The organism is Paenibacillus harenae (genome assembly GCF_030812415.1).
Lineage (GTDB): Bacteria > Bacillota > Bacilli > Paenibacillales > Paenibacillaceae > Pristimantibacillus > Pristimantibacillus harenae_A.
Genome location: NZ_JAUSST010000001.1, coordinates 346,028 through 401,716 on the forward strand (window position 1 = coordinate 346,028; position 55,689 = coordinate 401,716).

Annotated in this window: 68 protein-coding genes (1 of these 68 running past the window's edge); 4 read left to right on the plus strand and 64 right to left on the minus strand. The window is 51.5% G+C overall.

Translation table 11 applies throughout. The annotated features are described in order from the left end of the window. The first annotated feature begins 104 nt into the window (after window positions 1-104). Window positions 105-968: a YitT family protein gene (locus J2T14_RS01530; protein ID WP_307467120.1), complete on the plus strand. Its 864-nt coding sequence runs from the start codon at window positions 105-107 to the stop codon at window positions 966-968. Between the two features lie 5 nt (window positions 969-973). Here the strand turns inward: J2T14_RS01530 and J2T14_RS01535 are convergent, their stop codons facing one another. The 59 genes from J2T14_RS01535 to J2T14_RS01825 form a co-directional block, all read right to left on the minus strand. Next, the gene (locus J2T14_RS01535) at window positions 974-1,843 is read right to left on the minus strand and encodes a sporulation protein YpjB (RefSeq protein ID WP_307467123.1); all 870 of its coding nucleotides are present in this window, start codon (window positions 1,841-1,843) and stop codon (window positions 974-976) included. Between the two features lie 43 nt (window positions 1,844-1,886). Next, entirely contained in the window at window positions 1,887-2,519 is a 633-nt protein-coding gene (locus J2T14_RS01540) for a DUF1405 domain-containing protein (protein WP_307467126.1), read from the minus strand. A gap of 102 nt (window positions 2,520-2,621) precedes the next feature. Further along, window positions 2,622-3,494, minus strand: coding sequence for a menaquinol-cytochrome c reductase cytochrome b/c subunit (locus J2T14_RS01545; protein ID WP_307201558.1), 873 nt, complete (start codon window positions 3,492-3,494; stop codon window positions 2,622-2,624). A 19-nt stretch (window positions 3,495-3,513) separates the two neighbouring features. Further along, window positions 3,514-4,185 carry a menaquinol-cytochrome c reductase cytochrome b subunit gene (gene qcrB / locus J2T14_RS01550; RefSeq protein ID WP_307201559.1) on the minus strand — a complete coding sequence of 224 codons (672 nt, stop codon included), beginning with the start codon at window positions 4,183-4,185 and terminating at the stop codon, window positions 3,514-3,516. Window positions 4,186-4,201: 16 nt separating this feature from the next. After that, entirely contained in the window at window positions 4,202-4,735 is a 534-nt protein-coding gene (locus J2T14_RS01555; RefSeq protein ID WP_307201560.1) for a ubiquinol-cytochrome c reductase iron-sulfur subunit, read from the minus strand. A 251-nt stretch (window positions 4,736-4,986) separates the two neighbouring features. Then, complete coding sequence (locus tag J2T14_RS01560; protein ID WP_307467128.1) at window positions 4,987-5,400, minus strand: DUF2487 family protein; 414 nt, start codon at window positions 5,398-5,400, stop codon at window positions 4,987-4,989. A gap of 211 nt (window positions 5,401-5,611) precedes the next feature. Continuing rightward, a complete protein-coding gene (locus J2T14_RS01565; protein WP_307467129.1) occupies window positions 5,612-5,794 on the minus strand; it encodes an IDEAL domain-containing protein in 183 nt (60 codons plus the stop codon). Between the two features lie 22 nt (window positions 5,795-5,816). Next, complete coding sequence (locus J2T14_RS01570) at window positions 5,817-6,323, minus strand: gamma carbonic anhydrase family protein (RefSeq protein WP_307467131.1); 507 nt, start codon at window positions 6,321-6,323, stop codon at window positions 5,817-5,819. 78 nt (window positions 6,324-6,401) lie between these two features. Further along, entirely contained in the window at window positions 6,402-7,568 is a 1,167-nt protein-coding gene (locus J2T14_RS01575) for a hypothetical protein (RefSeq protein WP_307467133.1), read from the minus strand. 191 nt (window positions 7,569-7,759) lie between these two features. Next, the gene (locus J2T14_RS01580) at window positions 7,760-8,347 is read right to left on the minus strand and encodes a histidine phosphatase family protein (RefSeq protein ID WP_307467135.1); all 588 of its coding nucleotides are present in this window, start codon (window positions 8,345-8,347) and stop codon (window positions 7,760-7,762) included. A 62-nt stretch (window positions 8,348-8,409) separates the two neighbouring features. Beyond that, complete coding sequence (locus J2T14_RS01585; protein ID WP_307201567.1) at window positions 8,410-9,015, minus strand: hypothetical protein; 606 nt, start codon at window positions 9,013-9,015, stop codon at window positions 8,410-8,412. Next, the gene (locus J2T14_RS01590) at window positions 9,012-9,608 is read right to left on the minus strand and encodes an RNA polymerase sigma factor (RefSeq protein WP_307467137.1); all 597 of its coding nucleotides are present in this window, start codon (window positions 9,606-9,608) and stop codon (window positions 9,012-9,014) included. The genes J2T14_RS01585 and J2T14_RS01590 overlap by 4 nt, the downstream gene beginning before the upstream one ends. Before the next feature lie 384 nt (window positions 9,609-9,992). Further along, window positions 9,993-11,084, minus strand: coding sequence for a prephenate dehydrogenase (locus tag J2T14_RS01595; protein WP_307467139.1), 1,092 nt, complete (start codon window positions 11,082-11,084; stop codon window positions 9,993-9,995). Between the two features lie 4 nt (window positions 11,085-11,088). Further along, window positions 11,089-12,186: a histidinol-phosphate transaminase gene (gene hisC, locus J2T14_RS01600; RefSeq protein ID WP_307467143.1), complete on the minus strand. Its 1,098-nt coding sequence runs from the start codon at window positions 12,184-12,186 to the stop codon at window positions 11,089-11,091. 169 nt (window positions 12,187-12,355) lie between these two features. Beyond that, window positions 12,356-13,162: a tryptophan synthase subunit alpha gene (gene trpA / locus J2T14_RS01605; RefSeq protein WP_307467146.1), complete on the minus strand. Its 807-nt coding sequence runs from the start codon at window positions 13,160-13,162 to the stop codon at window positions 12,356-12,358. Then, entirely contained in the window at window positions 13,149-14,354 is a 1,206-nt protein-coding gene (gene trpB / locus J2T14_RS01610) for a tryptophan synthase subunit beta (RefSeq protein ID WP_307467149.1), read from the minus strand. The genes trpA and trpB overlap by 14 nt, the downstream gene beginning before the upstream one ends. Next, window positions 14,351-15,040, minus strand: coding sequence for a phosphoribosylanthranilate isomerase (locus J2T14_RS01615; protein ID WP_307467152.1), 690 nt, complete (start codon window positions 15,038-15,040; stop codon window positions 14,351-14,353). Before J2T14_RS01615 ends, trpB begins: the two co-directional genes overlap by 4 nt. Further along, on the minus strand, window positions 15,037-15,837 hold the full coding sequence (trpC, locus tag J2T14_RS01620) for an indole-3-glycerol phosphate synthase TrpC (RefSeq protein WP_307467155.1): 801 nt from the start codon (window positions 15,835-15,837) through the stop codon (window positions 15,037-15,039). Before trpC ends, J2T14_RS01615 begins: the two co-directional genes overlap by 4 nt. Beyond that, complete coding sequence (trpD, locus tag J2T14_RS01625) at window positions 15,827-16,879, minus strand: anthranilate phosphoribosyltransferase (RefSeq protein WP_307467157.1); 1,053 nt, start codon at window positions 16,877-16,879, stop codon at window positions 15,827-15,829. Before trpD ends, trpC begins: the two co-directional genes overlap by 11 nt. Then, on the minus strand, window positions 16,879-18,450 hold the full coding sequence (gene trpE / locus J2T14_RS01630) for an anthranilate synthase component I (RefSeq protein WP_307467160.1): 1,572 nt from the start codon (window positions 18,448-18,450) through the stop codon (window positions 16,879-16,881). Before trpE ends, trpD begins: the two co-directional genes overlap by 1 nt. 390 nt (window positions 18,451-18,840) lie before the next feature. Further along, window positions 18,841-19,209: a chorismate mutase gene (gene aroH, locus J2T14_RS01635; protein ID WP_307201583.1), complete on the minus strand. Its 369-nt coding sequence runs from the start codon at window positions 19,207-19,209 to the stop codon at window positions 18,841-18,843. After that, entirely contained in the window at window positions 19,206-20,309 is a 1,104-nt protein-coding gene (gene aroB / locus J2T14_RS01640; RefSeq protein ID WP_307467162.1) for a 3-dehydroquinate synthase, read from the minus strand. Before aroB ends, aroH begins: the two co-directional genes overlap by 4 nt. 1 nt (window position 20,310) lies before the next feature. After that, entirely contained in the window at window positions 20,311-21,480 is a 1,170-nt protein-coding gene (aroC, locus tag J2T14_RS01645) for a chorismate synthase (RefSeq protein ID WP_307467163.1), read from the minus strand. 280 nt (window positions 21,481-21,760) lie between these two features. Next, the gene (locus J2T14_RS01650) at window positions 21,761-21,931 is read right to left on the minus strand and encodes a hypothetical protein (protein ID WP_307201589.1); all 171 of its coding nucleotides are present in this window, start codon (window positions 21,929-21,931) and stop codon (window positions 21,761-21,763) included. A 79-nt stretch (window positions 21,932-22,010) separates the two neighbouring features. Beyond that, complete coding sequence (locus tag J2T14_RS01655; RefSeq protein WP_307467165.1) at window positions 22,011-22,790, minus strand: CheR family methyltransferase; 780 nt, start codon at window positions 22,788-22,790, stop codon at window positions 22,011-22,013. Between the two features lie 38 nt (window positions 22,791-22,828). Then, entirely contained in the window at window positions 22,829-23,272 is a 444-nt protein-coding gene (gene ndk, locus J2T14_RS01660) for a nucleoside-diphosphate kinase (RefSeq protein WP_307201594.1), read from the minus strand. Window positions 23,273-23,303: 31 nt separating this feature from the next. Next, complete coding sequence (locus tag J2T14_RS01665) at window positions 23,304-24,278, minus strand: polyprenyl synthetase family protein (RefSeq protein WP_307467168.1); 975 nt, start codon at window positions 24,276-24,278, stop codon at window positions 23,304-23,306. Continuing rightward, window positions 24,275-25,138 carry a menaquinone biosynthesis protein gene (locus J2T14_RS01670; protein ID WP_307201598.1) on the minus strand — a complete coding sequence of 288 codons (864 nt, stop codon included), beginning with the start codon at window positions 25,136-25,138 and terminating at the stop codon, window positions 24,275-24,277. The genes J2T14_RS01665 and J2T14_RS01670 overlap by 4 nt, the downstream gene beginning before the upstream one ends. Next, window positions 25,128-25,775 carry a UbiX family flavin prenyltransferase gene (locus tag J2T14_RS01675; RefSeq protein ID WP_307467171.1) on the minus strand — a complete coding sequence of 216 codons (648 nt, stop codon included), beginning with the start codon at window positions 25,773-25,775 and terminating at the stop codon, window positions 25,128-25,130. Before J2T14_RS01675 ends, J2T14_RS01670 begins: the two co-directional genes overlap by 11 nt. Continuing rightward, the gene (locus tag J2T14_RS01680; RefSeq protein ID WP_307201602.1) at window positions 25,769-26,644 is read right to left on the minus strand and encodes a UbiA-like polyprenyltransferase; all 876 of its coding nucleotides are present in this window, start codon (window positions 26,642-26,644) and stop codon (window positions 25,769-25,771) included. Before J2T14_RS01680 ends, J2T14_RS01675 begins: the two co-directional genes overlap by 7 nt. Beyond that, window positions 26,641-27,357: a demethylmenaquinone methyltransferase gene (locus J2T14_RS01685; RefSeq protein ID WP_307201603.1), complete on the minus strand. Its 717-nt coding sequence runs from the start codon at window positions 27,355-27,357 to the stop codon at window positions 26,641-26,643. Before J2T14_RS01685 ends, J2T14_RS01680 begins: the two co-directional genes overlap by 4 nt. A gap of 8 nt (window positions 27,358-27,365) precedes the next feature. Further along, window positions 27,366-28,241, minus strand: a complete 876-nt coding sequence (locus J2T14_RS01690; protein WP_307467174.1) for a heptaprenyl diphosphate synthase component 1 — start codon at window positions 28,239-28,241, stop codon at window positions 27,366-27,368. 212 nt (window positions 28,242-28,453) lie between these two features. Further along, window positions 28,454-29,029: a hypothetical protein gene (locus J2T14_RS01695; RefSeq protein WP_307467176.1), complete on the minus strand. Its 576-nt coding sequence runs from the start codon at window positions 29,027-29,029 to the stop codon at window positions 28,454-28,456. Between the two features lie 130 nt (window positions 29,030-29,159). After that, complete coding sequence (gene mtrB, locus J2T14_RS01700; RefSeq protein ID WP_307201609.1) at window positions 29,160-29,381, minus strand: trp RNA-binding attenuation protein MtrB; 222 nt, start codon at window positions 29,379-29,381, stop codon at window positions 29,160-29,162. Window positions 29,382-29,604: 223 nt separating this feature from the next. After that, the gene (locus J2T14_RS01705; RefSeq protein ID WP_307201611.1) at window positions 29,605-29,880 is read right to left on the minus strand and encodes an HU family DNA-binding protein; all 276 of its coding nucleotides are present in this window, start codon (window positions 29,878-29,880) and stop codon (window positions 29,605-29,607) included. A 340-nt stretch (window positions 29,881-30,220) separates the two neighbouring features. After that, a complete protein-coding gene (gene spoIVA, locus J2T14_RS01710; RefSeq protein WP_307201613.1) occupies window positions 30,221-31,699 on the minus strand; it encodes a stage IV sporulation protein A in 1,479 nt (492 codons plus the stop codon). A 287-nt stretch (window positions 31,700-31,986) separates the two neighbouring features. Next, entirely contained in the window at window positions 31,987-32,622 is a 636-nt protein-coding gene (locus J2T14_RS01715) for a hypothetical protein (protein ID WP_307467178.1), read from the minus strand. A gap of 187 nt (window positions 32,623-32,809) precedes the next feature. After that, window positions 32,810-33,157 (minus strand): 2Fe-2S iron-sulfur cluster-binding protein, encoded by a 348-nt coding sequence (locus J2T14_RS01720; protein WP_307201617.1) that lies wholly within the window; start codon window positions 33,155-33,157, stop codon window positions 32,810-32,812. Further along, window positions 33,154-33,753 (minus strand): hypothetical protein, encoded by a 600-nt coding sequence (locus tag J2T14_RS01725; RefSeq protein WP_307467180.1) that lies wholly within the window; start codon window positions 33,751-33,753, stop codon window positions 33,154-33,156. The genes J2T14_RS01720 and J2T14_RS01725 overlap by 4 nt, the downstream gene beginning before the upstream one ends. Before the next feature lie 21 nt (window positions 33,754-33,774). Further along, window positions 33,775-34,071: a 2Fe-2S iron-sulfur cluster-binding protein gene (locus J2T14_RS01730; protein WP_307467183.1), complete on the minus strand. Its 297-nt coding sequence runs from the start codon at window positions 34,069-34,071 to the stop codon at window positions 33,775-33,777. 56 nt (window positions 34,072-34,127) lie between these two features. Continuing rightward, window positions 34,128-34,307, minus strand: coding sequence for a DUF2768 family protein (locus J2T14_RS01735; RefSeq protein ID WP_307201622.1), 180 nt, complete (start codon window positions 34,305-34,307; stop codon window positions 34,128-34,130). Window positions 34,308-34,472: 165 nt separating this feature from the next. Further along, on the minus strand, window positions 34,473-34,748 hold the full coding sequence (locus J2T14_RS01740; protein WP_307202332.1) for a stage VI sporulation protein F: 276 nt from the start codon (window positions 34,746-34,748) through the stop codon (window positions 34,473-34,475). A gap of 134 nt (window positions 34,749-34,882) precedes the next feature. Beyond that, window positions 34,883-35,917 (minus strand): NAD(P)H-dependent glycerol-3-phosphate dehydrogenase, encoded by a 1,035-nt coding sequence (locus J2T14_RS01745; protein ID WP_307467188.1) that lies wholly within the window; start codon window positions 35,915-35,917, stop codon window positions 34,883-34,885. Window positions 35,918-35,925: 8 nt separating this feature from the next. Then, window positions 35,926-36,528, minus strand: a complete 603-nt coding sequence (gene plsY, locus J2T14_RS01750) for a glycerol-3-phosphate 1-O-acyltransferase PlsY (RefSeq protein WP_307201626.1) — start codon at window positions 36,526-36,528, stop codon at window positions 35,926-35,928. 12 nt (window positions 36,529-36,540) lie between these two features. Beyond that, window positions 36,541-37,863: a ribosome biogenesis GTPase Der gene (gene der, locus J2T14_RS01755; RefSeq protein ID WP_307201628.1), complete on the minus strand. Its 1,323-nt coding sequence runs from the start codon at window positions 37,861-37,863 to the stop codon at window positions 36,541-36,543. 78 nt (window positions 37,864-37,941) lie between these two features. Next, entirely contained in the window at window positions 37,942-38,121 is a 180-nt protein-coding gene (locus J2T14_RS01760; RefSeq protein WP_307201630.1) for a capping complex subunit for YIEGIA, read from the minus strand. After that, window positions 38,114-39,031: a YIEGIA family protein gene (locus J2T14_RS01765; protein WP_307201632.1), complete on the minus strand. Its 918-nt coding sequence runs from the start codon at window positions 39,029-39,031 to the stop codon at window positions 38,114-38,116. The genes J2T14_RS01760 and J2T14_RS01765 overlap by 8 nt, the downstream gene beginning before the upstream one ends. Continuing rightward, on the minus strand, window positions 39,031-39,549 hold the full coding sequence (locus tag J2T14_RS01770) for a YphA family membrane protein (protein WP_444939710.1): 519 nt from the start codon (window positions 39,547-39,549) through the stop codon (window positions 39,031-39,033). Before J2T14_RS01770 ends, J2T14_RS01765 begins: the two co-directional genes overlap by 1 nt. Window positions 39,550-39,829: 280 nt before the next feature. Then, window positions 39,830-41,065 carry a 30S ribosomal protein S1 gene (gene rpsA, locus J2T14_RS01775; protein ID WP_307201636.1) on the minus strand — a complete coding sequence of 412 codons (1,236 nt, stop codon included), beginning with the start codon at window positions 41,063-41,065 and terminating at the stop codon, window positions 39,830-39,832. A gap of 104 nt (window positions 41,066-41,169) precedes the next feature. Continuing rightward, on the minus strand, window positions 41,170-41,748 hold the full coding sequence (locus tag J2T14_RS01780; protein ID WP_307467191.1) for a lysophospholipid acyltransferase family protein: 579 nt from the start codon (window positions 41,746-41,748) through the stop codon (window positions 41,170-41,172). A gap of 3 nt (window positions 41,749-41,751) precedes the next feature. Next, window positions 41,752-42,420, minus strand: coding sequence for a (d)CMP kinase (gene cmk / locus J2T14_RS01785; RefSeq protein WP_307468565.1), 669 nt, complete (start codon window positions 42,418-42,420; stop codon window positions 41,752-41,754). Between the two features lie 272 nt (window positions 42,421-42,692). Continuing rightward, window positions 42,693-42,848 carry a hypothetical protein gene (locus tag J2T14_RS01790; protein ID WP_307201639.1) on the minus strand — a complete coding sequence of 52 codons (156 nt, stop codon included), beginning with the start codon at window positions 42,846-42,848 and terminating at the stop codon, window positions 42,693-42,695. A gap of 107 nt (window positions 42,849-42,955) precedes the next feature. Further along, window positions 42,956-43,609: a flagellar brake protein gene (locus J2T14_RS01795; RefSeq protein WP_307467194.1), complete on the minus strand. Its 654-nt coding sequence runs from the start codon at window positions 43,607-43,609 to the stop codon at window positions 42,956-42,958. 57 nt (window positions 43,610-43,666) lie between these two features. Further along, window positions 43,667-45,019, minus strand: coding sequence for a germination protein YpeB (gene ypeB, locus J2T14_RS01800; RefSeq protein WP_307467197.1), 1,353 nt, complete (start codon window positions 45,017-45,019; stop codon window positions 43,667-43,669). Between the two features lie 109 nt (window positions 45,020-45,128). Beyond that, a complete protein-coding gene (locus J2T14_RS01805; protein WP_307201646.1) occupies window positions 45,129-45,287 on the minus strand; it encodes a hypothetical protein in 159 nt (52 codons plus the stop codon). A gap of 49 nt (window positions 45,288-45,336) precedes the next feature. Next, window positions 45,337-46,032, minus strand: coding sequence for a glutamic-type intramembrane protease PrsW (gene prsW, locus J2T14_RS01810; RefSeq protein WP_307467199.1), 696 nt, complete (start codon window positions 46,030-46,032; stop codon window positions 45,337-45,339). 15 nt (window positions 46,033-46,047) lie between these two features. Beyond that, window positions 46,048-47,298, minus strand: coding sequence for a Glu/Leu/Phe/Val family dehydrogenase (locus J2T14_RS01815; RefSeq protein ID WP_307467202.1), 1,251 nt, complete (start codon window positions 47,296-47,298; stop codon window positions 46,048-46,050). Window positions 47,299-47,453: 155 nt separating this feature from the next. After that, the gene (locus J2T14_RS01820; RefSeq protein ID WP_307201653.1) at window positions 47,454-48,074 is read right to left on the minus strand and encodes a genetic competence negative regulator; all 621 of its coding nucleotides are present in this window, start codon (window positions 48,072-48,074) and stop codon (window positions 47,454-47,456) included. 208 nt (window positions 48,075-48,282) lie between these two features. Beyond that, window positions 48,283-48,609, minus strand: a complete 327-nt coding sequence (locus tag J2T14_RS01825; protein ID WP_307467205.1) for a hypothetical protein — start codon at window positions 48,607-48,609, stop codon at window positions 48,283-48,285. Between the two features lie 188 nt (window positions 48,610-48,797). Here J2T14_RS01825 and J2T14_RS01830 point away from each other — a divergent pair, with 188 nt between their 5' ends. After that, on the plus strand, window positions 48,798-49,655 hold the full coding sequence (locus J2T14_RS01830; RefSeq protein ID WP_307467207.1) for a polysaccharide deacetylase family protein: 858 nt from the start codon (window positions 48,798-48,800) through the stop codon (window positions 49,653-49,655). On the opposite strand, the gene J2T14_RS01835 is transcribed toward J2T14_RS01830, so the two are convergent. Beyond that, complete coding sequence (locus tag J2T14_RS01835; RefSeq protein WP_307467209.1) at window positions 49,639-49,878, minus strand: hypothetical protein; 240 nt, start codon at window positions 49,876-49,878, stop codon at window positions 49,639-49,641. The genes J2T14_RS01830 and J2T14_RS01835 overlap by 17 nt on opposite strands. Next, window positions 49,875-50,468 carry a CPBP family intramembrane glutamic endopeptidase gene (locus J2T14_RS01840; protein ID WP_307201661.1) on the minus strand — a complete coding sequence of 198 codons (594 nt, stop codon included), beginning with the start codon at window positions 50,466-50,468 and terminating at the stop codon, window positions 49,875-49,877. Before J2T14_RS01840 ends, J2T14_RS01835 begins: the two co-directional genes overlap by 4 nt. 121 nt (window positions 50,469-50,589) lie before the next feature. On the opposite strand from J2T14_RS01840, the gene J2T14_RS01845 reads away from it, so the two are divergent. Beyond that, window positions 50,590-51,507: a hypothetical protein gene (locus J2T14_RS01845; RefSeq protein ID WP_307467212.1), complete on the plus strand. Its 918-nt coding sequence runs from the start codon at window positions 50,590-50,592 to the stop codon at window positions 51,505-51,507. A 12-nt stretch (window positions 51,508-51,519) separates the two neighbouring features. Here J2T14_RS01845 and J2T14_RS01850 read toward each other — a convergent pair whose 3' ends face one another. Further along, window positions 51,520-51,846, minus strand: coding sequence for a rhodanese-like domain-containing protein (locus J2T14_RS01850; RefSeq protein ID WP_307201666.1), 327 nt, complete (start codon window positions 51,844-51,846; stop codon window positions 51,520-51,522). A gap of 318 nt (window positions 51,847-52,164) precedes the next feature. Between J2T14_RS01850 and serA the strand changes: the two genes are divergently transcribed. Then, the gene (gene serA / locus J2T14_RS01855) at window positions 52,165-53,757 is read left to right on the plus strand and encodes a phosphoglycerate dehydrogenase (RefSeq protein WP_307467214.1); all 1,593 of its coding nucleotides are present in this window, start codon (window positions 52,165-52,167) and stop codon (window positions 53,755-53,757) included. A gap of 299 nt (window positions 53,758-54,056) precedes the next feature. On the opposite strand, the gene J2T14_RS01860 is transcribed toward serA, so the two are convergent. Together J2T14_RS01860 and J2T14_RS01865 are read right to left on the minus strand one after the other, a co-directional pair. Then, complete coding sequence (locus J2T14_RS01860; protein ID WP_307467216.1) at window positions 54,057-55,526, minus strand: HAMP domain-containing sensor histidine kinase; 1,470 nt, start codon at window positions 55,524-55,526, stop codon at window positions 54,057-54,059. After that, on the minus strand, window positions 55,527-55,689 hold the end of the coding sequence (locus J2T14_RS01865; protein WP_307201672.1) for a response regulator transcription factor. 554 nt of this gene lie beyond the right edge of the window; 163 of the gene's 717 nt are visible here — the last part of the coding sequence; its start codon lies beyond the right edge, outside the window; its stop codon occupies window positions 55,527-55,529. It abuts the gene before it with no gap.

Sequence of the window (55,689 nt, forward strand, 5' to 3'; positions counted from 1 at the left end):
TGTTAACGTATGTCGTTCATGAAAATCAATGTTTTTTGATTATTGAAATAGAGGCATACTACAGCTACCATCATCCAATTCGCATGCCGTTAAGGAGACATTATATGAAACAAGTGCTGCAGCAATTGAAAATCATCCTGCCGATCATCATCGGCACAGCCATTTACGCATTCGGGTTGCATTATTTCGTCATTCCTAACCGGTTAATGGAGGGCGGCGTTACGGGCATTGCCGTCTTGTTAAACTACGCCGTCGGATGGCCTCTATCCATCACTACGCTTGCGATAAATATCCCTTTATTCGCGTTCGGATGGAAAATGCTCGGCCGGGCGCAGATGATCTATACTTTGCTAGGGACACTTTCCCTCTCCGGTTGCCTTGCCTTAATGGAACAATTCATTCATAACGGCTGGTTAACGCCGCTGCAGACTTCTCAAGACTTCATGCTGGCCGCGCTCTATGCGGGCGTAACGCTTGGCGCCGGCCTTGGAATCGTATTCCGCTTCGGAGGGACGACAGGCGGAGCAGACATCATTGCCCGCGTCATCACCCGCCGGAAAGGGATCAGCATGGGACAAATCATTTTGACGCTGGACGCGATTATCATCGGCATCTCCATCGTTTTTATTTCCGTTGAGAAAGTGCTTTATACGCTCGTCGTCGTGTTCATCGCTTCCCGCCTAATCGACTTCATCCAAGACGGGGCATACTCGGCGAAGGCGTTCTCGATTATATCCGACGAAGGCGCTGCAATTGCCCGGCAGATCACAAATGACCTCGATCGTGGCGTAACGCTGCTCCCGGCGAAGGGTGCTTACTCCGGACAACAAAAAGAGGTCGTCTATTGCGTCGTCCAAAGGCAGGAAACCCGCCGTTTGAAACAAATCGTACGCAATATCGACCCACGTGCTTTTATCGTTATTAATGACGTTCATGACGTGCTTGGCGAAGGATTCAAGGAAGAATGAATCGTTTAATGCAAAGGCTTAGTCCCGTATGGTGAACGCTGATACTTTCGCCATCCTGTATACGTTAGAACGGCACAGATGATCGTTCCAAGAAACAGCGCCCAGCTGATCGGATTCGTTGTTGCCGTCGGAGCAACGACCGGCATATCCGCCGTCTCGCGTCCTTCATCGAACAATTGCACAAGCTTCGATCGCAGCGCTTCCAGCGACCTGTCAACCCGCTCTCCGTTTGCCCCCGCATACGTAATGCCGTCCAACAGCAGCCCTGTATATTTGGCCCGAATGAGAGCTTCATCAACTGCGGAATTGCCGTATTGCATGGACGCGGCAACTTCAATACGATTCAGATGCTCGTTCAAGCTATCCATGGCTGCGCTCGCCGCAAGCGCCCCGTCCTCCGTCGTCCGCTTCCACGATTGCTGCACCCTCGTCCAATCATGAAGCAATACGCTCTCATATTGAAGCCATAACGCATGCTCAGGCCGCACCAAAGCATCGGTAGACAGCTTAATGCGCGAGGAGGCCATTAGCCAACCCGAACCCGCCTCACCGTTAACGAGCGCCCTCTCAATATGAGCGACGGACTCGTTTATCGCTGCCCAGCCAGCAGGCGTGCCTGCTCCAGTCGCTGGAGCTTTCTTTGCTATATTATTGAACTGCTGCAGCCTTAGAAACCCGGCTTGGCGGTTATTCGTATAAGCTGCTTCATACAATAATGCGGCTGCCTCGTCCAGGCTGGCGAGCATTCCCGCCTTCGAGCCCGTTATCGTCGAATAGCCGCTAGGACCAAATATGGCATTGCCCCATACCGCGCCGGCCGAACCGATCGTCATGACGATACATAAGACGAATGGAATTACAATCCGTATCTTCATGGACATCCCCCCATAGCTTCATTCTATGAGGAGGAGACAAGCGTTAGACCTTCTTTCTGAACCGCCAGACAAGCAGTGCTGCAACGAAGCTGAAGATCGACAACCCGTAAGTAAAGGCGCGCACGGCAGGAATGTCGTCTTCCAGCTCATCGGCCAGCCATGGGAAGACACTATACGAATAATCAATCGTATCGTTAAGCAGCAGCCATCCTGCACCGATAAGCAAAGCGATAAGACCGGCTTTCATATATCGGAAATACAGCAAAGCCTCAACCGCCATCCCAAGATGCGAAGCTATGAGCATATAATGCGTCCATTCAAGCTGATCCCCTTGCCAAGCGCCAGCGACGATCATCGCCACCGCCCAAATGCCATACTTCACGGAGCATACGACGGCAAGCGCTTCTATCATAACTCGTCCACCTGCAACTAGCCGCGATGCGCTCTTCGGCGGGAAGAGTAAATAGAGCAGCGCCAATGTGAAGAACAAGCTGGCCGTTGGACTGTCGGGTACGAACACCAATAACCAGAAGTCGAAGTTTTCGGAAGTGTAGATGAGCTGGCTTTCATACCAGATGTAGCCGTATATCGTTCCGAGCAGGTTGACCCAGAAGAGCAGCCACAGAAAAGGACGATACAGCAAGTTCGAGCTATTCCATACCGATGGATTACCCATGTTCAAATGCTCCTTATTGAAAAATAAATAAGCCCAAGAGCCATTCGTTTCTAGAAAAAAACCTGATCGTTTAACACGATCAGGTTCATTCACTTGCATATACTATTCGGCTGGCGTCTTCTGTTTGGACAACCATGTTGCCAGTTGATCGATTTCTTCCGCCGACAACGATTCTTTGAAAGGCGGCATACCAGTGCCCTTGCCGTTCGTTATAATCTCGGCAAGCTCTTCTTTCGTGTGCTCATCGCCAACGCGAACCAGGCTAGGCGCATTGCCTTGGCCTTTCAGGTCGGCGGCATGACAGCCGATACATTGAGCTTGCTTCGCGATATCCATAGCCGGATCGTTCGCGTCGATGAGGGAAACCTCTTCGGCAGGTTTGGTGTAATTCGGTCTTTCCTCGCCCTTCTCGGCGGCCTCGCGAGCTTTCTCCTCGCGCTCGTGATGCTCCGGAACTTGTCCGTTGATCTCGAGCTGGTGCTGATAGTGATCCCACGATACGACCGTCAAGTAAATACATGCGATCAACGTAAGACCCATAAGCGACGATGCGATCGGACGGCGATAGAAGCGGCGTTCCTTGCCCGTGTCGAGGAAAGGGGCAAGCAGCAATGCGCCGAACATGACGCCCGGTATACCGATCGTACCAAGAACGATATAGTCCTGCGATACATAAGGGTATTTAAGGAATTGATACAGGAACAGGAAGTACCAGTCCGGCATCGGAATAAAGGCCGCGTTCGTCGGGTCCGCAGGGTAACCCAGCGGAGCCGGCTCAGCAATTGTCCATACTAGAAATCCGACCAAAACAACGCAGCCGACCATCCATTCTTTAAGCAGGAAGTTCGGAATAAACGCTTCCGACTTTCCCGGGAAAGAAGTATAGTCCGGCGGTATGTTCGGATGGTTGCTCTTCTTAACACGAGAATCGCCTACGTAGACGACTTTCTCGTTCGATTTATGACCATGCGCCATAATAGAATCCTCCCTTCGCTTAAAGTGGTCCAGAAATACCTTGCTTCCGTATCATCAAGAAGTGGGCTGCAAGCATGGCGATCAATGCGCCAGGCAGGAAGAACACGTGGATAGCGAAGAAGCGTGTCAACGTCTGAGCGCCTACGATGTCGCCGCCGTATAGGAACGATGCGATATACGGCCCGATATACGGAACGGATTCAGCGATCTGAACACCAACTTTAGTTGCGAAGTAAGCTTTGTTATCCCAAGGCAACAGGTAGCCCGTGAAGCCCAAACCCAACATAATGAAGAAAATTAGCATTCCGACTACCCAGTTCATTTCGCGCGGCGCTTTGTAAGAACCGGTAAAGAATACACGCAGGGTATGTAGGAACATCATGACGATAACTAAGCTTGCGCCGAAGTGATGCATGCCTCGGACGATTTGTCCGAATGCAACCTTATGCTGCAAGTAGTCAACGCTGGCATAAGCATTGATAATGTCCGGAACATAATACATCGTAAGGAACATGCCGGACAAAATTTGAATTACAGTGATGAAGAACGTCAAACCGCCAAAGCAGTATACGAAAGCGGAGAAATGATGAGCCGGGTTAACGTGCTCGGGCACCTCGTGGTCCGCAACGTCTCTCCAAAGCGGCGTAATATCTAGACGTTCGTCGATCCAGTTGTACACACTTTTAAACATCTAACATACGCCCTCCTTAACTCATCCGCGAGTTCGGCTTAACCGGACCGAGATAAACAAATCCGTCCTCAAGCTTCACTTCGTATTCATCCAACGGGTTCGGTGCTACGGTAATGTTCTTACCGTCCTTCGTGTAACGCGCGTCATGACAAGGACAATCATATTCGTTTAGACCTTTCGTATTCCAGCCGATCGTGCAGCCCAAATGCTTGCACACTGGCGAAAGCGCAAATATCGTACCGTTGTCATCCTTGGAGATCCAAGCCGCTAGCTCCGGATCGCTCACGTACCATCCATCGACTTGATGGATTTTGAATTTGAATTCTTGCGGTTCATTTGTAATTTTGCTTTCTTCAACAACTTTGACATAAGTGCCTTCGCCCTTCTTCACAAGGAGCGGGTCCACTGCAAAACGGACCATTGGCAATACCGCGCCGCCCATCATAAATGCAGTCGTGCCGCCGAGCGTATATGACAAAAATTGACGCCGGGACATTTCTTTGCGCTGAACCGGTCGATGCGCGGTCTCGTGTTGTTCGTGGTTACTCATCTTCTGTTCTAACCCCCTTTGCCAACCATATCTCGCGTCTTGCCGCACGGCAAAACACATGACGAACTAGGACATAACTTATAATAGCCTAGGTGCTTGGGAGCGTCAAGAATATGGCTTGATATTTGAGCGTCTAACAAAATGCCGTTCATTAATTTGTTATCATTTTGTCACATTTGACCTTGTCTGCCATAAGTTTTCCCCAAAACCCGATTCTATTATACAAAATGCCAATGGCAGCATGATTCCGACTAAGATTGCCATAATAACCGAATTTCATGAGAAACGAACGCCTGCTCAGGGATATTCCCTTTCTCGTCCGGGCGAATCCATAAATCCGCTGCCTCGCAGCCCAGATCAAGCGAAGGATTGGCCGACACAAGTACGACATATTTGAAACCGGAGCGCTTAAGAGCAACGCACATGGCGTTCAAACTTTCCGAGAATGATCCGGACGAGGTCACATAATGGCATGCCGGATAAGTTACCACTCGCCCCTTGAACGGTATTTCGACCAGATCCATTATATCGCGTAGACGCTCCAGCCATTCTGTCGCTTCGTAAGGCTGCTCCGACCCATCCATGCCCGTTACGGGCAGAAGGCATGTGTCCAGGTATGGTCGCAGCTCGTCCCATTGTTCCTTCTCGATTTCGCTAAACTTCATGTCATTCCGCTCCTAACCTCGTTTGAATCCCAAACGTAATCGTATGTATAACGCTTGCTCTATGTTAACCCCAAATGCGCCTATTGCAAAGCGTGTCCGTCAAAAAAAGCTTCCGTTCCGCATACAGCCGGGCATCATGCCCCGTTACGCGTACTAGGAAGCTTCTTATTAATGCGTTTCCAACGACTGCAGAGTCGAGCGACAGTCGCGATTATCGTTTTAATGCATTCAATTGTTTCGCAAGACGGTAAAACGTATCCTCGTCGCCAGCTGCCAGCGCCTTATCGATAGCCTCGTGAATTTGCTTCGTTTGAAACTTCAGTACAGCATCGTCCAACACTAGTTCCGCCGCAAGGCCGAGCATTGCTTCATACGCTACCTTCATTTTGTCCATAGGATACACCTCCAAACCGGCGTTAAGAGATCCTATATTCTATACCTTTCGTCACATAGCTCTCCATCGTCCTTCTCATGCGCTGCAAATCGTCATCTGTTAGTTCCCTTACGACTTTGGCGGGTGATCCGAGTGATAGCGTATAGGATGGTATTTTTTTGTTCTCCGTAACAATCGAACCGGCTCCTACTAAAGCATATTCACCGATGTCTGCGCCGTTAAGTACGATTGCCCCCATTCCAATTAAAGTGCCTTTGCCTATCGTGCAGCCGTGTATGATCGCCCCGTGTCCGACGGACACTTCGTCGTCCAAAACAAGCGGCTGATCCGTATTCACATGACCGATAACGCTGTCCTGGATATTGCAGCTGCTTCCGATTCGGATCGGAGCCAGGTCGCCTCGCAATACGGCGTTGAACCAAACGGTGCTTTGATGGCCTAAGCTCACATCGCCTATTATTTTGGCGCCTTCCGCGATATAGACTTGCTCCTTTACCGACGGCATAATCCCTTTGTAAGGCAACAACATCCTGTTTCATCTCCCATACATTCAAGTAGAGAGATCCTACCAATTCGTTATTTGAAAGTCAAATCGACGAGAAGGCGTTCAAACGACCGGTTCGGCGAGCGATATGCCCGATACGATAGCTCTGCCGGCCTTCGTCATGCGCACAACCGTTCCATGCTCAGGATGCTCGCCCAGCCGCAGCAGCCCAAGATGCACCATCATCATTATAATCCGCTGCTCCAATATCGTATCCGCCCCGTCGTAATAGTACGGCTTGATATACGGAATAAGCACCTGACGGAGCGATTGCACCGTTACCCATTCCTCGGACAAGGCATGGATCCAATGCACCAGGGACAGCAGATTCGGAATGGGACTCTTGTACAGCTTCAGCCAGTAGCGATACATATCCTCCGCTTCGCCTTGAGGAGGCTTTGCCGCGATCCGCTCTTGACCGGAAGTCGTTACCGCCAGCACGGCCTGCTGTTCGCTTATGTACTTAGCGTGATGGCAGAAGTCGTACAAATACGACATGCGGTTCGGGTAATGGTTGAAATGCTTGCCGTAGCCGAATCGCCATTCCCCTTTGCCCGGAAGCTCCTCCCTGATGCCGAAACGTTCAAGCAGCTGGATAGAGAACCGCTTGTACATCGAGCCGTCCGACGTCAATTGAATTTCGTTGTGATACGCATAATGGAGAAACTGCCGGATATCATCCTGCATCAGCATTTGTTCGTCACGGTATACGGGAGGCTCCTCCGTGTACTTCAGCTCGGCGGCGAATTTCCGTCTTAACGTCTCGCGGAATCGCGACTTCAGATCGTTAGGTACCTGAAACAAATAACGATTCGGTCCGCTGAAGCCGTTGAATAGCCAGCCTTGATGCTTGAATTTCGCGATTATGTCGCGAGGGCTAAGCTGCTTAGGCTCCGGTTCGGCCTTCTTCTTGGAACGCTTCGCTTTTGGCGGCGGAGCAGACTCCTCGCGAATGTCTTCGTCGCCAAATCTCGCATGCTGCACGCGGGCTATAAGATCCTCGAGACTGTAGGAGCTTCGCGCTTCGAATAGCAGGGAGTTGAGGAATCGCAAATCCTCCATCTTCATCGTGCCGATCTGCGCTTCAAATACATCGTTTCGACTTACCGTAGAGAGAATGGATTGAATCAACTCGTTTTTGGAGTGTCCGTTGCACTCGCAGCGGTATACGTCTGCAATTCTGCTGAGCTGCTGTATATCAGCGTATCCTAGCATATCCGATAAATTCATCGCTCTCTCCTTTCTGCCTGACGCGGACAACTTGCCTGTCTGAGCCGCGCCTCTTACGTAAGCTTACTGAGTGTGAATTAGCGTCATTTATAACCATTATGGGTTAATCTGCTTCATTTAAAACGTGATGACGGCGTTGTCCGAACAAAAAAAAGAAGCCTCCTCATCGATAGAGATGAAGCGACTTCCTTCTATTCCAGGTCCGGCCCAAGATGTCTCGTGCAATTATGAAGCAGCGGAGTCCAATTGCCGTCCTTATATTCGAGTATGGAATATGATAGATTGCCCAGCCGCTCGTCGCCAAGTCCGGAACATAGCTCCTGAAGCAGCAAGGCAAGGAAACTGCCATGGGAGACGATCAGCACATTGCGATTCCCGTATTGAATACTTAGCTCCTTCAAAGCGCTAAGACCTCTCTCCATCATTTGGGCATCCGTCTCTATGCCGATTGCAGCAGTGTCCCAATCATCGCCCCAACGCGTTACCCGCTCTTCCTTCGTCAACCCTTCGGCTTCACCGAAGCAGCGCTCGCGCAGCCTGCCGTCTCCCGCAGCCAAAGGAATTTCAAGCCTATCGGCAATGATCTTCGCAGTCGTATACGCCCGCTGCAGATCGCTCGACACGACAAGATCCCACATTTTCGTTTCGCCGCGGAGACGCTCCGCCAGAGCATCTGCTTGCTTGATGCCATTCCCGTTCAATGGCGTATCGGTCTGGCCTTGTATTCTGCCAAGCGCGTTCCAATCGGTCTGACCATGCCGTACAAACCCAATAAGCAAGGGATGTTACCTCCCTATCCGCATTTTTCTATTCCCGCGAAGTACTCCGGTAGGAGTTTTTCTCAATTTCTCGTCCGTGACAGCCAGTTCAAAATAAGGAGCGTCATAATGATGCCAAGCAAGGACAACGCGACGTAATATTGCGGAAATGATGGAACGATCTGAAGCACGAACGGATCGCTAATGCTAGCCACGGGCACTTCTGCATAGAAGCCCGCATTAATCTTCATCGTATCGCCGGATGCGTTAGCCGTCTCGATCTGACCCGACAACTCCGCAATCTGGGCTTGCTGCGTCCCTCCGTCTTGATCGAATACAAAAACGAAAAAGGCGCTAGCGAACATGGCCAAGCATGCAGCGACGACAATAGCGATATTGCGGCGGAATGACCGCGTGAAATGATAACTCTTGTGGGCTACAGGCATCAGCCAGGATTGCTCCGCGTAGATGCGCTCCATTACGCCCCGATTTACATGCTCGGACGGTCCAATGAAGTCTTCCTCTTCCGATAATATGCGAATCAGCTCTTCGCTCTCTTCCCAGAGACGGAACTGCTCCGCACATGATTCGCATTCCATCAGATGACGGTTTAATGCTCCGCGCTCAGCATCGTCTTCGGATAACTCCCAATATTGTCCGAAAATAGTTTGGGCATCGATGCACTTCATCTTGTATTCATCCCTTCGAATTCCTCTAAAATCGGCGACTGCCCGAAATAAGGCTCGAGCTGCGTCTTCACGCTGGACCTCGCGCGAAACAGCAGCGATTTCACGGAACTGACCGTTTGACCGAGAATACTCGCGATTTCCTGATAATCGAGCTGCTCGTATTCACGAAGAATAAGCGCAGAGCGCTGCTTCTCCGGCAAATTATTGATCGCCTCGCGCACCATCGCCATCCGCTCATTGCGGAGTACATGCTGCTCCGGCGCGGCATCCAGCGCCGCAATCGGCTCAAAGCCCGACTCGTCGAGCGAGACGCTCGCCGCCTTCTGCTTGCGAAGCTCGCTAAGAACCGTATTGCGTGCGATTGTATATAGCCATGTCGAAAAAGAAGCATCCATTTCCCGAAAGGAATGAAGGCTGCGGTACGCTTTGTAAAAGGATTCGGAACATAAGTCCTCTGCCATCAGCTCGAGCTTGGCGCTCTTCAGCATATGGTAGATGAACGCTAGTATTTTACGTTGATAACGCCGCATTAGCTCGGAGTAGAGCTCGACGTTGCCATCCTTGATCTCGCGTATTAATTGGGAATCAGTCATGACAGGCGAACCTCCTCCACCTGCGGATTATTCCCGGACGATACATAGGTATTGTACCTGCCGGACAATGAAAAGTTGCGGTGTTATCACAAAAAATTCTATGTAATACGAGTATTAGTACAATTCGAGTTCCAAAGCTAAAATCCTGCTTCTTTCGACAAAAGGATAAAATTCCATAAATTATCATTGGCTGCATAAAACAGGGCAAAAAAAATAACCACCTTATAAAAGGTGGTCCGCACATCGTGCGAATGATTTGGATAGGAGTGGAGAGAAACCATACTGTACTTTTATTATATGTATACGCTTCCAGTTTGTCAATAAGCGCTTTCATTTTTATTGAATATTTTTTGTAAGCGTTTTTGCTGAGAAAAAACGTGCACCTTAGAGGTGCACGTCATAACCGCTCGCGGTGAGCTGCTCAATCGCTTGATCCAAATTTTCCTGATCGCGGAACGACAGCCGAAGAATACCCGGCACGTCTTCCCTGCTCTCGATAATATGCATATTGCTTAGATTAATTCGCTTATTGCCAAGCTCGCTGGCGATCTTGCCGATAATGCCCGGCGTATCCGGAACGTCTACGTAACAATCGAATGTCGAATGAATGATGCCTTTGCGACGCTCCGGCATTTTGCCGCGGAATTCCCTTGCCGTACGGAAAGCCTCTTCGATCGAGTCGCCGTCTGATTGTTCCAGCATGTCGGCGAACTTGCTCGTCTCCATGCTCCAATCGCGCAGAAGCTGCAGCAGCACGCCGCGGTTGTTCACTAAGATATCGCGCCATACGACCGGATCGCTCGAGGCAATCCGCGTAATATCGCGGAAGCCTCCTGCGGCAAGCGATTCATATAAGCCATTGCCCTCGTTATAGCTGCGTACTTGATTGACAAGCGCTACGGCGATCATATGCGGCAGATGACTGATCGCCCCTACGATCTCGTCATGTTCGACCGAATCGACGATGACGATATTCGCCTTCGTATGGCTAAGCAGCTCCTTCAGCTTCTCCACGGCGACTGGAGGCGCATCGTCGTCCGGTGTCAGAACGTAATAGGCATTTTCTAGCAAATAGCCTGATGCCGCCTCTACCCCCGAACGTTCCGAGCCCGCCATCGGATGACCGCCAATGAAAACAGCCTCACCGAGGTCAAGCGAGCGTGCGCATGCCGCAACCGACGCCTTCGTGCTCCCTACATCCGTAATGATGCAGCCCGACTTCAAGTTAAATGTGCTCAGTTCAATTAAGTACTCTTCCAGGTTGCCCACCGGAACGCACAGAATAATAAAGTCTGCTTGCTCTGCAGCCTCCCGCTTCGAGGTCGTCGCATAATCGACAACGCCGCGCTGCATGTATTTCTCTACCGAGGATTGCCGGTTGGAATAACCGATCACTTTCATGTCCGGCTTTCCTTTCAGACAGAGAGCGATAGACCCTCCGATCAGACCGACGCCAAAAATCGCAACCGTTGTCATAAATTTATTTTCGCACCGCCGATTCCTGCAATACTTGCTCCAAAGCTGCAATAAACTTCTCGTTCTGCTCCTGCGTCCCTACCGAAATACGGACATAAGTCGGATAATTGGCCCAGCGAGGTCTCGAGATAATGCCTTTGCGAAGCAGCGCGTCGAACACTTCTTGCGACGGACGCTTCGAGTCGAACATGACGAAGTTGCCGTATGCCGGGAAATAAGGCAGCCCGAGACGCTCCAGTTCGCCCGTCATGTAGGCAATGCCGCGATTATTCTGCTCTCTGCAGTAAGCGACATGCTCTTGGTCGCCAAGCGCTGCCTTAGCCGCAGCTTGAGCCATGCGCGACGTATTGAACGGTTCTCTTACTTGATTAATGAAGCCGATCGTTTCGGGCTGTCCCACGCCATAGCCGATTCGAAGCGATGATAGGCCGTATATTTTCGAAAACGTGCGAAGTACGATCAGGTTCGGATACTCATGCAGCAGCTTCATGCCGTCCGGGAATGCCGGATCGTCGACAAACTCGCAATAGGCTTCGTCCAGCACGACAAGCACGTGGCTAGGCACTTGCTTCAGGAATGCCGTCAGCTCGTCATTCGTAACGATCGTTCCCGTCGGGTTGTTCGGATTGCATACCCACAACAGCTTCGTACGGCTTGTCACCTTCGCGAGCATCGCATTCAGATCATGCTTGCCATCCTTAAGCGGCACTTCCACGATATTCGCGCTCTCGATCTCGACATTATGTTTATATTGGGAGAAGGTTTCGTTAGCCATGATGGTTTCGTCGCCCGGAACGATGAACGCTCTGGCAAGCATGAGTATGACATCGCTGGAGCCCGTCCCGAATATGATCTGATTCGGCCTCACGCCGAGATGGCCGGCAAGCGCCTCGGCCAGCTCCACGCTTGCGCCGTCGGGATAAATGCTAACTTGATCCAACTCCGCGATCGCCGCCGCTTTCGCTTTCGGAGAAGCTCCGAACGGATTTTCATTCGAAGCCAGCTTAATAACCTCTTGTAGACCGAGCTCTCTCTTCACGTCTTCGATCGGCTTGCCGGGTTGATAAACGGGAAGATGAAGAATATTGCTTTTTGGCTGCATGCGCCGTTCACCTCTTTGGATATGGACTATAGTCTATTTGCTGTCATCCATTGTCTCATATCTTTGAAAGGTTTAAAAGAGTTTTAAACAAGGGAAGAGACAAAGCCTTATATTTCATTAAAGAGCCTCCTGCATCATCTGCAGAAGGCTCCGGGATATCAATATAGTTCTAACCTCTAAGCTGCGACACGAAGTCACCGATCTTGCGCAGTCCTTCTTCACGCCTCGCTGCATCCGCAAGGAGCGGCAGCGCATTTTCTATCGTCCGCACGATAGCGCTGCCCACGACGACGCCGTCAACTTGCTTCTCGAAGCGCTCGACCTGCTCGCGGCTGGAGATGCCGAAGCCAACGGCGATCGGCAAGTCCGTCGCCTCTCGAACAGTGGCAAGGAAGTCGTCGATGCCGCTATGGAAGTCGGCTCGCACGCCCGTTACGCCAAGCGAGGATACGCAATAGACGAATCCTCTCGCCTTGCGGGAGATACGAACGACGCGATCTTTGGACGTTGGCGCAACTAGCGGAATGAGATGCACGTCAGCCGCTTCCGCGAGCGCGCGCACTTCCTCGTCTTCCTCGATCGGCAGATCGGGAATAATAAGCCCGCTGATGCCTTTGCTCCGAACGAGCTCGAAGAAGCGGTCTAGTCCGTATTGAAGCACTGGATTGAAATAAGTAAACAGGATGAAAGGCAGCTTCACGCCTGCTTCTCTTGCTTGCTCGGCAACGTGAATGCAATCCACCAGCGTAATGCGGTTCCGCAGCGCACGCTCGGAGGCGCGCTGAATGACAGGACCGTCAGCGAGCGGATCGGAATACGGAACGCCAAGCTCAATCATATCCGCTCCAGCATCCTCAAGCGTCTTCAACATCGTTACCGAGGTCGCCAGATCAGGATCGCCTATCGTCAAGAAAGGGATAAGCGCCGTACGCCCTTCGCTCTTCAGCTTCGCAAATACGTTATCAATGAGATTCATTCGGCGTACCTCCCAAGTAACCCATAATCGCTTCTACGTCTTTGTCCCCGCGCCCGGAGAGGCTTACGACAATCACTTTGTCTTTGTCAAGCGTCGGAGCAAGCTTCATCGTCTGAGCAATCGCATGCGAGGACTCAAGTGCCGGAATAATGCCCTCCGTACGCGACAGCAATTGAAGCGCCTCAAGCGCTTCGGCGTCCGTGATCGGCACATACTCCGCACGTCCGGAATCTTTCAAGTAGGCGTGCTCGGGTCCGATGCCTGGATAGTCAAGTCCAGCCGAGATGGAATGGGCCGGCTGCACTTGTCCATGCTCGTCCTGCAGCACGTAGCTTAGCGACCCCTGGAATACGCCATGGCGGCCCTTCGTCATCGTTGCCGCATGCTCCTCGGTCTCCACGCCGCGTCCTGCCGCTTCAACGCCCAGCAGCTTCACGCTCTCATCGCCAATGAACGGATAGAAAATACCCATCGCATTGCTTCCTCCGCCGACAGCGGCAACGACGTAATCCGGCAATCTGCCTTCATCCATCACGATCTGCTCGCGCGCTTCGTCGCCGATAATCCGTTGGAAATCGCGTACCATCATCGGGTACGGATGAGGCCCGGTTACCGAACCGAGTATATAGTACGTATCGTCTACATGGCTTACCCAGTAGCGAAGCGTCTCGTTGCAAGCATCCTTGAGCGTACGCGTACCTGAGAGTACGGGAACAACTTCGGAGCCGAGAAGCTGCATGCGGAATACGTTAAGCTGCTGGCGCTTCATATCCTCTTCGCCCATAAACACTTTGCATTCCAGTCCGAGCAATGCGGCTACGGTCGCCGACGCGACGCCATGCTGTCCCGCTCCGGTCTCGGCAATGATCTTCGACTTGCCCATCCGCTTCGCAAGCAGTCCTTGTCCGATCGTGTTGTTGATTTTATGCGCGCCCGTATGGTTAAGATCTTCGCGCTTCAAATAAATTTTCGCCCCGCCAAGATGCTCGCTTAGTCGCTCCGCGTAGTACAGCGATGTCGGTCTACCCGAATATTTGTGCAGAAGATACCGAACCTCTTCTTGGAATTGCGCATCCTTCGAATAATGCAAGTAAGCTTCTTCTAGCTCCAGCAACGCGTTCATAAGCGTCTCCGGAACGAAGCGGCCGCCGAATTTGCCGAAGCGGCCGTTCTCGTCTGGTACGTGTATCATGCTTCCATCACCTTTCTAACGAATAATCGGATTTTCTGAATATCCTTACGTCCCTCTGTCTCGACTCCGCTCGATACATCTATTCCATCCGGAGCGTAAACGTTCAGCAGCTCTTGCACATTATCCGCATGAAGCCCTCCGGCAACATACAGCGGCAGTTTAATTGAACGGGCGGCAACAAGGTACTCCTTGATCGTCTCCCAATCGAACGTATGTCCTGTCCCGCCGCCGGCAGAATCGATTAGTATGGCGTCAACGCCCCCTTTAAAGGGGGTTATGCGCAGCACGGCCGATTGCGGCTCCGCGGCTTCCGTATGTTCGGCAGGTTTCATGCCAAGCGCCTTCCATACTTGCACTTGAAAACGATCCTTGACCATTTGGCAAAATCCGGGCGACTCGTTACCATGCAGCTGCACGATATCGAGCGGCGCCACTGCGAGTATGTCTTCAAGCTCCTCTAGCGTAGGATCGACGAACACGCCTGCCGCATTCGGCCGATTGCCGCCTCTTGCCGCTAAACGGTTCGCCGCCTCGATCAACGTTGCAGCCGTCTCCGGCGTCACCTGCCGCTTGCTCTTCGCGAAGACGAAGCCGATCTCGTTGATCGGCAATCCGTCCATCGCTTCAATCGTTTCGATGTCCTTAAGGCCGCAAATCTTAATGCGGGGCGCCGCTTGCTGCGTCATCGGGCAGTCACCGCTCCCATCAGATCCCGGACCGAACCGGCAACATCGTCATGGCGCATGAAATGCTCGCCTATCAATACGCCATGTGCTCCAACGGACTGCAAATAATCCAGATCCGCTCTGCCCGCGATACCGCTCTCGCTAATGACCGTTACGTCTTTCGGCATCATGCCGATAAGCTCTTCCGTCGTGCGGAGATCGGTAACGAAGGATTTCAGGTCGCGATTGTTGATGCCGATCAGCTTCGCTTTATCCAGCTCCAGCACAAGCTCCAGCTCTTCGCGGTTATGCACCTCAACGAGAACATCAAGGCCAATCGACTTCGCGATATCATGGAGCTCTCCGAGCTTCTCCTTTGTCAGAATGGCTGCAATCAGCAATATGGCGTCAGCTCCGATAACGCGAGCCTCGTATACTTGACGAAAGTCGATTGTAAAATCTTTGCGCAGCAAAGGCAATCCGACAACCGAGCGGACAGCGCTTAAATATTCATTTGCACCTTGGAAGTAATCGCGATCGGTCAATACCGAAATGCAATCCGCTCCTGCCGATTCATAAGCTTGAGCAAGCTCGGTCGGATTAAAGTCCGGGCGAATAAGACCTTTCGAAGGAGATGCCTTCTTCACTTCGGCGATAAGCCCCATTGAACGGTTGCGCACGCCGGCAGTCAATGCCAGCTCGAAACCTTTGCAGCTTGGAAGCGCAGCAATCTGCTTCTCATAGTCGTTCAGTGAAAACTGCGCGGAGAGCGCATCGACCTCCGCTTTTTTCGTTGCTACTATTTTATCAAGAAACATGAGCCAGCTCTCCCGTCGTTTGAATTAACTGTTCGAGCTTGCGCTCTGCTTTGCCCGAATCGATCACGTCTGCCGCAATGGCCGCGCCTTCGCGCAGCGATTCGGCAAGTCCTCCCACGTAGATGCATGCTCCTGCGTTCGCGAGCACGATATCGCGGTATGCCCCGCGCTCCTCGCCGGCGAATATGGAACGGATAAGGGCCGCGTTGACGGCAGGCTCTCCGCCCATCACGCTCTCGATCGGCCAGCGCTTCAGTCCGATGTCATCCGGCGTTAGATCGAACGTACGAACGACGCCATCCTTCAATTCCGATATTTGCGTCGGTGCGGAGATGCTGATCTCGTCCAGACCGTCATGGCTGCTTACGACTAGCGCGCGCTTCAAACCTAGATCCCTCATCACTTCGGCTACCGTCGATGTACGCGAGCGGTCATAGAGGCCGAGCAGCTGGCGATCTGCGCCAGCCGGATTCGTTAGCGGACCCAGCATATTGAAGATGGTCCGAATGCCAAGCTCGCGGCGAGGCGCTGCCGCATGACGAAGCGATGGATGATAGAGCTGCGCGAACATAAAGCAAATGCCGATCTGCTCCAAACAAGCGGCTGCTTGCTCAGGCGAAAGCGTAATTTGAACGCCTAGCGCTTCAAGCACATCGGCGCTTCCAGTCTTGCCCGACATCGCGCGGTTGCCATGCTTCGCAACTCGAATGCCCGATGCCGCGGCTATTATCGAGGAAGCTGTTGAGATATTGAATTTATGAATGCCGGAACCGCCCGTACCGCAAGTGTCGAGAAGTCCTTCTTGCTCGGTGCGAACATGGCTCGAAAGCGAACGCATCACCTCGGCGAAGCCCGTGATCTCGTCCCTCGTCTCGCCCTTTATTCGCATTGCCGTGGCGACGCCTGCGATCTGGGCCGGCGTCGCTTCCCCGTTCATAATGATGCTCATGACGGATCTCGCTTGCTCGCGAGTTAGATCGTTTCCCTCAATCAATGAACGCAGCGCTTGCTGCATCGTATATATCTCCGTTTGCCGCGTCATTACCGAGTCAACTCCTCTCTCGCTTTCACGTCGTAATCGGTATTTACCGATCGATACGGGTCGTCTTTGCCGGTCGGCTTCGCGAATATCGCTTCCGCTGCGCGAATTGCCTTCAGCATTGCCTTCGCTTTGTTGACCGTCTCCATATATTCGCTCTCGGGCACAGAATCCCATACGATTCCCGCTCCAGCCTGAACGTACGCTTTGCCGTGCTTGAATATAATCGTCCGAATCGTAATGCAAGTATCCATCGTTCCGCCGAAGCCCAAGTATCCGATCGCTCCCGCATAAGCGCCGCGCGCTTCGTTCTCCAGCTCCGCGATGATTTCCATCGCCCTTAGCTTCGGTGCGCCCGATACGGTTCCCGCCGGCAAACAAGAAACGAAGGCATCGAAGAAGTCTTTGTCCTTATGCAGCTTTCCGGATACGTTCGAGACGATGTGCATCACATGCGAGTAGCGCTCGATTTCCATGAATGAATCGCATTTGACCGTTCCGAACTCCGATACGCGCCCGATGTCGTTGCGTCCAAGGTCGACAAGCATCAGATGCTCGGCCCTTTCTTTCTCGTCGGCCAGCAATTCAAGCTCAAGCGCCTTATCCTCTTCCGGCGTCTTGCCGCGCGGCCTTGTTCCCGCAATAGGTCTCGTCTCTACTTTGTCGCCATTGACTTTCACAAGCGCTTCCGGCGATGTGCCAACGATGACTTCCTCGCCCATTTTCAAGTAGTACATATACGGCGAAGGGTTCATCGTCCGCAACACGCGGTATACATGAAGCGGATCGATGTCCGTTTCAATGCTGAAGCGCTGCGAGAGGACCACTTGGAAAATATCGCCCGCTCGAATGTACTCTTTCGCATGTTCGATATTAGCGATGAATTGCTCCTTCGTCACATTGGACTGAATATCGCCGAGCTCATGGTCGGTGGAGATCGATTGGCCTGTCGTGACCGGTATCGCTGCCGGCTTCTTCAGTCGCTCGATCGTCGCTTCGATCTTGGCAACCGCAGCCGCATAAGCGATCGCAATATCCTCATCCGTAGAGCCTTCCTTCACATGCACGTTGCCGATCACTTGAAGCTGCTGCTTGAAATGGTCGAATGCAATGACTTGATCGCAGAACATGAATTGCATGTCGTTCATTTGCAAGTCATCGATACGGTGAGCAGGCAGCTTCTCGTAATATTGAAGCAGATCGTAACCGAAAAATCCGATCGCTCCCCCCGTGAAAGGAGGCAGCTCTGCAATAGCCGGACTGCGGAAGGAACGAAGCCGCGATTTGAGAAGCTCGATCGGCTTATCGCGCAGCGTCTGCTTCTGTCCGTTATGCTCAAGCACCATCTCCCCGTTTTTACCGTAAAGCATCATGAACGGATCGGTGCCGATAAACGAATGGCGCGCCCACTTCACGCCGCCCTCAACGCTTTCCAGCAGAAACGCATACTCTTCCTTGGCGAAATGTTGGAACAGCCGGATCGGCGTTTCCGTGTCGGCCATCATATAGCGCACAATCGGGATCAGGTTGTATTGGCTGGCGAGACGGGTCACTTGCTGCAGCTCGTTAGACATTGGGAACGACCTCCATTTGGGATGAGTTGTGTGAAGTGCTGAATAAATAAAAAAGCTCCTGCCGCAGCAGGAGCGTTGAATGTAGATGATAGCGAAAGTGTGCAGACGAAAGAGCAACTACAACTATAGGAAAATACAGCTCCGCTATGACGCAGCAGCCCCGACAATCACTGAGCTATGCGTAAGCAAAATAACGGTAATCCCCTATGTCCCCCTCGGGACGCTCTTCTCTAACCTGCTCTTGACTCATCTCGGCTCATCTTAACTCAACTGTAAAACCTGCTCTGGCTAATCTCACTTAAGATCTTCAATATACAACAACTTACGACTTCCCGTCAACCGATGAATATGCCGTACATTAAAGTTTATTTGACAAGCTGCAGCTCTCCATTACGACTGCGACAGGTCAGGTCGAAGCACGCTTGCGCGGCCCAGATACACATGCTTAATATCTGCTTGGCCTTTATCCGTATTAACCAGGAGCATGAATCGGATGCATCTCTCCAGACTGCCTATAACCGGCACTTCCAGCGCGCACATGAGCGGTACAAGCTCCCACCCGCTCGTTTCGCGAATTGCCTTGGCCGGGAACGCTTCGTCCAGATCATTCGTTACCGTTATGAAAACACTGCAAACATCATCCGGAACAATGCCGTTCTCGGCTATAATGGCGTGAAGCAGCTCTATCGTAGCGTCCAGCACCTGTTGTTTGTCGTTAAGCTCGACCGTTATCGCACCTCGAATACCTCTTACGCTCATTGCAGCTCTGCCTCCTGTTTCAGTTGTTCGACGATCTCGCGTACCCAAGCGACGGGAACGTCCTTCACGATATCGACTTTGCCGATTGCGGTCGGGACGACGAATACCATCGTACCTTCCTTGAACTTCTTATCATGCATCATCGCATCCATAATCGAGTCTACGTCGTAATGCTCCGGAAGCCTTACCGGCAGTCCGCATGCGGAAAGCACCCGCTTCGTCGTCGTGTAGACGTCCTCCGGCGCCCCGTATCTCAGCCCAAGCTTCGCCGAGCCGATCATCCCGATCGAGATCGCTTCGCCATGAAGCAGCTCGCCATAACCGGCGACCGCTTCCAATGCGTGTCCGATCGTATGGCCAAGATTAAGGATCGCGCGCAGATCGTTCTCGCGCTCATCCTGCGATACGACGGCTGCCTTCACGCTGCAGCCTTTGTATAACGCATGGCCGAGCGAATCGGGATCGAGCGCAAGCAGCTTCTCCGCGTTCGTCTCGCACCAATCGACGAAACCGGCATCCCAGATCAAACCATGCTTGACAACTTCGGACAAGCCCGCGCTGACCTCTCTAGGAGGCAGCGTCTGCAGCGTCCGCAGATCGTAGAGCACGAGCTCCGGCTGATGGAAAGCGCCGATGATGTTTTTGGCAAGCGGATGATTGACCGCGACCTTGCCGCCTACGCTGCTGTCATGCGCAAGTATCGTCGTCGGCACTTGGACGAACTTGACGCCGCGCATGTAAGATGCCGCTACGAAGCCCGCCAGATCGCCAACGACGCCGCCGCCTAACGCTACGATCGCCGAATTGCGATCGAGTCCCGCTTCAAGCGCTTTCCCGACCAGCATGCCCAGCATAGCGAGCGACTTGGAACTCTCGCCGGCTTCGACGACTTCGCTAACGACGCTGAACCCGCCATCCTTCAACGATTTCTCGAGCGCGGCAAGATGCCGGCCGGCTACTTGCTCGTCGGTAATAATCATCAGCGGCGATTTCTTGCTAATGCCATGTTTCGCGAAATAAACGGAGGCCTCTGCAAGCAGGCCTTCTCCGATATAAATAGGATAAGAGCGTTCCCCTAAATCAACCGTGAGCTCTCTCATATTAGTAGCGCTCCAATTGCGCTTGGTAGCTGTTTAGATTGGCGCGGATCTCTTCGATCGAATCGCCGCCGAATTTCTCTAGAAACGCCTTTGCCACTTCCCATGCGACGACATGCTCCATGACGACGCTTGCCGCTGGAACGGCGCAGCTGTCCGAACGTTCCACCTGTGCGGTGAAAGGCTCCTTCGTATCGATATCAACGCTGCGAAGCGGCTTGTAAAGCGTTGGGATCGGCTTCATCACGCCGCGCACGACGATCTGCTCGCCATTCGTCATACCGCCTTCGAATCCGCCAAGGCGATTCGTCGCCCGATGATAGCCGCGTTCCTCCGTATACATAATTTCGTCATGTACCTGCGAGCCGCGAAGCTTGGCCGCCTCGAAACCGATGCCGATCTCGCAGCCTTTGAATGCATTGATCGACACGACCGCTTGCGCAATCCGCCCATCAAGCTTGCGATCGTATTGGACATGGCTGCCAAGGCCGATAGGCACCCCTTCGATAATGCATTCGACGATGCCGCCGATCGAATCGCCCTCTGCCTTGATCTGGTCGATATAGGCTGTCATCTTCTCTTCGGTTTCCTTATCGACGACGCGTACGGACGATTCCTCCGTCAAGCGGATCAGCTCGTCGACCGGGAGATCGTTCGCCGGCGCTTCAATCTCGCCGATGCGGATTACTTGTCCGGCAACCTTGATGCCGAACTCGGCAAGCAGTTGGCGCGCAACGGCGCCAACGGCAACGCGGGCTGCCGTTTCGCGCGCGCTGGAGCGTTCCAGCACATTGCGCAAATCTTTCAAATTGTATTTCAAACCGCCGTTGAGATCCGCATGACCTGGACGCGGTCTATGTACGCGGCGCTTCTCTTCGTCGCTTCCTTCGATCGGCTCAATATTCATAACGCTCGTCCAGTGCTTCCAGTCGTTGTTCTCAACGACGAGCGCAACAGGCGCGCCTGTCGTCTTGCCATGGCGAACGCCGCCCACAATATTCGCGGAATCCTTCTCGATCTGCATCCGGCGACCTCGTCCATGCCCCTTCTGGCGACGATGCAATTGAAAGTTTAGCTCCTCAAAATCGATTCTCAAATTGCTTGGAAGTCCTTCAATAATGGCGGTCAGTTGCGGACCGTGGGTTTCTCCCGCTGTCAAATAGCGTAAACTCAAGACCAAGCTCCTCCTTCAAAGCAAGCCTTCCCGCGCTTGCTCTTCTATGTCTCAACTCTATAACGCATAAGCCCTAAACATCTTTGCTCATTATAGTACAGCCTATAAGGTTTGACAAGAAATTGACAGCGCTTAAAGCCAATATTTCGACAAAGAGTTAAAGCGTCAACGCAGTATTGGACAGAAGCGTCCGAAACCAGCATTTTGGGCAAGCAAAAAGCTGGCAACAACGCTTGTCTTGCAAGCGTGTAGCCAGCTTTCTCTTAACGGTTATAAACGATCATGAGTTGATAATCATCTGCTTGGTCCGCTGAAGCAAAACTTCGGGTACAAGCAGCGTGTCGTCTACAAGCCGGACCACTTGGCCGCTGTCCACGCCGATGATTTGCGCGCACTCTTGAATCGAAATCAAGCCCCGCCGATAAGCGGCGATTACTTTGCGCTTGTCCACTCTTCTCATCAACCTCCAAATCGCTTCGATTATGATTAGTATAGGAGAAGATGGAAAACGGTATACATTATCGCAAAAGTTAAGCACGGCGATAGAAGAACGTATCGGCTGTCTCGAATCCGTATTGCGCCGGGGAGAAGATTTGTTCCGTGCTTCCGACGAACAGCAGACCGCCCGGCTTCAGCGCTTTCGCGAATTTATGATACAATAAGTGCTTTGCTTCCTCGGTAAAATAAATCATCACATTGCGGCATACGATCAGATCGAACGAGCTGTCGAACGTATCATGCAGCAAATTCTGCTGCCTGAACTGAATGAACTGCTTCAACTGGTCAGAGATAAGGAAAGCCCCGTCCTGCTGCTTGAAGTACTTCTGCCTGCAGACGGGAGGTACATCCCGAAGCGAACGTTCCAGATAGCTGCCCTCCATCGCTTTCTTCAATACGTTGCTATCCAGATCTGTAGCAAGCAGGCTTGTCTTGCCAAGAGCGCCGAGCTCCGAGAGCATCATCGCGAGCGTATAAGGCTCTTCGCCAGTCGAGCATGCGGCACTCCATACTTTGAGCTTGGCACCGCTCCTTAGCATCTCGGGAAAAAAGCGGTTTTGAAGCACTTCCCAGCGCGTTGGATTGCGCCAGAACTCGGAGACGTTGATCGTCATCCGATCCAGAAATTCGTTCAGCATGCTGCGGTTCTGCTCGATCGCCTTCCAATATTCCTCGAAGGAAGCATATCCGTGCTTCATCCGCAGCGTCGTTAGCCTGCGCTTCATCTGTGCTTCTTTGTATTGCGATAAGTCAATATCGGTTTTTTGCTTAATCCGGGTAACAAACAACGCGAAATCACTGTCGCCTGGCATAAATCCCTCCGGTGTAAGCGGCATTTAGGGCCATAAAATTATACCCACCGCTGAATGGTATGTTCGTACTCAACAATTTCTTCCGGTGCGAAGAAGATGCCCATTTCGCGTGTCGCATTCTCGGCGGAATCGGATCCGTGAATGAGATTAAAGTTTGTATGTACGGCGAAATCGGAACGAATCGTTCCAGGCGCTGCGTCGAGCGCATCGGTCTTGCCGATTAACGCCCGCGACAGCGCAATGACGTTATCCCCTTGCCATACCATGGCGAATACGGGGCCGGACGTAATGAATGCAAGCAGCGGCTCATAGAACACTTTACCTTTATGCTCCCCATAATGGATCTCCGCAAGCTCGCGTGTCACGACCATGAATTTGGCTGCAACTAGCTGAAGACCTTTTCTCTCGAGCCTTGACACAATCTCGCCAATCAGGCCGCGTTGAACGCCGTCGGGCTTAATCATCAAAAAAGTTTTTTCCATGGCTAATCTTTCCTTTCAGCACCACATGGGTTTAATAATTACGCTTGCCAACAAAATGAGCAATATCGACTAAGTTTTTCTTCGCCGCAATGTTCGGCAATCCTTCTAACGCTGCGAGCGCCTTACTTATATATCGGCTCGCAAGCTGATCTGCTTGAGCGACGCCTTCGCTATTCCGTATGATTTCGATGGCGCGGCTCGTATCCGACACGCTGCCGCTCATGCGGATAATCGCCAGCTCGCGGCTCAGCGCTTCCTGGATCCGGTTGTCCTTCAGAGCAAGAATGACAGGCAGCGTAATATTGCCCTGCCTCATATCGGAACCTGGCGGCTTGCCGATCTGTTTCTCCGTTCCGAGCAAATCAAGCAGATCGTCTCTAATTTGGTACGCCATCCCTATATTATACCCGAATCGGTATAATTTGTTTGCCGTTGCTCGGTCGGCATTGGAGGCTACGGCGCCAAGCTGGCAGCTAATTGCGATGAGTAGAGCCGTTTTTCTGCGAATGCGCAGAAAATAGTTGCGGACCGTTTGATCCATGTTGAAGAAATCGCGGATTTGTTCCATCTCTCCGACGCACATTTGAACCATCGCTTTGGACAATATTTGATGGATGATCGGATTGGTAAGCTTAGTCGCAAGCGTAAGCGCTTTGCCGTATATATAGTCGCCGGTATACATCGCAATGCGGTTATCCCATTGAGACTTGACCGTCAGTTGCCCGCGGCGCGTCTCCGCATCGTCGATGACGTCGTCATGCACAAGCGATGCCATATGGATCAGCTCCAGCGGCACCGCGATATGCTTCATCACTTCCAAGCTGTAATCGCCGAACTTGCCCGAGAGCAGTACGATTATAGGGCGAATCCGCTTGCCCCCTGCCTTCAGCAAGTGCACGGAAGCCTCGCTAAGGAGCACATGATCCGTCGTAACGGTGCGCTCCAATTCTTGCTCGATTTGATACAAATCGCCTTTCATCTTTGCATACAAGTCTAGTAGTTTCATTCTTTCACCTTTTGGGCAGATTGGTGGTCTTCAAAAAAAGTAAACTCGACGTCCCTCGCCAGCAATCCGAGCTGCTTCGCATAACGGAAATATAAAGCTAAACCTTCTTGCAGCTTACTGCCAAAATCATATTGCAGAGAATGAAAATACTTATTCCAATAGGCGGCGTCTCCGCCGAGTTGCTTGCAGGCTTGCCGGATTAAAGGGTCCAGATGATTTTGGTTATGCCGCTTGCACTGCAACATAGCGGCATATGCAGCTTGCACAGCTTCGGGAACAGCTTGAACGGCTTCCTTGCGCGCGGCGACGACCGCATAGGTCATGCCAAGACCCGTCCACTCATTCCATAAGCGGCCTAGATCGATCACATGCAGCCCTTGGTCGTTCCAAGAAGCTTGAATCGCGGGGTCGCCTATTAATAGCGCAGCATCCGCATCCCGAAGCATCTCGTCCAACCTCGGTTCGGTTGTCACATACGCAGGCGAGCAGTCATAATACATTTCCATCATGATTTTCAATAAATTAACGGATGTCGCCGACGTCGAAGTGACCGCAATCGTAGATGGCCGCCTTGAAGCGATCGGCTCTTTAAGGAACAACAGGATCGAATGGACAGGTCCAGTCGATCCAACGGATAAGTGCGGCAGGAGCATATAACTTTCCGAATGCAGGCCATACGAATAAGAAGATATAGCCGATATATCTAACTCGCCCGCCTGCAGCAGCCGGTTCAGCTCAGCAGGATAGCGGGAAAACCTCTCGAAATTCACATGGCCTGCGAACGACTCCAATTGATGAAAGAGCGGCCATGCATTCGCATAATCAATTGTGCCGATGGTAATTGGGCGATTATAGCCCATTGTACTCATCTCCCCATCTTCGATACAAATCATGATCAATATGTGCTTGATCGAGCACCTTCCCTACAAGGAAATCAATCATTTGCTCCATCGTTTGCGGTTTATAATAAAAAGCAGGCATAGCAGGCACGATACGCACCCCTAATTTGGCAAGTGCAAGCATATTTTCCAAGTGGATCGCATGCAGCGGCGTCTCCCTAGGCACAAGCAATAAAGTGCGGCCTTCCTTCAGCATAACATCGGCCGCTCTAGTCATCAAATCATCCGAAATGCCGTGTGCGATCGAAGCAAGCGTCCCCATCGAGCAGGGCATGATCATCATGCCTTCAACGCGGAACGAGCCGCTTGCAATGCTGGCGCCGATGTCCGCATTCGGATGAAAGACAAGTCTTCCATCCGTCAGATTGGCGCCGAAGCAAGCTTCCAGGGCCGCTTGCCTGCGCGTCGTTTCCCAGCCAAGCTCTTCCTTCAATACGCGCCAGCCCGCTTCCGTAATGACAAGATGCACCTCGAAGCCGCCGACGAGCAGCTCCTCGACGAGACGAATGCCATAGACCGAGCCGCTTGCGCCCGTAATGCCGACAATCCACTTACGCTTTCGAACAGTCTGGTTGCGACTTTCTTGAGCCTCTACCATTGCTTAAGCACCAGCAAGTCGAAGATCGTGAAGGCGAACAGCACAACGCTCAGCGTTCCGTTCATTCCAAAGAAAGCCGTCTGTACCCGCGATAGATCGTTAGGCCGTACGAGCCAGTGTTGATAAAACAACAGCGTTATCGAGACAATTGTTCCGGCCAGGTAAGCCCAGCTTAAATCCGTCATCATGAACAGCGCAATAAAGCCGATCGCCGTTACGATATGCAAGATGCGGGCAAACCATAGCGCGCCCGATATGCCGAATCGCGCGGGAATAGAATGAAGACCCGCTCCGCGGTCGTACTCAAAGTCCTGCGTTGCGTAGACGATATCGAAGCCCGCAATCCACAGCGCTACGGTCGCATACAGCAGCCATGCCGCTGGATCGAAATGACCCGTAACGGCTACCCAGGCGCCTAGCGGCGATAATCCGATTGTGAAACCAAGCACAAGGTGGCACAGCCAAGTAAAACGTTTCGTGTATGAATACAATACGAGAAGCACAACCGCAATCGGCATAAGCTTCAGCGCAATCGGTTGCAAGTTTGCGGTAGCGATAAACATTATGACGAGCGATACAACAATAAAGATAATCACTTCAGCCGATTTCAATAGACCGGCCGGCAGCGCCCGTTTCTCGGTGCGCGGATTGCGCAGATCGATCGCCCTGTCGATGACGCGGTTAAGCCCCATGGCGGCACTGCGCGCGCCGAACATGGCCAGCGTAATCCAACCGATCTCTTCCCATGAAGGAAGACGCTGTTCCATCGCAACAGCGCCCAAGATTGCTCCCATAAAGGCAAACGGCAAAGCAAATATCGTATGCTCAAACTTAATCATTTCAAGAATAATAGCTATTTTGCGAATCATTGCTGCTTCTTCTCCTTTGTACCCATATGCAACGCAGCTACTCCGCCGGTCAGCGGATAAGCGCTCACGTTATGCAAGCCCGCTTTCTCGAACAGCTTGGCGAGCTGTTTCGCATCTGGAAACACCTTAAGCGATTCCGGCAACCACTTGTATTCATCGAATCGCTTCGCGACAAGCTTGCCCATTACCGGCAGGATATGGCCGAAGTATAAGTTGTACAACGCTTTGAACGGCTGCCAAGTCGGCTTGGATACTTCCAGACATACGACCTTGCCGCCCGGCTTCACAACGCGTTCCATTTCCTGCAGCACTTGCAAGAAATCCGGACAGTTGCGAAGGCCGAAGCCGATTGTCGCATAATCGAATTGGTTGTCCTCGAACGGCAAGCTCATCGCATTGCCTTGCACGAGCTTAATTTGTTTGCTTAGCCCTTGCTTGTCTACTTTCGCTTTGCCGACATCAAGCATGTTCTGGCTAAAATCAAGCCCTACGATCTCGCCTGAGCCGCTTGCCTCGGCAAGAGCAATCGTCCAATCGCAAGTCCCGCAGCAGAGATCGATTGCCGTCTGTCCCGGCTGCATGTCCATCTTCTTCATCGTAAACTTCCGCCAAGCCTTATGCCTGCGGAAGCTAATTAAATCATTCATCATGTCGTATTTCGGCGCGACACGCTCGAACACGCCATGTACATGGCTCTTGGAGTTCGCATCCATTTCGTCTATCACCTCGTCTCGTGAAGGGCTGGTGTTCTGCCCGCCGCTCTGTTCAGCATGTCGTCAACGATCCGGATCGGCTCATCAAGCATGGAGGCCGTATCAAGCTTCGCTGTAATGGCTTTGACCAACTCGGCCGCCGCGTTAAGCTTGGCAACGAGTTTGCCGCGAATACCGTATTTGTCAACTAGACCCTGCACCTTTGCCTGATCGACCGGCATTTCCGACAGCCAATCACGCTCTTCCTCCGTACCGTCCTGCATGACATGCCAATAAGCCCAGCTATGCAAAAACTTCCGAGCGTCGGCGCTCCGCTCGATCTCTTCAAGTATAACCTCGCAGCGGGTAACCGCGGTAAGCAGTTCCTGCCAAATTCGTGACAACGTCGCATCCAGTATTGCCGTGAACGATTGGAACAGCTCACTTCGCAGCTGGGTCATGTAACTCAAATAATCATCCGCAGTCAGTTTCATTTGCTTCATTCTCATATAAAGGTTCGTCTTCATGCGATTCACTTCGCATACCGCTTCGCTTAGAATCGCGATCATCTCTATTTGCCCTGCTTGCGCAAGCAATTGGTAAAAAATACTGCTGAAGTAGTCGCCTGCCAGCACCTTAAGCTGCTTGGAGCGCATCTCCTTCTCTGCACGCCGCGGTTCATCCGCGTCGTTATTAATCCGATCATGCGTATCCATGCCGAGTTGAACTAGCGATGCGACGAGCGTATACAACTCGCTATGCTTCTCGTACGCCTGACCGCGAACAAGGAAGGCATGAAGCAAGCGCAGCCGCGGATGCGCAAGCGCCGGCAGGTCCGTATAAGTCTGAATCATGTCATAATCGGTATATTTGCGTGCTATGGATGGTATTCGATACGATTTCATGGGGAAGCCTCCGAACAGAGAAGCGTGGGTAATCGCCGCTCAATAATCTAAACTATTATAGCACAACTTTTTTAAAGAGCATACGATTGTAACAAACACGTAAACGGCTGTCACCGTCCCTGGCTGCAAAAGCTACCGTATCGTTGTGAAATACAGGTGCCTGAATTAAAGAAAATCTTATATTTTCCTATATTCAAGAAAGAAAGGCAGCTCTAATTCGCCGCCTCCTTCGCCCGCTCCGCTGAATAGCTTGAGACACGGCCGAACCGCTCCTCCCAAGCCGCCGTAAAGCTGACCCGCAGCCTGTTCCTCCATAATTCGTCATGAACGGGATCGGCGTGCCGAAGCAGATCAAGCTCCGCGTCAAGCCAATCGTCTGTTTTGCGCACATCCACGGCGGCCAACAATCTAGGCTGCTCTTCCCGATCCTCAACGATTCTGACCAGAACGCGCCTTACGTTTTCCAATTGCAGAAACGATACGCGCAGCAGCCGCTCCACATCGGCGAACCAGGCTGTTGGACGCCCTTCCTCCGTATCGACCTTAAGATCAATGGACAATATCGCATTATGCCAGTCGGCTTTCTTGATACGTTCACTCAGTTGTGCGCTAATGAGCACATCAACTAGGTTCTGGTTAGACAGACGCACGACGGGTGCTGGGCGGAATACCGCAACTTCCTCGCGCCCGTTGTTTGATTTCCATATTTGATGCGGTAGTGCTGAGAAAAGCAGCGTAAGTGCAATGGTTGCCAAGCAGGCCGTTAGCAGCGGTTTGCTGATACGCATATCGGACACCTCCCGGTTAATGCCTACATCATGTGTATGTATACATTGTACGAGCAAGTCTGTCCGATTATTCAACCGCAGACCTTGTTGCGCATGAAAAAAAGCAGGCTATGCCTGCTTCGCGTCCTGCTTATTGGTCTGTCTCCACCGTGCCGTACTTCGTCATCACAATCGCTTTGCCGCGAATTTTGATAGCTGACGTATGATCGGTGAACTGGCAGATCAATACCTCGTTCCGGTCCAGCTTTTCCGTATGATGAAATTTTGTATCTTGTCCCCGAGTCAGGCCGATTACGTTCACGCCTTGCTCCTTCGCCTTGATCACAATATAATCCCCGCTAGTAGGCTCCATCGTCTTCCCTCCGCATCTATCGATCTATCGATCCGCCGCACGTTCAACAAACCAGTTATGTATACTTTCGTTCAAGTGAATTATAGATGATGAAGCTCAAATGTGCAACGATGCGGACTGCGCTGACCGCCAAACTAAAAATACGCCCAGGCGAGCCCGCCCAGGCGTATAGTCAACGAATAAGTATCGGATAAGGAGGTAACGCGTACATCCTTAGCTTTAGTTAATTGGATACAAGGTCTTTGAGAGATTTGCCCGGTTTGAAGGCAGGCATTTTGCTGGCAGCAATCTCGATCGGATCTCCCGTTTGCGGGTTGCGTCCTTTTCTCGCTTGACGCTCGCGCACCTCAAAGTTTCCGAATCCAACCAGCTGTACTTTGTCTCCGCTTTGCAGCGCATCGGAAATCGCATCAAAAACGGCATCTACCGCTTTGGTTGCATCTTTCTTCGAAAGGTCCGTCAATTCAGCGACTTTAGCAATCAAATCTGTTTTGTTCATGGTTTCACCTCCTTAAAGTTTTGCGAAGCAAAACTGCTTCGAAAGCATTCGCTTAGTTTTGCGAAGCAAAACTGCTTCGAAAGCATTCGCTTAGTTTTACGAAGCAAAACTGCTTCGAAAGCATTCGCTTAGTTTTGCGAAGCAAAACTGCTTCGTAAGCAACAAACATATCTTATCCCTCTTATTAACGGAAAACTTCAAAAATATACCTTTTGACCGAACAAACCTATAGTAATACAGCCGATTCGCAATTTCAAGTAGGTAAATACATTTCCAGTCAAAATCGCAAGGCCGCTTCCCGACTTTCGGAAGCGGCCTTGCGACCATATAGCGAAATGCGTTAGAGAATAATGGCAATAAGTCCGCCGGAGCCCTCGTTGATAATACGGCCAAGCGTCTCTTGGAGCTTATAGCGCGCATTGTCCGGCATCATCGCGATTTTGCCCTGAATGCCTTCTCTTACAATCGAGTGGAGCGACCGTCCGAAGATGTCAGACTCCCAAATCTTGATCGGGTCGTTCTCGAAATCTTGCATTAAGTAGCGGACCAATTCCTCGCTCTGCTTCTCCGTGCCGATGATCGGCGCGAATTCAGATTCGACGTCCACGCGAATCATATGGATTGACGGAGCCGTCGCTTTCAAACGAACGCCGAAGCGCGAGCCTTGTCTGATCAGCTCCGGCTCGTCGAGCGCCATCTCCGCCAGCGTAGGAGCGGCGATGCCGTAGCCCGTCGTCTTCACCATCTCCAGCGCTTCGGCGAAGCGGTCATATTCTCGCTTAGCGTGCGAGAAGTCCTGCATAAGCTGAAGCAGGTGATCCTTGCCGCGAATCTCGACGCCGACAACCTCCATCAGGATGCGGTCGTACAGCTCGTCAGGGGCATACAAATCGATCTCGGCTACGCCTTGACCCATATTCATGCCGCTGAGGCCGGCTCTAGCGATAAAGTCATATTCCATGAACTGCGTAACGACACGGTCGACGTCGCGCAGGCGGCGGATATCCTTCACCGTATCCCGGACCGAGCTTTCGTAGTTGTTGCGCAGCCAGTGGTTATCGTTCAGCACCATAACCCAGCTTGGAAGATTAACGTTAACCTCGTGTACCGGGAATTCATAGAGCACTTCTCGCAGTACGGAGATGACTTCTTCCTCGCCCATTGTCGCAACGCTCATCGTCATTACCGGAATATCGTATTTCGATTGCAGCTCGTTACGCAGTTGAAGCGCCTCTTCGCTGCGAGGTCTCGTTGAGTTAATGATAAGCACGAACGGCTTTCCTACTTCTTTCAGCTCATTGATGACGCGCTCTTCGGCAACCACATAAGAGTTGCGCGGTATTTCGGCGATCGAACCGTCCGTCGTCACGACGACTCCAAGCGTGGAATGCTCTTGTATCACTTTGCGCGTGCCGATCTCTGCTGCTTCCTGGAACGGGATCGGTTCATCGAACCATGGAGTAGTGATCATACGCGGTCCGTTCTCGTCCTCGTAGCCTTTGGCGCCTTCAACCGCATAACCAACACAGTCGACCAACCTTACATTCACTTCGAGACCGTCGGTCACCTTCAGCTGTACCGCTTGGTTCGGCACGAACTTCGGTTCAGTCGTCATTATTGTTTTACCTGCAGCGCTTTGAGGAAGTTCGTCCACGGCTCTGGCTCGGTCAGACTCGCTGGCGATGTTCGGCAGCACGACCGTCTCCATAAACCGTTTAATAAACGTTGATTTGCCCGTCCGGACTGCCCCTACCACACCGAGGTAAATATCCCCGCCGGTTCTCTCGGCTATGTCCTTGAAAATGTCCACTTTCTCCACTGAATATCCCCTCCCAATTGATTTTCCGGTTCGCCGCCATCCACCGGACAAGAGGGCAGGCCAGCGACGCAACTCGTACATACTTTTTGGACTAGTAACATCTTATGTCCAACCTTTCCGATTATGACGATTCCTTCCCTGAAATCTTTTTTAACACCTTGTCGCTCAACATCCCTTCCAAGATTGAATTATATGAGCCGCCGACATTTACTAGTACATCGCCATGCAAAAAAACCTCTGCCAGCCGTAGGTTGGCTGACAGAGGTCTCATCGTATAGATATTCGTATTATGGCTTAACCGCTAGCGGCTCGCCATTCACGTAATGATAGATCGGCGACTTGACGGGCACGAAGTCGGAATCGTCGACAAGCAAAGTGCGAAGATCGAGCTTCTCATCGATCGAAGCATCGCCATTTCGTTGAATGAGCTGCATAAGATCGATGCCATAATCGGCGTATACAACCCCGCCCTCGTCCATGAGCGCGTTGATCGATTGACCGGAGAATGCGCTTTGGATGACAGGGGCCGTCTTATTCAGCTTCTTGTAATCGATCTGATAAAAGCCCGGATACATTTGCTCGCCCTTCGGAAGCTCGCCGCCATTTTGCAAGTAGGACTTAATCCAGCCTTGAATATCGTTCAACTTCTGATAAGTGACAAGGTCCATCAGCTTCACCCGCGGCGTCGTCTCCTCGTCTATGACGAGAAAATAGTAGTTTCCGCCCTTCTCGAAAGCGGCGGACGGAATGTCGCTTAAGTAGCCCGTTCTCTGCAGCTTCGCGAAGTCGATTAAAAACTTTTCGTAGACGGGCGTTTCCGCATCGCTGTTCTTGATCGGCAGCATTCCCGTCTCAGCCTTATATTGATCAATCGCTCCCTGAACGTTGCGGATCGCCTCCTTCGGCGCCGTTTGGTTCTGCATGCGTTGATCGTCCGGGTACATACAGCCGGATAGTGTCGCAACAAATACGCAAATTAAAAATAATACGGTAAAAATGCGCAAATTCTGCGTAAAGATATTGTTCCGAATAGAGACCATCATTAATCCTCCTGCAACGATTGTGTTTCGTCATTCCGCCAACTTCAAGATATGGCTTCATGCCGCTGCGCTACCATAACGGCTCATCCTGTTCTGCCTGCCTTGCCAATTGGCGCGCAATTGCCGCTTTCAGCGGGTCAAGCGGTACTTTCACTTCTACTTTCCCGTCGACGCGCGCTTGGCATCCGAGCCGGATGCCTTCACCGTCAAGTCCCGCAAGCTTCCTGCGCTCATTGTCAGATATGGGCATAAGCTCGCTGCCGGGAAGCACGGTCAGCTTGCACATGAAGCAAGCCGCCTTGCCCCCGCAGCGCGTTTGGATGAGAACGTTCGCGCGTCTTGCCGCATCAAGCAGTGTCGTTCCGCGCTTAACCGTAACCTTCTTGCCTGACGGCCAAAACGTAACTTCGGCACTCAACACATTGTCCCCGCTTTCCATTCGCTTATTGAGCTATGCACATATTGACATGCCTGCTCCGAGAAGCGGTTAGCCGCTTCAATCGCCCGCAGCGCCGTGCCGTCGGCCGAATGGTTAAAGCTCTCCGCGATAAGCTGAACGCGATCCTCGCGGGCACGCAGCGCGTTGAACCATAACTCGTGAGCGAGCGGAACGACATGCGCCGACTTGGAGGTCCCTTCGACAAGGAGCCGGTCGCCGTAAGGGATAAGGAGCCTTTTCACTTCCGTATGATAGAAGCTATCGCCCGTTGTCACTTCGAAGCCGCCGACGAGCTCGACCGAAACCCCTTCGATGTCGAAGTGGCATAGACGAGACCGATATATATCCGTCTCGCTCCATTCCGGTTCATCGATCGCAAAGCGGTTTAACTTATCGTATATGCCATCAACATCCTCGTCATCGCAATACAGATCGAGATCGCGAGGCCTCGCTTGAAGCGGAAGCTTGCGCAGCAGCAGACCTGCGCTTCCGCCTACGATCCAATCCGGGCACTCGCTGCCTGTAGCGTCAATTACGGATGCCAGCGCTCTGAATATTTGCCTATTATCGTTCATCGCCGGCACTCCTTCCGTCATTTAGAAATACGGCTTATTGGCAGCGGCGATCGGGCCGGCATTCGGCTTCACGATCGCTTGGCAACCGAGCCGGAAGCCCTCCTCGAACTCCTCTGGCTCGAGCCGATCCCATTCCTCATCCGTTACTTCCTCAAGTTGGTCGCCGCCTTCCGTTACGAGGCAGCGGCAGCGCGCGCAAGTACCTCTTGCGCACGAAAAGCTCCAATCCACATGATGCTTAATCGCCAGGTCAAGCAGCGACATACCCGCTTCCGGCTCGACGACAGCTGTTATCGTTTTTCCTTTTAGTTCAATCATTGCGTCTCCAGGTCTCCCTTTCGCAGCCCTATTTATTTAATCGTATGTAAGCTTCACTATATGATGGAAAATAAGCCGTATACGAATCCGAGGACTAGCAGTATAAATGCGACAAGCGATAATACGAATTTCACAATACCCTTCGTTTTCAAACGGGCGAACGTTATTAGAGCAGCGGCGATTGCCATCAGGCCTATGCCGACAAAGGATACCCACATTTTAGTCATTGCATCCATTTCGAATCGATTCTCCTAATCTATAACGGAATAAGTTCCCGACTATTATAACATTCGACAAGCCTAACTTGTACCTATCCGAGTACAAAAAAAGGACAAAAGCCGGCAGGATGTGACGAACGAATGAAAACATCCGATGTCATCCCGAGCTTTTGCCGCTATGCTTTACTTCTTCATCATCATTTTCATTATCGTTTCCATGCCTCCGGCGGTCATGCCGCTAGCCTTGACAGCTTTAACAATATCGTTAACCGTCGAGTCGGACACTTTCACCTTCGCCATATCCGATACTTGCTTGATGAGCTTGCGAAGCTCCGCTTCGTTTTGCATCGTTTCGGCAGTTACGCCTCCGGCAATTTTTTTCACCGCGCTCTCGGTAATGTTTTTGCCGGTTTTCTTATTAATCGCGCCTAATACGTCTTTGGACATATCCTTGGACAACGCTCTAACCTCCTCATAGGCTTGCGGATGCAAACCCAGGTTGAAAGCATACGATGAACGTATGCCTTTGCCTGCTCTCTGCAGCGCTCCTAGCATCATATGAGGAGGTGGGGGTTTTGGTATAGGCGTATGTCCTAACCGATTTTTTCGATTTCGTGCGTCCGCAGGCGACCCATTAAATGCTCGACCGCCATCCGCGGACTTTTGTTCGCGAACAATACTTCATAAAGTTGATCCGTGATCGGCATTTCCACATTATATTGCTTCGCGAGCTCATAGGCCGCGCGCGTTGTCCGTACGCCCTCGACGACCATGCCCATCTTGCTAAGCACGTCATCGAGCGGCGTCCCGTCGGCCAACATATAGCCTGCCCGCCAATTGCGGCTGTGCTTGCTAGTACAAGTCACGACGAGATCGCCTACGCCGGCAAGTCCAGCGAACGTCAGGGCATTCGCGCCCATTGCCGTCCCCAATCTGCCGATCTCAGCAAGCCCGCGCGTCAGCAGCGCCGCCTTCGCATTGTCTCCGAAGCCAAGCCCATCCGACAATCCGGCCCCGAGAGCAATAATGTTTTTAATCGCGCCTGCTACCTCAACACCCGGTACGTCCGGGTTTGTGTAGACGCGGAAATAACCGTTCATAAGAGCGTCTTGCGCTTGTTCGGCATGCTTCAGCATAGCGGAAGCAACGACGACCGTCGTCGGCTGCTTCCGTATCACTTCTTCCGCATGGCTTGGACCTGAAAGGACGACGAGCTGATCGGCCGATCGGCCGAGCTCTTCGGCCAGAACGGAAGTCATCCGCTTTAAGGTGTCGCTCTCGAATCCTTTTGTGGCATGGATGACGAGCGTCTCCGGGGACAAGTACGGAGCTGCTTGTCTGGCTACATCCCTCATTGCGCCTGATGGAGCAACGAATAGCGCCAGTTCCGCATGCTCGACCGCTTCCCTCATATCGCAAGTCGCTTCGATCAAGTCCGGAAGCTTTACGCCGGGGAGAAACTTGCTATTCTCCCTGTTCTCATTAATATCGTTTGCTTGCTCGGCATTTCTTGTCCATAGCTTAACAAGGTAACCGTTATTCGCAAGCACGGAAGCGAGTGCCGTTCCCCAACTGCCTGCTACAAGCACCGCTGCGATCCGGGCGGTTGTTGTCTGCTCTTTGGTCATTGATGCACTCACGCACCTTTCTTCGCGCCAAGCTTGTTCTCCGTGCCTTGAAACAGCTTAACGATATTCGTGCGATGACGAACAAACGCGAATACGCATAAAACGATGCTTGCTGTAAACAAAGGCAAGGAATAATAGAAGGATGCAATCAATAATGGCGTTATGCCGGCGAATAATAGCGATCCTAACGATACGTAACGCGTAACGACGATTGACAAGATGGCTATAATACCCGCGCATAGTGCCGGCACGAAGGCAAGGGTGGCTATGACTCCGACTGTCGTCGCAATGCCCTTGCCGCCCTTGAACTTGAACCAGATCGGCCAATTGTGGCCGATAATGGCCGCTAACCCGGAAAGTACCGGTATCCAATCATTATCCCCGCCAAGGGCATGACCGATCCATACGGCCGCAACCCCCTTGGCGATATCCAGCAGGAATACAAGTATGCCTGGACCTTTCCCAAGCACCCGCAGCGTATTTGTCGCCCCGGCATTGCCGCTGCCATGCTGCCTGATGTCAATCCCCTTGACCCATTTGGCAATGACGATGCTGAATGAAACCGAGCCTAACAAATAGCTCAAAACAACCGCAATGACTTCGTATGCCAAGCTTCTTCTCCCCTAATCCTCTTCGTTCTTGCGACGCGTAAAGATTCGAACCGGCGTTCCTTCAAAATTGAATGCCGCCCGAATTTTATTTTCCAAATAGCGTTCATACGAGAAATGCATAATCTCCGGTTCGTTAACGAACACGACGATCGTCGGCGGCTTCGTAGCCACTTGCGTTACGTAGTTGATACGCAGACGCTTGCCCTTGTCGGCCGGCGGCGGGTTGACCGCGACCGCATCGGAGACGACGTCGTTAAGCAGATGCGTCTGGATGCGCAGCGCATGCTGCTCCGACACATGATTGACGACAGGCAGCAGCTTCTGTAAGCGCTGTTTCGTCAAAGCGGATAAATAGACGATCGGAGCATATGTCATGAACAAGAAATGTTCACGGATATTCGTCGTGAATTGCTGCATCGTTTTATCGTCTTTATCGACGACATCCCACTTGTTCACGACGAAGATGGAAGCTTTGCCAGCTTCATGGGCATACCCTGCGATATGCTTGTCCTGCTCGATAATACCTTCTTCGCCATTAATAAGAACAAGCACGACATCGGCGCGCTCGATCGCTTTCATCGCGCGCATGACGCTGTATTTCTCGGTTGTTTCGTACACCTTGCCTCTCTTGCGCATGCCTGCCGTATCGATGAGCACGTAACGCTGGCCGTCACGCTCGAACGGCGTATCGATCGCATCGCGCGTCGTGCCGGCGACATCGCTCACAATGACTCGGTCTTCGCCAAGCAAAGCATTAACGAGCGACGACTTGCCGACATTCGGTCTCCCGATTAAGGCAACGCGAATAACATCTTCATCGTAGCCGTCATCCTCAATCTCCGGAAGCAATTGAACGGCAGCATCCAGCATATCGCCAATGCCTAAGCCGTGCGAGCCCGAGATCGGAATCGGAGTGCCGAAGCCGAGGCCATAGAACTCGTACACCTCGTCCATTCGATTCATATTATCTACTTTATTCACAGCCACGACGACCGGCTTGCGCGAACGGAACAGCATCTGCGCCACTTCATCGTCGGAATGCGTAAGTCCAGACTTAGCATCGACCATGAAAATAATGACGTCCGCTTCCTCGATTGCCAGCTCGGCCTGCATGCGGACCGACTTCATAATCTCATCTTCGCCGTCAATCTCGATACCGCCGGTATCGATAATGCTGAAAGGCTTGCCATTCCACTCACCTGTACCATATAAGCGGTCTCTCGTGACACCTGGCTTATCTTCTACAATCGCTAGCCTGTCGCCGATGACGCGGTTGAAAATAGTGGACTTGCCCACATTGGGACGCCCGACGATGGCAATAACAGGTCTTGCCATAATTAGCTTTTCACTCCTTCAAAAATACTCACGCTACTCATCATAGCAAAAAACTACGGTCTTGGCTAACTTTTCATATTAATGATGATGGACTAGGATGTAGGTCCCGTTTTTCAAATCATGAGCACTTGCATCCAATATTTTCTCGAGCAGGAAGGATGTGTCTTCCAGCGCCTTCTCGTCCTCTACGATAAAAGTCGGCGCGCCTCCTTCTACTTGTCGTTCATGCATCGTTACGATAGCGGCAATCTTAGCCAAGCTCGCCCGCTCCTTTCTTGTTTACGCTCGATTCCGTCGGCATTCGGACCGCAGATTCCAGGATCGGAACTCGCAGAATGACTTCCCTGCCTTTGTCCTTGTCACACTCTTGAGGCAGTATGAAGACTCCAAGCCTCCCGTCCTTCAGATCCAGCTTCGCCATCGGGACCAGTGCAGGCTCGCCATCGTCGCGGTATACGCCCATTATCGTAGCCAAATCGTACAGGATCGCTTGCCTTTGTCCCAGATTGCTGAGCGTCACCTTGCTATTGGCGTTCATCGGTTTCAAAATAAAGCCCATGCCGCGCTCCGCAATAATCTGCTGATTGCTCTTCAGTCCGACGTTCATGATATAAATATCGTCGACGAGCAGATCCGGACCATCAATACGAATCGGGGCAGACGCTACCTCTACGATGTGCGAGAGGGATTTTCCCGATTTCAGCCATCTGACTAAGAGTAAAGTAACTAGACCTGCTCCAATGCCGATCCAAACATTGAACAGGACGGCGAATAAACTCGTTAATAAAGCCGACATAATGACGAGGTAGTTCCGTCCTTCGAACACCATCGCTATGCCCTCGATATAGGTGGATCCCCTGCTTACGAGCTCCATGTCATCGATTTTCGTGAGCGTCTCCCGCTCCATCTTGCGTACATCCCGGAATTGCTGTGCCGCCAAGCTTAAAAATGTAATCGCCGTATAGTCCTTATTGTAGAGCGCTGGAACCGCAACGGCACCAAGCGCAGCGGCGATAACGCCTAATGATATATGGATAATTCGTCCGTGGGGGTAAGTCGGATATTGCCGGTAATCGGTTCGGAGCATGAGAAGACGGGAGCAAATGCCGAATGCGATGCCAAGCAGTACGCCAATGAGATGTTTGTTCTGATCCAAATAATGTAACATTATGACGAACGGCCTCCTTTGTCATTCAACAAAAAAACGCTAATTTTCGACCCTGTCGTTCGAACGGCCCGGTGCGCAAGACTTGCAATTCTGGCCGCAGCAAGCGAGGCAAGAAATCCGTCCCACCAAGCTACCGTCCCGATGCTCGTTACGACGGCTCCTTTATAAAGGATCGCATAAACAAACTCGCCAAGAACGGCACCCCAGACGATGATCCCGAATTGCTGTTTGCCATTTGAAGTAAATAATCCGCATAACACCCCGCCTAGCAGCGGCGCATCCCAGCTTGGTCCGAGCCAATAAAACACGGGATCGTAGCTGTAAAGCTTGCGTATGAGGCCCCAAATGAGCCCTACAATACCCCCGCACAGCGCCAAATAGAGCTTATTGTTCCACCCTTCATCGTCTTTCGCGGTCACGATACCCGCAATAAGCAGCAGCAAGATCGCAGCATGACTATGAATGAGAATCTCTCCTGCTCTCATTCGGAAATGTATCCATAAGGGCATCAAAAGCATTATCGCGCATGTCGTTCCCAGTACGATTAATGTTCTTCTGCTTACTCCGGGGGCAAGAGCATCTCTCCAACCCGTCGCGAATAATATGAAGGCTATAATAACGATCCAAGCCGATATAAATCCGGGATTCACACAATCACCTCTTATCTACCTATTATGCTCCCAAGCATTAGCGGCTATGCCAAAAACAGTCGCCCGCCTGTTCAATAGAAAAGAGGCCACCCCCGCGCTGATGCGCAGGAATAGCCTCTTCAAGAGATGATCAAATCCCCGTATGCGATTATTTCAACTTGCTAAGCTTGTCGCCGAAACGCTCTCCAAGGGAGTAGCTCATGCTTTCATTGCTTAAGCTTACGTTCGGGTTGTTGATTTGTTCAACTTTAGGGGAACGCGGCGCTCTCTCGGAACGAGGGCTTGAAGCCGGCTTCTCCGGTGCTTCTTCCGTTTCTTTGATGCTTAGGCTAACGCGTTTCTCGGCAGGATTGAAGTCCAATACTTTCGCTTGTACTTCTTGGCCTTCTTTAAGAACGTCGAAAGGCGTAGCGATATGCTGATGGGAAATTTGGGAAATGTGTACAAGTCCTTCAACGCCCGGAGCGATTTCAACGAAAGCACCGAAAGCTACGATGCGGCGAACCGTGCCCGTAACAATGTCGCCGATTGCGAATTGGCCAGCAGCCGTATCCCAAGGACCCGGTTGCGCAGCTTTTATGCTTAGGCTGATTTTGCCGGCTGCAGGATCGACTTTAAGTACTTTAACGCGTACGGATTGTCCTTCGGCAACGACATCCTTCGGATGTGCAACATGCTGCCAGGAAAGTTCGGATACGTGAACAAGACCGTCAATGCCGCCGATGTCGACAAATGCGCCGAATGGAGTCAAGCGTTGAACCGTACCGTCAAGCTCTTGACCCACTTGCAACGAAGCCATAACTTGTTGCTTGCTTTGCTCGAACTCAGCGTCCAGCACTTCTTTCTGGGAAAGAATTACTTTGTTGTTCTCGCGGTCGATTTCTTTCACTTTAACGCGCAGCGTACGACCTTTGTAGCCGCTGAAATCTTCTACGAAGTGACGCTCAACCATCGATGCAGGAATGAAACCGCGAACGCCTACGTCAACGACAAGGCCGCCTTTGACAACGTCTGCTACCGCAACTTCGAATACTTCGCCGTTTTCGAAGCGAGCCTGAAGCACATCCCATGCTTTCTCGCTGTCAACTTGACGTTTCGAAAGAACAAGCTTCTCTTTCTCGTCGTCGATGCTGACTACTTTAAGCTCAACTTCTTGGCCAATTTGAACCGCTTCGGTTGCATTCTCGATTTGAACAGCGGAAAGCTCACGAATTGGAATGACACCGTCATATTTATATCCAAGGCTTACGTAAGCTTGGTTATCTTCGATTTTGACGATCGTACCTTTGACGGAATCGCCTTTTTTCAAAGACACGAAATTGTCCATAGCATCTTGGCTTACTTCTTCCGCTACAGTTTCTTGAACATTAGTTTCTTCTGACATTGAAATAACCTCCTCAATTCATACCCCAACTTTATTTAAATCCGCTGACGCATGCCCGTTTCGTCGAAACGGCAAACGCCGCAGCATTTAAAACGCGCGCTTGCTTAAGATTGTTGTGCTGCGATCTCGCGAATGCGAGCCATAATGGCATCTGTTACTTGTTCCAGCATATCCGGTGCCCCTTCTTCAATGAAAGGCTTCAGATCAATCGGTTTCCCATAGCATACAACCATCTTGCGAAACAGCGAATATTTGCCAATGATCGCGACAGGAACGACGGCTGCGCCGCTTCTGATTGCTATCATCGATGCGCCTTTCTTCGCCATTCCTTCCTGACTGTTGCGCGTTCCTTCCGGGAATATTCCGAGTACATTACCTTCCTTGAGCAAGGTAATGGCCGATTTGATCGCATCTTTGCTGACACCGCCGCGTTTGACGGGGAAAGCGCCGAAAGATCGAATCAACGAACCGAATACAGGAATTTTGAAAAGTTCTTCTTTGGCCATAAAATGTACTTTACGGCGGATTTTTATGCCTACGGTCGGCGGATCTAGCACGCTCAAATGATTCGATGCGAGCACGACTGCTCCGTCTGCAGGAATATTCTCCGTACCTCTTGCTTCCACTCGGAATAGCAAGGTGTAAATGACACGGAGCAAAAACCTAAAAATGCGATATAACATAGTTTACTTCGCCTCCGCCAATTTGGTTCGGCTTAATTTCACAATTGCCGCAACTACTTCGTCAATTGTCATACCGGTGCTGTCCAGAACGACAGCATCGGAAGCACAAACCAGCGGCGATATGGCGCGCTGCTCGTCCAAGCGATCGCGCTCGGCGATTTCGGATTCCAGCTGTCTCAGCGTAATGGATTGGCTGTCCGATATTTCGCGATACCGCCTCGCTGCGCGTTCCTCTACGGAAGCCGTTAGAAATACTTTAAGCTCCGCATCAGGCAGCACATGAGACCCGATGTCTCGTCCATCCATAACGACGCCCTTGCGGGCCGCGAGCTGCCGCTGCAGCGTTCCCAATACTTCGCGAACGGATTCGATCGCAGCATAATAGGAGACTTGCAACGTCACTTCTCTTGAACGAATGGATGCGGTAACATCTTCCCCGTTCACATAGACCGATTGTCCATGATCCCCGGGTCTTAGATCGATCTGAAGCGATCTTGTAAGCTCGGCCAGCCTTGCAGTCTGTTCAGGCGGAACGCCTGCTCGCTGCGCGGTATACGTGACCGCACGATACATCGCTCCCGTATCGATATAGACATATCCAAGCTGTCCGGCGACCTTGCGTGCTACCGTACTCTTGCCCGCGCCTGCCGGCCCGTCAATGGCAATGTTCATACGATCGCTGTCACCTTCGTGTTGCGTCACCTACAGTCAACCCCCTTTAGATCGAGAGACGGTTGGCCGAATTTGCTAACGTATGCGACGCAAACCTCTCTGGCGTAAACGATCGCCTTGTCGAATAGCGACAATGAACGAACGTTTCGCAAAGAAATATAAGAACGCAGCTATGCTACTATTCTACTTCTTATATTTCAAGAAAAAAGCAGGCTGTGCCTGCGACGTAAAAATTATACCACACAATACCCATAGATGCAAAAAGAGGGAAGCTATTTAAGACTTATGCCTTCCCACCGATCCACGCCGGTCAGCCAATGTCTGATCGTGTCGTTTTGCAGCGCAGCCTGCGAGCAGACTAACAGGATGAGCAACGAAATGATTATTTTTTTAAGGACTGCGCTGACTTCGTCAGACAGCTTGATCAACTGCTTTTTACTTTTTTTCTTTGTGAATAGCTCGCGAAAAATAGGAGTCGCCCCTCTTCGATGTTAAGGTTGTTTTTCCTATTTTTCGCCAACCCATTCCACTCTATTCATCGATTGCGATATTCCAGCTGCTTCTCGAAGCAGTATCTGATTATTTTCTGACGTTCGCTGTCGCTTATGCTCGCGAATTTAATCATCGCCTGATGGCGGCCGGACTCCATCTGGACGACGCGAACAATTTCAGCCTTGAACGAGGCATGCTCTATCGTTCCGTTCTTGAAGGGGACGAGCAGCCAGCAATCCAGCATCTGCTCTGATTGAAGCGACCACTTGCCGTCGTATAGAAACGAGATGCCGCCGCCGCCAACGTCGTCGGTCTTGCAGACGAAGCGAACGTGATCCGACAGTCTGACCGCGATCTCAAGCTCGGCCGGCACGCGCAAGAAATTGCGGCGCTGAACTTTCGTGATCCGATCGGGATCGGGCTTGCGAATTTTAATGAGACGAATCACATCCTCGGCAAAGCCGACGACATGCGAATCGAAATAGTTTTTGATGCCCGATTCTGTTGTGAAGTAAACGGATAGCTCGTCCCCCAGAAACAGACGCTTGAAACGGCCGGTCTTCTCGCTGAGCGGATTTTCGATCAACAGAAAATCCTCTTGCTCATCGGCAATACGAGACTTGTATTCGATCGCTGCTTCCTCTTCGTCGGCAGAAGCGATATGATAAAACAGCATTTGATTCACTTTAGGCAACATTTGGCTCCCCCCATTTAATTGACATTATAGCACGTCGATTAGAGGGGAGCTATATCGTTATTTGTCGGCAGCCTGCGTATCGCTTGGCGTCATTTCTTCGATCGATTCCTCTAAGCCCGTCTCCGAATTCACGTAGACGCGATAGAGACCGCCGTTGATTTGACCTGTATATTCATAGCAGAGTACCTCTTCGCCCAGCTCATTGTCGATGAGTGCGAGCTGCTCGCTACGAACCTTCATCTCGGGGTTGAGCGCTTTTCTAGCTTGCGCCTTCGTCAGCACCGGCTTTGGCAGCTTTCGCTTATGCTGCTCGTATACATAGTCCGTGGCCTGCAGGCCAACTACCTCACCATTATCAAGCGCGACCTTCACGGTCAGCTTCTCCGGATAGATAAGCACGCCGTCCTGATTACGGACGAACGTGAAAGTGCCCGACCGCTCGAACATATCGTAGCTGACGGCTCTCATCCCTTTAAAGCCCCTATTCTCCAGGAAAGACTCCGCGTTGCTCTTTGCCTTGTCCAAACCAATCTGCTTCCCGCCTATGTCGCGCGGATTCATGAAAGAGATCAGCTGACCGCCCTTCTGAGTGAAATCGAGCTGCAGCTTCTTATTATTGCCCGATTCGACAGTCGCTGTATATGAAGCGTATTCGGTTCCTTTGCCGTTCTCGGTAACGCGAACGGCTTCCGCATTTTCTCCGGTAAACTTGGCGGCGAGCTTCTTCACGTCCTCGCCATTGACAAACTTGCCGCCAAGCATCTGGATCGTACGCTTCTGATACATGCTGCTAACGGATGGACCCCAATTGATTTCCGGGTACTCGCTAACCTTCTTGTCGACTGTCTTGAAGCCGTCGATGATCGCATTATCGTTGTTCGATTGCTCGGATGCGATCGCCACCTCGACATCCATCCAGCGAAGGCTTTTGGATAATACATTGTTCTGAACGTTCAAGAGATCCTTGGAAATTTCCTCCGACTTCTTGTACAGCGTCTTCATCGTCGCGAATTCATCTGGCGTAAGGGGCTGCTTGCTTAAGTCCCGCACTGCCGTCTTATAAGCGAAGTTGCCGATATGCGACAGAAAGTCCTCCGCTTCGTTGAAGGGGAGCAGCGTAAGCGGCAACTGGCTGATCTCGTTTTGCGCTTCGCTTGTCAGCCGCCATACATTGACGAGCCCTTTGCGGTGATAGGCTTGCGAGGTGGAATTGACCGCGAGCGTATTTCCTAACTGCTGATGCAGTTGCTCGACATGGTACGTCAAGTTATGGAAAGCCCGCTGATACTGGTTTTCCGCTTTTATGAGGATTGAGTTTTTCTCCTGGTGTTCCTGATAGCCCCAATAGAGCGAGCCTAGAAACAGAATCGTCATGATGGGGAACAGAATGGAACTAAGTCGACGGTACATATGCAAAAAACTCCTTTCTTGTGCAAAACCTGGTGTTAGTTTGGTTTGCCAAAAGGAGCTTTATGCATAACTTCTATTCAATTGATTAACAAATCCATCGGTAAACCGCTTAATAGGCGGTATGCTCTTCGATATCAAGGTCGTTGCTATTGTTGCAGATACATTGTTTAAAGCCGGTATCGATACCGCCCTTATCCCGCCGCCCCCGCAGCACGAACTTCTCCCCGCATACATTGCACCGAATGGTCACCTTCACCCGCGCTTCCATCGTTACCTCCTATACATGCTATCCTATAGTAGCATTATGGACGGATGAATTATAATTTAACCTCATCCTCGCGCGACAGGAATCTGAACGGCGATCTCGAGTTGGCCGAATTAATCTTGCGCAGGCTCCAAACCCATAGCGCCGCCATGAACGGCACCATGAACCATAAATAATTGGAGCCGACCGAAATAATGATCCAATCATAGATAGCATGCAGTGCGAATGGCAGCATCAAAGAGATGGCGAGCAATCGTCTTGTCTTGCTCTTCGGAGCAAACTTCGCCTTGCCAAAGTAATATCCCATCATAATGCCGAACAGCGCATGACCGGATACGGGCAGAAGAGCGCGACCAAGCAAGGTAGCAAAACTGGCAGGCGAGTAGATAGCATACAGCACGTTCTCCAACGTTGCGAATCCAAGGGAGATCGATGCCGCATAGACGATGCCGTCATAGGGCTCATCGAACTCGGTATGGTTGTAGATAACGTGGAGCAGCACGAACCACTTGACGAATTCCTCTACCCCGGCCGACTCCAAAAAGATCAGCACCCCGGCATAATCGCCAAGCCATATTTCCAGCCCGCGCTGTATAACCATGATCGGAATAACGATGAGCAATCCAAGCACGAACATGCGCGCAACCATGTGAATCGGCTCGGCATCGTATTTATCTCTTAAATATAAGTAAGTAAGCAGCGATATGCCTGGTGCAACCGCTGCTGTCAAAATAGAAAAAATGAGCATCAAACACCTGCTTTCTTACACCCACCCGCGATAACGAGCCGCTTCGGCAACTTTGCGGATGCCAGCCATATAGGCGGCAAGCCGCATATCGACCTTGCGGGTACGATGTATGTCATACACTTGCTCGAAGCCTCTTATCATCATCAAACGAAGCTTGTCATCGATCTCTTGTTCATCCCAGTAATAGCCTTGATTGTTCTGCACCCACTCGAAATACGATACAATAACGCCCCCTGAGCTGGCAAGCACGTCAGGCACGATCAATATGCCCCGCTCGGACAATATTCGAGTCGCTTCGAGCGTCGTCGGCCCGTTAGCCGCCTCTACGACGACCTTCGCCTTGATATTCGAAGCGTTGTGCTCAGTGATCTGATTCTCGATGGCAGCCGGGACAAGCACGTCGCAGTCCAGCTCCAACAGCTGTTCATTCGTGATCGTCTGCTGGAACAGATTCGTTACGTTGCCGAACGAATCACGACGGTCCAGCAAATAGGGAATATCGAGTCCTTCTTCATTATACAACGCTCCGGACACATCGGAAATACCAATTACGCGCGCACCTGCCTCATGCATGAATTTGGCAAGGTAGCTGCCTGCGTTGCCGAAGCCCTGAATCACGATGCGCGCATTCGCGAGATCGATGCCTTTCAGCCGCAATGCTTCATGGATCATGATGACGACGCCGCGCGCTGTAGCCGTTTCACGCCCCTTAGAGCCGCCAAGCACGAGCGGCTTGCCCGTAATGAAGCCGGGCGAATCAAATTCTCTAATGCGGCTGTATTCATCCAGCATCCAAGCCATAATTTGCGAATTCGTCATGACGTCGGGTGCCGGAATATCTTTTGTCGGGCCTACAATTTGGCTGACCGCCCGCACATACCCGCGGCTTAACCGTTCCAACTCCCGGATGGACATGCTGCGCGGATCGCAAATAACGCCGCCTTTACCGCCTCCATAAGGCAGATCGGCAATACCGCATTTTATGCTCATCCATATCGACAGCGCCTTTACTTCATTCTCGTGAACAGCCGGATGGAAGCGGACGCCTCCTTTGGTAGGTCCTACCGCATCATTATGCTGCGAACGATAACCCGTGAACACTTTCGTCTTGCCGTCGTCCATTCGTACGGGTATTCGGACCGTAAGCACCCTCATGGGTTCTTTCAATAGTTCAACCATATCCTGCTCATAGCCTAGCCGCTGCAGCGCCTGTTCAATTACGATTTGAGTGGCTAGCAGCACATCGGTTTCTTTCTTGTCATTCATATCCCATTCACCGCCCTTGTCTCTTTATAATATGAGCGCCATGCTCACAGCGTATTCTCTAAGACAAGGACATAACCTTTAAATGATGGTTAGAATGCAAGAAGAGCATCATGCGGACGATTAAGTCGGCAGATGCTCTTAACGAGGGTTGATGCTTAAAATTTAAAATGAAGACATATTTGGCCAATCGCCGACTCCGACATAATGACTTTCCCGTATTCCTCCAGCATCGCGTAGGTAACGGACGTTGCCTCGCCATATTCGGCGAGCAGGGCGATGACGGCGTTATGCTTCGATGAGTCGATCAGCGCGGGTTCAAGCGCAAGTATCCATTTCCCATTGTACGAGTATAGCTTCCCATCCTCGGTTAGGTTGGAAGATTGGAGTTGCTTGCTTACCGCAATGACATCCTCGAAGTCGCGGAAGGAGTACATGACTATATCGCTTTGTTCGAGCGTAACTTCCATCTCGTATATTTCGTCGTCCGCATCGTCTTCTTCCAAAGTGTGGCCGCCATCATGAGCGTGCGCATTCATTTTGCCGCGGGTAACGATGACCACCATACCTTGAGCCGGAAGGGCGAACACCTCAACAGCCAATGGGCCGCTGGCATCGAAACCGAGTTCCGTATATGCCTGGTCCATCATTTCACTGAATAGCTCGTGCACTTTAGGAATTTCGCGCCACATGTCGTCCTTATGGATCCCCCGTTCCGACAAGTCGTCGAACGTCAGGAAAATCCGTATCTTGTCCTGACTCAGCCGTTCGATTTTCATGACAGGATCCTCCTCTGCAGCATCTGTTGTAACAGCGTATGAAATTTTTAGTAAGATGTGATCAATTTGATCAAATCATGCTATGTATCTACTTTACCATGTATAACCCTCGAATGCACTAATATTGGGCAAAAAAAGGAATCGCATAACGGCTGGCTTTTGCCATGCGTTGACTGCGATTCCGTGTATCCCGTTCTATGCCGAACGGTTAGTGGGTAAAGGCTGAGGACTCCGCTTTTATTTTATCCGCTTCCTTCTTGATTGCCGGATCGCTGTTCACGATCGCCTCAATTTGTTCCCAAGCGGCTTCTGATTTTCCTGCGGCAGCGTCTGTATGCTTTGGGATGACTGCTCCCGCCGCCTCGTTCATGAAACCTTTGTTCATCACTTTGGATACGGTGTTGCCCATCATATTGGATGCCGCCTTCGAAACCGCGCTTGTTGCCCACGCGAATGTCCCCGGACGCTTGCGCGATACGTACATCGTCGCTACCGCGCCGACCAATCCGCCAACGATAAATCCGCTTAATCTCATGAGTATGAACACCTCTTTCCTTCATCATCTTTCGGATTCAGTTATTAGTGTGACCGCCCCTTCGAGGCGTCATTCCCGATAAAATAAGGAAATGAGTCGGGGTCGGACTTCATCGCCATTATGGTATACTAATGCCAAATTACGACACGGTACGAATAATAGGAACAAATCAATCGGAGGTCCCAACAATGAAAAAATACAAGTTGCTTCTATCCGCACTCCTATCCGTTTCTCTTACTGCAGCTTTGGTCGCTTGCAGCTCCGGTCCGACAAACCATACGGATGGCGCCGTCGCGAATGCAGCACAGCCCGCATCGACGATCGCCTCTTCGCAGCCTACGGCCGAGCCGAGCATTTCCCTGCAACCGACTGCCTCGCGACCGCCGATCGTTCATCCTGGCCCGAAGCCGCTGTATAAGATGAACGATGCCTACCGCTTCGTTCCGATCGAAGAGTCGGCGAGCGCTAAAGCTGTGCTGCTTACATTCGACGACGGACCGGACAACGAGAAAATCATTGTAAGTCTACTCGATACGTTGGACAAGCACAAAGCGAAGGCGATCTTCTTCGTCAACGGCTACCGCGTCAAGCAAAATCCGGAGCTTCTGAGGCTCATTTACGACCGGGGAGGTACAATCGGCAACCACGCCTGGGATCATAACAACTTAAAGGAAGCGGCCAAGGACGTCGTTAAACAGCAAATCGGCGACGTACAAGATGAAGTCAAGCAATTAACCGGTGTCGCGCCGCTCTTCTTCCGTCCGCCCTACGGCGCAGGAAGCGATATCGTTAAACAAACGGCAAAAGACCACGGCATGCTGTACATGACGTGGTCCAACGGTTCGCTCGATTGGGAGAAGCCGGCAAGGGACAATCCCGCGGAGATCGTTCGCAATGTGATGGAGCAGCTCCATCCCGGCGCTAATATATTAATGCATGAATTGCAATGGACTGCGGACGCACTAGACGAGCTTCTTACGAAGCTGGAGAAGGAAGGTTATTCCTTCATCGATCCTGCAACCATTGCCACTACTCCGTATACTTAATTCCATAGTAGAACAATGCGGCTACCAAGCCAAGAAATAAAACGACGATGAGGTTATAATACCACTTCGTAACCTTTTGGGCGCTTGATGGGTACTTCTTGCGTCTTGGCGGCAACGCCGAGATGTCCGTGGATTCGAGACGGCTTGGGGACGGTTCCACCGTCCTCTCTAGATGCTGTTCTTCCTGTAAGCTCGAGCTTCCAGACCTTCTGCTCCTGCTCATGACTCCCTCCTGAATCGAATAATTAATCCCATCACCAAATCAATGACAAAATGCGCTATAATGGCTGACCATAAGGAGCCGGTCTGCATATAAATCCAACCTAAGCCGTAGCTGATGGAGAAAACTAAGCCGGTCGGTATCCAATGTTTTAAATAACGCACATGAATGGTCGCGAATACGATACTCGTCCAATATGGGCCGATCGCATGCTGAATCGCGCCGCGAAACAACAATTCCTCGCATATTGCTACAATAAACGATATAAGCGCAATATGCCATACCGGCCTATTCCGGAATATCCGATCGTTAACGCCGCCGTCATCGCCGGCTTCCTCCGGCACGAAGCGGGCTATGAGCAGGTCGACCAAGATGACCGCCGCCGCCAAGCCAACTCCCCACCACAGAAAAGTAAGCTCCTTTGGGATATTGAAAAGCGCAACAAGATTTTGACGCTGAAATAATACCCATATCAAGCCGATAATAAAAGTAAGCCCTTGCGTCGCATACAAGTTAATGAGCAGCATCCGGTCGTCCAGATCGTCAACGGAAACTTTACGTACGCGAATATTGCGAATATCGAACTTTTTCATCGTTTCCCGCCCGCCAATCTGATTCGTTCATATTTTCTTTTTCGACCTTATAACCTATACTGATTAGATCTTATTGACCTTATAGACCCACCACATTACATATACATAGAAGGAGTTCAACATGGAAAAGAAACTATCGGCAAACGCAATGCTATACAGTATCGGATTCGTCTTCATGCTCGCTTGCTCGGTTGGCGCGTTTTTCTACGGAATCGAGGTCGGCGTCGACAAAACCGAATCAAGATACGAAGCGGAGAAGGCTAGCGCAAGCGCTAAAGCAACAGTCAGTCCTTACCAGCAGCAGGATCTGGTTTCTTTCTATCATACTGTATTTTTGCCATATCGTGAATTTCAGAGCGAATGGTTCGATGCCGTGGACAAGCTAACGCAGGGCGAATCTATTGATGCCGCATCTGCTTTCAAGGAATTGTCTAGTCTGGCGAAAAACAAAGCGGGCGAAGCAAGTTCCTTCAATATGCAGAACTCTCCGTTACTCGGCGAGGCGCAAGTTAGCTACATACGCAGCTTGAAACTGTTCGCCGATGCGGCAAGCAAAGCTGCGGCAAGCGCTAAATCCGCTAAGGGCGAGGAACTGCTTCAACTGATAGCCAAGGAGAAAAATTACGCTACTGCGGTCGCGCAGTCGTTAGCCGCACAGCAAGCGTATTACGATGCTATGCTGAAGTGGTCATCGAGCGTAAATGTCGATATTCCCAGCGAATATAAACTATCGGCCCGGCTGGATCTTGCTAAATGGGAGACGCTGCCGATTACGGTTAAGAACAAGCTCATGGCAGACCAATTGCAAAGCCGCAAACAAATCACGGCATTTTACCCTCATGATCTGACGAGCCGAGTCGATGAATTTATTATTTCGGGCCAAGCGGCGAAGATGAAGCTTGGGACCGTGTCCGGGATCGTTGCCCTTCTGCTCGACACGGACGCCGTTCGAAGCGGAGACTTTGCCGGCAGCCAAGCCAAGCTCTACAAGAAGACGCTGCTTCCGCAGTTGCCGTTCTTCTCTATGAATGCCGACTAGACTAGATCTCCGTTAATCATATTGAAAGTTTCGCAACGAGGCTATAGCCGCCATTCCACCTGAAACATTGTGGAGGCCGCTGTAGCCTTGTCCTTCTAAATAGCGGCATACTGCCTCGCTTCGAACGCCATGAGCGCAAACGATATAGAGCGGCTTATTGCTTGGCAATTCATCAAGCCTGCCGGGAATGGTGTTCATCGGTATTAAGGTTGTTCGGTCCAAGTGGTAATAGTCCCATTCGTACGTCTCGCGTACGTCAATAATTTGCGAAGCATCCGCTTCGCCCCTTTCCATAATTGCCAGCAATTGTTCAGGAGCTACATCCTGCCATTTTGTCATCTTCCCATGCCTCCTGTGTCATAATCTGTTGCTCGCAATGGTTGAATCATAACGAAAATTTCACAAATCGGCAAGTTTGAGCATTGCAATTGTCCACTGGCTTGCTATAAAATAGAAAAGTCCGAGTCTATTTTTTGTCGGCTTCAGAAAGACCAAGCGCTAACTGCGTTTATGCTTGGAATCTGCTTCATTCGGTCACGACTTGATGATCCAACTCTCGTCCCGATGCTGCAAAGCGAAGTAGGGACGGGGGTTTTTCTGTTCATATTAAGCAGCAAGGCACACTAGCCTTGCCCTAATTTAGGAGGCATACTTCTCATGTTTAAAGTGTTAGTTTCCGATCCGATCAGCGATTTGGGCATCCAGCAGCTAGTTGATGCAACAGATGTCGCCGTAGACAAAAAAACCGGCCTTAGCGAAGACGAGCTTGTTGCCATTATCGGCGAATACGACGCTCTTCTCGTTCGCAGCCAAACAAGAGTAACCGCCAAAATCATGGAAGCCGGCAAACAGCTTAAAGTCGTTGGCCGCGCTGGCGTCGGCGTCGACAACATCGACCTCGATGCAGCTACGCAAAACGGTATCATTGTCATTAACGCTCCCGACGGCAATACGATTACGACATCCGAGCATACTTTTGCGATGATGATGGCCGTTGCCCGTCATATCCCGCAAGCCTATATGAAGACGGTTGGCGGCGAATGGGATCGCAAGTCGTTCCTCGGCGTTGAATTGCGCAACAAAAAGCTCGGCGTTCTCGGCATGGGCCGTATCGGCAGCGAAGTTGCTAAGCGTGCCAAAGCTTTCGGCATGGACATCCTCGGATATGACCCGTTCATGACGGAAGAGCGCGCGGAGAAAATCGGCATCAAGCTCGCTTCTGTTGACGAGATCATACGCAACGCGGACTTCATGACGGTTCATACGCCGCTGACGCCTGAAACTCGCCATATGATCGGCAAAGCACAATTCGAAGTGATGAAACCCGGCATGCGTATTGTTAATTGCGCACGCGGCGGTATTATCGATGAGCTGGCACTCGTTGACGCGATCAATAACGGCGTTGTTGCCGGGGCTGCATTCGACGTATTCGAAGTGGAACCGCCTGCTGATGATCATCCGTTCCTGAAGCATCCGAAGATCATTGTAACGCCGCATCTTGGCGCTTCCACCGTTGAAGCCCAAGAAAACGTAGCAATCGACGTATCGGAGCAAGTGCTGCATATTTTGCGCGACGAGCCGTTCATGAACGCGGTTAACATGCCTCCTATCCCGGCTAATCTGCAAAACATTTTGCAGCCGTACTTCACGCTTGGCGAGAAACTCGGCAGCTTTATCGCTCAATCGACGGAAGGCGCCGTGCAAGAAATTATCGTTAACTATGCAGGCGAGCTTGCGGAAGTCGACACGCAGCCCCTGACTCGCTACGTCGTTCGCGGCGTGCTTGCGCACCATCTCGGCCTCGAGAACGTTAACGTCGTCAACTCGATGCATTTGGCGAAGACGAGAGACGTGAATATCGTGATCCGTAAATCGACGGCTTCCAAGGACTTCACGAACCTCGTGTCCGTGTCGCTCCGCACGAAGATGGAAGAGCATGTCGTGTCGGGTACTTTGCTCACCGGCTACGGCCCGCGCATCGTGCAGATCGACAAGTTCCCGGTTGATGTAACGCCTGAAGGCAACCTGATTCTGATCTCGCATAACGACAGACCGGGTATCATCGGCCGCGTCGGCACATTGCTGGGCAACAACGACGTGAACATCGCGACGATGCAAGTAGGACGCCAGCTTGAAGGCGGATCGGCCATCATGGTGCTTCGCGTTGACAAAGGCGCTCCTAAAGAAGTGCTTCAACAACTGACAAGTCTTCCGGAACTGAATACGGCTAAGGAAATCAAGCTTTACTAAATAAAAGCCGCAACGCAGAACCTCATCCCTACTCCAGGCGATGAGGTTCTTTTTTTTGTTTTCGAGTCTACCAAAAACGCGACAAAATTTCGCTGTAAGAGCATCCTCGCCATCCACATCACGACGAACGACCCTGTAAGCTCATATTCGCTCTTACGGGACGCGAACGCTTTCCGATTTGTAGCTGTAAGAGCCTATATGCTCTTATAAGGTCAACTTGATGTCATTGTTTCACGTACAACAAGATTAAACGATGGTTCTCAACAAAAAAAGCGCTCCGAATCGGAACGCTTTGACAGCTATTGATGATAATCGACAGGAAGCAGCAGCGTAAACGATGTACCCACGCCAACTGTGCTTTCGACGACGATTCTGCCTTTATGAAGGTCGATCAAATTTTTGACGATGGCCAGACCAAGTCCGGTACCGCTCGAGGCGCCTCGTTTGCGGGCCTTATCGGCCTTATAAAACCGCTCGAATACGTAAGGAACATCTTCCACCGGAATGCCCTGCCCTTCGTCGCGGACCGTAATTTGAATGAACGACTCCCCGTTCACATTCGCGTTCTGGCCCGCTATGGTAATGGACTTGCCGGCTGGCGTATGACGAAGCGCATTGTCGAGCAGATTCGTCAGCACCTGCTCCAGCCGATCCTCATCGGCCTCCAGCATCGTGAGCGGCTCATCCGGAATCTCAACATGCATGCGCACGCCCCGCTCCTTCGCATACACCTGGAACTTGCGATGCACCCGCTTCACGACATGGCGCAAATCAATCTCGTGGAAGTTCATCTCGACATGGCCCGCTTCCATTCTTGCAATATCGAGGAAGTCGTTGACGAGACGTCCCATTCGGAGTGATTCGTCATGTATAACTTGAACAAGCTCCTTGCCTTCCTCTGGCGAAGCGACAATATCGTCCAGCAGCGCTTCGCTATACCCTTGCAGCATGGATAACGGCGTTCGTATCTCATGCGAGATGTTCGCCACAAAGTCCCTGCGCAGCTTCTCCAGCTTATGCTCCTCGGTCACGTTCCGAATAACGGCTACCGCTCCGCGTACAACGCCGTTCGATTGCAGCGGCGCCATAACGACCGACCAAACGTTCGTGTGAACATGTACCTTCTCGCTTAAATCATGCCCTTTCTCGATGACCGTTTGGTACAGCTCGCGCAGCGGCATCGGCACGCTTTCGAAGGTTAGAGAGCTGCCGGACAAGTCATCCTGCCAGTCGACCTTAAGCCCCGACCACTGATTGATAAGCAAATGTCCGCTTGGGTTCGTGAGAATGACTTGACCGGCCGCATCGAATGTAATGACGGAATCGCCCATGCTTCGCAATATGCTGGTCAAATGGTTTTTCTCATGATTGAGATCGTGAATGAGCTTGTCGAGCTGCTCCGTCATATGATTGAACGTCTTCGCCAGCTCGCCGATCTCATCCGTCGAACGAATATCGACCCTTGTACTGTAATTGCCCTGCGACACGGAATCGGCCGCGTTCTTCAACTGCAGCAGCGGCTGTTGGATCTTCGCCGACAGGAAGAAAGCGAAGAACGTCGACAGCAGGAAACCGATGATCGCAACGACAATGAACAAAATCTTAATATCATGGGCATCATCCCTGTTGTTGAACCAAATATCGATATATTGAAGCAGGAATACGCCCAATATAATGAGTACTACCGCAACGAGCAGCATGATCGTAGCCCAAAGCTTGCCGACCACGCTGTTCCACAGCATTCGCGTCAGTCGTTGGAACAATCGCATTTACTTCGGCACCTCGAGCTTGTAGCCGACGCCCCATACGGTCGTAATCATCGCGGCTGCATCAGGCGATACTTTGTTCAGCTTCTCGCGAAGCCGCTTCACATGCGTATCAACCGTTCGGAGATCGCCGAAGAACTCGTAATTCCATACGTCCTTCAGTAGC

Bases quoted from the DNA above. Each gene is read 5' to 3' on its own strand.
- trpD (WP_307467157.1), bottom strand. From the start codon at position 16,879: ATGACGCGGCAAACGGAGATATATACGATGCAGCAAGCGCTGCGTTCA.
- J2T14_RS01545 (WP_307201558.1), bottom strand. From the start codon at position 3,494: ATGGCGCATGGTCATAAATCGAACGAGAAAGTCGTCTACGTAGGCGAT.
- der (WP_307201628.1), bottom strand. From the start codon at position 37,863: ATGGCAAGACCTGTTATTGCCATCGTCGGGCGTCCCAATGTGGGCAAG.
- J2T14_RS01820 (WP_307201653.1), bottom strand. From the start codon at position 48,074: ATGAAAATCGAACGGCTGAGTCAGGACAAGATACGGATTTTCCTGACG.
- J2T14_RS01575 (WP_307467133.1), bottom strand. From the start codon at position 7,568: ATGAATTTATCGGATATGCTAGGATACGCTGATATACAGCAGCTCAGC.
- J2T14_RS01715 (WP_307467178.1), bottom strand. From the start codon at position 32,622: ATGCAGAACCAAACGGCGCCGAAGGAGGCGATCCGCAACGTTCAGGGA.
- J2T14_RS01670 (WP_307201598.1), bottom strand. From the start codon at position 25,138: ATGGGCTATAATCGCCCAATTACCATCGGCACAATTGATTATGCGAAT.
- J2T14_RS01680 (WP_307201602.1), bottom strand. From the start codon at position 26,644: ATGATTCGCAAAATAGCTATTATTCTTGAAATGATTAAGTTTGAGCAT.
- J2T14_RS01615 (WP_307467152.1), bottom strand. From the start codon at position 15,040: ATGACGCAGCAAGCGGCGCCCCGCATTAAGATTTGCGGCCTTAAGGAC.
- J2T14_RS01705 (WP_307201611.1), bottom strand. From the start codon at position 29,880: ATGAACAAAACAGATTTGATTGCTAAAGTCGCTGAATTGACGGACCTT.
- J2T14_RS01695 (WP_307467176.1), bottom strand. From the start codon at position 29,029: ATGCGTATCAGCAAACCGCTGCTAACGGCCTGCTTGGCAACCATTGCA.
- J2T14_RS01585 (WP_307201567.1), bottom strand. From the start codon at position 9,015: ATGAAGTGCATCGATGCCCAAACTATTTTCGGACAATATTGGGAGTTA.
- J2T14_RS01845 (WP_307467212.1), top strand. From the start codon at position 50,590: ATGGAAAAGAAACTATCGGCAAACGCAATGCTATACAGTATCGGATTC.
- J2T14_RS01570 (WP_307467131.1), bottom strand. From the start codon at position 6,323: ATGTTGTTGCCTTACAAAGGGATTATGCCGTCGGTAAAGGAGCAAGTC.
- J2T14_RS01595 (WP_307467139.1), bottom strand. From the start codon at position 11,084: ATGACAACGGTTGCGATTTTTGGCGTCGGTCTGATCGGAGGGTCTATC.
- J2T14_RS01535 (WP_307467123.1), bottom strand. From the start codon at position 1,843: ATGAAGATACGGATTGTAATTCCATTCGTCTTATGTATCGTCATGACG.
- J2T14_RS01730 (WP_307467183.1), bottom strand. From the start codon at position 34,071: ATGATTGAACTAAAAGGAAAAACGATAACAGCTGTCGTCGAGCCGGAA.
- J2T14_RS01795 (WP_307467194.1), bottom strand. From the start codon at position 43,609: ATGTTGCCTAAAGTGAATCAAATGCTGTTTTATCATATCGCTTCTGCC.
- J2T14_RS01675 (WP_307467171.1), bottom strand. From the start codon at position 25,775: ATGGTAGAGGCTCAAGAAAGTCGCAACCAGACTGTTCGAAAGCGTAAG.
- mtrB (WP_307201609.1), bottom strand. From the start codon at position 29,381: ATGGAGCCTACTAGCGGGGATTATATTGTGATCAAGGCGAAGGAGCAA.
- J2T14_RS01770 (WP_444939710.1), bottom strand. From the start codon at position 39,549: ATGCTTTTGATGCCCTTATGGATACATTTCCGAATGAGAGCAGGAGAG.
- J2T14_RS01560 (WP_307467128.1), bottom strand. From the start codon at position 5,400: ATGAAGTTTAGCGAAATCGAGAAGGAACAATGGGACGAGCTGCGACCA.
- hisC (WP_307467143.1), bottom strand. From the start codon at position 12,186: ATGCAGCCAAAAAGCAATATTCTTCATCTTCCCGTTTATCAACCCGGC.
- J2T14_RS01860 (WP_307467216.1), bottom strand. From the start codon at position 55,526: ATGCGATTGTTCCAACGACTGACGCGAATGCTGTGGAACAGCGTGGTC.
- J2T14_RS01840 (WP_307201661.1), bottom strand. From the start codon at position 50,468: ATGAAAAAGTTCGATATTCGCAATATTCGCGTACGTAAAGTTTCCGTT.
- J2T14_RS01665 (WP_307467168.1), bottom strand. From the start codon at position 24,278: ATGAAACTACTAGACTTGTATGCAAAGATGAAAGGCGATTTGTATCAA.
- ypeB (WP_307467197.1), bottom strand. From the start codon at position 45,019: ATGTACCGTCGACTTAGTTCCATTCTGTTCCCCATCATGACGATTCTG.
- cmk (WP_307468565.1), bottom strand. From the start codon at position 42,420: ATGAACATTGCCATTGACGGGCCGGCAGGCGCGGGCAAGAGTACGGTA.
- J2T14_RS01530 (WP_307467120.1), top strand. From the start codon at position 105: ATGAAACAAGTGCTGCAGCAATTGAAAATCATCCTGCCGATCATCATC.
- J2T14_RS01835 (WP_307467209.1), bottom strand. From the start codon at position 49,878: ATGAGCAGGAGCAGAAGGTCTGGAAGCTCGAGCTTACAGGAAGAACAG.
- J2T14_RS01565 (WP_307467129.1), bottom strand. From the start codon at position 5,794: ATGGACAAAATGAAGGTAGCGTATGAAGCAATGCTCGGCCTTGCGGCG.
- J2T14_RS01590 (WP_307467137.1), bottom strand. From the start codon at position 9,608: ATGACTGATTCCCAATTAATACGCGAGATCAAGGATGGCAACGTCGAG.
- trpC (WP_307467155.1), bottom strand. From the start codon at position 15,837: ATGTTTCTTGATAAAATAGTAGCAACGAAAAAAGCGGAGGTCGATGCG.
- rpsA (WP_307201636.1), bottom strand. From the start codon at position 41,065: ATGTCAGAAGAAACTAATGTTCAAGAAACTGTAGCGGAAGAAGTAAGC.
- J2T14_RS01655 (WP_307467165.1), bottom strand. From the start codon at position 22,790: ATGCCAGGCGACAGTGATTTCGCGTTGTTTGTTACCCGGATTAAGCAA.
- J2T14_RS01685 (WP_307201603.1), bottom strand. From the start codon at position 27,357: ATGGATGCGAACTCCAAGAGCCATGTACATGGCGTGTTCGAGCGTGTC.
- J2T14_RS01745 (WP_307467188.1), bottom strand. From the start codon at position 35,917: ATGACCAAAGAGCAGACAACAACCGCCCGGATCGCAGCGGTGCTTGTA.
- J2T14_RS01690 (WP_307467174.1), bottom strand. From the start codon at position 28,241: ATGAAATCGTATCGAATACCATCCATAGCACGCAAATATACCGATTAT.
- J2T14_RS01725 (WP_307467180.1), bottom strand. From the start codon at position 33,753: ATGAACGATAATAGGCAAATATTCAGAGCGCTGGCATCCGTAATTGAC.
- J2T14_RS01780 (WP_307467191.1), bottom strand. From the start codon at position 41,748: ATGTTATATCGCATTTTTAGGTTTTTGCTCCGTGTCATTTACACCTTG.
- aroB (WP_307467162.1), bottom strand. From the start codon at position 20,309: ATGAGAGAGCTCACGGTTGATTTAGGGGAACGCTCTTATCCTATTTAT.
- J2T14_RS01805 (WP_307201646.1), bottom strand. From the start codon at position 45,287: ATGGAAGCGCGGGTGAAGGTGACCATTCGGTGCAATGTATGCGGGGAG.
- J2T14_RS01540 (WP_307467126.1), bottom strand. From the start codon at position 2,519: ATGGGTAATCCATCGGTATGGAATAGCTCGAACTTGCTGTATCGTCCT.
- J2T14_RS01735 (WP_307201622.1), bottom strand. From the start codon at position 34,307: ATGGATGCAATGACTAAAATGTGGGTATCCTTTGTCGGCATAGGCCTG.
- J2T14_RS01815 (WP_307467202.1), bottom strand. From the start codon at position 47,298: ATGAATGACAAGAAAGAAACCGATGTGCTGCTAGCCACTCAAATCGTA.
- serA (WP_307467214.1), top strand. From the start codon at position 52,165: ATGTTTAAAGTGTTAGTTTCCGATCCGATCAGCGATTTGGGCATCCAG.
- J2T14_RS01850 (WP_307201666.1), bottom strand. From the start codon at position 51,846: ATGACAAAATGGCAGGATGTAGCTCCTGAACAATTGCTGGCAATTATG.
- trpB (WP_307467149.1), bottom strand. From the start codon at position 14,354: ATGATACACGTACCAGACGAGAACGGCCGCTTCGGCAAATTCGGCGGC.
- J2T14_RS01830 (WP_307467207.1), top strand. From the start codon at position 48,798: ATGAAAAAATACAAGTTGCTTCTATCCGCACTCCTATCCGTTTCTCTT.
- aroH (WP_307201583.1), bottom strand. From the start codon at position 19,209: ATGAGCGTAAGAGGTATTCGAGGTGCGATAACGGTCGAGCTTAACGAC.
- J2T14_RS01765 (WP_307201632.1), bottom strand. From the start codon at position 39,031: ATGTTACATTATTTGGATCAGAACAAACATCTCATTGGCGTACTGCTT.
- trpA (WP_307467146.1), bottom strand. From the start codon at position 13,162: ATGAATCTCATTGATAACGTATTTGCGAAGCTGAAGAGCGAAGGGCGT.
- ndk (WP_307201594.1), bottom strand. From the start codon at position 23,272: ATGGAAAAAACTTTTTTGATGATTAAGCCCGACGGCGTTCAACGCGGC.
- trpE (WP_307467160.1), bottom strand. From the start codon at position 18,450: ATGTCTAACGAGCTGCAGCAAGTGACCCGTCTCGCCAGCCAATACAAC.
- prsW (WP_307467199.1), bottom strand. From the start codon at position 46,032: ATGCTCATTTTTTCTATTTTGACAGCAGCGGTTGCACCAGGCATATCG.
- J2T14_RS01825 (WP_307467205.1), bottom strand. From the start codon at position 48,609: ATGAGATTAAGCGGATTTATCGTTGGCGGATTGGTCGGCGCGGTAGCG.
- qcrB (WP_307201559.1), bottom strand. From the start codon at position 4,185: ATGTTTAAAAGTGTGTACAACTGGATCGACGAACGTCTAGATATTACG.
- J2T14_RS01555 (WP_307201560.1), bottom strand. From the start codon at position 4,735: ATGAGTAACCACGAACAACACGAGACCGCGCATCGACCGGTTCAGCGC.